Annotated in this window: 52 protein-coding genes (2 of these 52 only partly in view); 20 read left to right on the top strand and 32 right to left on the bottom strand. The window is 60.5% G+C overall.

The features are described 5' to 3' along the window. Positions 1-2,398: the 3' portion of a bifunctional diguanylate cyclase/phosphodiesterase gene (locus tag ACODR9_RS09280; protein ID WP_488808976.1), read on the top strand. The gene continues 809 nt to the left of window position 1, outside the view; 2,398 of the gene's 3,207 nt are visible here — the last part of the coding sequence; its start codon lies off the left edge, out of view; the stop codon is at positions 2,396-2,398. Between the two features lie 15 nt (positions 2,399-2,413). On the opposite strand, the gene ACODR9_RS09275 is transcribed toward ACODR9_RS09280, so the two are convergent. Then, positions 2,414-5,557: a putative bifunctional diguanylate cyclase/phosphodiesterase gene (locus tag ACODR9_RS09275; protein ID WP_488808975.1), complete on the bottom strand. Its 3,144-nt coding sequence runs from the start codon at positions 5,555-5,557 to the stop codon at positions 2,414-2,416. A 243-nt stretch (positions 5,558-5,800) separates the two neighbouring features. On the opposite strand from ACODR9_RS09275, the gene ACODR9_RS09270 reads away from it, so the two are divergent. Continuing rightward, positions 5,801-6,835 carry an NAD(P)H-dependent flavin oxidoreductase gene (locus ACODR9_RS09270; protein ID WP_488808974.1) on the top strand — a complete coding sequence of 345 codons (1,035 nt, stop codon included), beginning with the start codon at positions 5,801-5,803 and terminating at the stop codon, positions 6,833-6,835. A gap of 187 nt (positions 6,836-7,022) precedes the next feature. Here ACODR9_RS09270 and ACODR9_RS09265 read toward each other — a convergent pair whose 3' ends face one another. After that, positions 7,023-8,045, bottom strand: coding sequence for an adenosine deaminase (locus ACODR9_RS09265; protein WP_488808973.1), 1,023 nt, complete (start codon positions 8,043-8,045; stop codon positions 7,023-7,025). A gap of 322 nt (positions 8,046-8,367) precedes the next feature. On the opposite strand from ACODR9_RS09265, the gene ACODR9_RS09260 reads away from it, so the two are divergent. Further along, positions 8,368-11,682, top strand: a complete 3,315-nt coding sequence (locus ACODR9_RS09260; RefSeq protein ID WP_488808972.1) for an EAL domain-containing protein — start codon at positions 8,368-8,370, stop codon at positions 11,680-11,682. A 177-nt stretch (positions 11,683-11,859) separates the two neighbouring features. Then, positions 11,860-12,513, top strand: coding sequence for an oxygen-insensitive NAD(P)H nitroreductase (gene nfsB / locus ACODR9_RS09255; RefSeq protein WP_488808970.1), 654 nt, complete (start codon positions 11,860-11,862; stop codon positions 12,511-12,513). On the opposite strand, the gene ACODR9_RS09250 is transcribed toward nfsB, so the two are convergent. The 3 genes from ACODR9_RS09250 to ACODR9_RS09240 form a co-directional block, all read right to left on the bottom strand. Beyond that, complete coding sequence (locus ACODR9_RS09250; RefSeq protein WP_488808969.1) at positions 12,500-13,390, bottom strand: class I SAM-dependent methyltransferase; 891 nt, start codon at positions 13,388-13,390, stop codon at positions 12,500-12,502. The genes nfsB and ACODR9_RS09250 overlap by 14 nt on opposite strands. A gap of 85 nt (positions 13,391-13,475) precedes the next feature. Further along, positions 13,476-14,237, bottom strand: coding sequence for a glycosyltransferase family 2 protein (locus tag ACODR9_RS09245; protein WP_488808968.1), 762 nt, complete (start codon positions 14,235-14,237; stop codon positions 13,476-13,478). A 116-nt stretch (positions 14,238-14,353) separates the two neighbouring features. Continuing rightward, positions 14,354-15,109 carry a lysophospholipid acyltransferase family protein gene (locus ACODR9_RS09240; protein ID WP_488808967.1) on the bottom strand — a complete coding sequence of 252 codons (756 nt, stop codon included), beginning with the start codon at positions 15,107-15,109 and terminating at the stop codon, positions 14,354-14,356. A gap of 261 nt (positions 15,110-15,370) precedes the next feature. On the opposite strand from ACODR9_RS09240, the gene ACODR9_RS09235 reads away from it, so the two are divergent. Genes ACODR9_RS09235 through ACODR9_RS09225 form a run of 3 tightly spaced genes read left to right on the top strand, consistent with a single transcriptional unit; the run spans position 15,371 to position 17,406 of the window. Continuing rightward, the gene (locus ACODR9_RS09235; RefSeq protein WP_488808966.1) at positions 15,371-15,649 is read left to right on the top strand and encodes a phosphopantetheine-binding protein; all 279 of its coding nucleotides are present in this window, start codon (positions 15,371-15,373) and stop codon (positions 15,647-15,649) included. Further along, a complete protein-coding gene (locus ACODR9_RS09230; protein ID WP_488808965.1) occupies positions 15,650-16,906 on the top strand; it encodes a beta-ketoacyl-[acyl-carrier-protein] synthase family protein in 1,257 nt (418 codons plus the stop codon). Continuing rightward, complete coding sequence (locus tag ACODR9_RS09225; RefSeq protein ID WP_488808964.1) at positions 16,903-17,406, top strand: 3-hydroxyacyl-ACP dehydratase FabZ family protein; 504 nt, start codon at positions 16,903-16,905, stop codon at positions 17,404-17,406. The genes ACODR9_RS09230 and ACODR9_RS09225 overlap by 4 nt, the downstream gene beginning before the upstream one ends. Positions 17,407-17,456: 50 nt before the next feature. On the opposite strand, the gene fabG is transcribed toward ACODR9_RS09225, so the two are convergent. Genes fabG through ACODR9_RS09160 form a run of 13 tightly spaced genes read right to left on the bottom strand, consistent with a single transcriptional unit; the run spans position 17,457 to position 28,595 of the window. Further along, the gene (gene fabG / locus ACODR9_RS09220) at positions 17,457-18,176 is read right to left on the bottom strand and encodes a 3-oxoacyl-ACP reductase FabG (RefSeq protein WP_488808963.1); all 720 of its coding nucleotides are present in this window, start codon (positions 18,174-18,176) and stop codon (positions 17,457-17,459) included. An 8-nt stretch (positions 18,177-18,184) separates the two neighbouring features. Continuing rightward, positions 18,185-18,640: a hotdog family protein gene (locus ACODR9_RS09215; RefSeq protein WP_488808961.1), complete on the bottom strand. Its 456-nt coding sequence runs from the start codon at positions 18,638-18,640 to the stop codon at positions 18,185-18,187. After that, positions 18,637-19,431 (bottom strand): beta-ketoacyl synthase chain length factor, encoded by a 795-nt coding sequence (locus tag ACODR9_RS09210; RefSeq protein ID WP_488808960.1) that lies wholly within the window; start codon positions 19,429-19,431, stop codon positions 18,637-18,639. The genes ACODR9_RS09215 and ACODR9_RS09210 overlap by 4 nt, the downstream gene beginning before the upstream one ends. Continuing rightward, a complete protein-coding gene (locus tag ACODR9_RS09205; protein ID WP_488808959.1) occupies positions 19,428-20,621 on the bottom strand; it encodes a beta-ketoacyl-[acyl-carrier-protein] synthase family protein in 1,194 nt (397 codons plus the stop codon). The genes ACODR9_RS09210 and ACODR9_RS09205 overlap by 4 nt, the downstream gene beginning before the upstream one ends. Positions 20,622-20,653: 32 nt before the next feature. Beyond that, positions 20,654-21,484 (bottom strand): polysaccharide deacetylase family protein, encoded by an 831-nt coding sequence (locus ACODR9_RS09200; protein ID WP_488808958.1) that lies wholly within the window; start codon positions 21,482-21,484, stop codon positions 20,654-20,656. Further along, the gene (locus tag ACODR9_RS09195; RefSeq protein WP_488808956.1) at positions 21,481-22,149 is read right to left on the bottom strand and encodes an alpha/beta fold hydrolase; all 669 of its coding nucleotides are present in this window, start codon (positions 22,147-22,149) and stop codon (positions 21,481-21,483) included. The genes ACODR9_RS09200 and ACODR9_RS09195 overlap by 4 nt, the downstream gene beginning before the upstream one ends. Continuing rightward, entirely contained in the window at positions 22,133-24,472 is a 2,340-nt protein-coding gene (locus tag ACODR9_RS09190) for an MMPL family transporter (RefSeq protein WP_488808955.1), read from the bottom strand. Before ACODR9_RS09190 ends, ACODR9_RS09195 begins: the two co-directional genes overlap by 17 nt. Further along, positions 24,469-25,038, bottom strand: a complete 570-nt coding sequence (locus tag ACODR9_RS09185) for a LolA-related protein (RefSeq protein ID WP_488808954.1) — start codon at positions 25,036-25,038, stop codon at positions 24,469-24,471. Before ACODR9_RS09185 ends, ACODR9_RS09190 begins: the two co-directional genes overlap by 4 nt. Before the next feature lie 19 nt (positions 25,039-25,057). Then, entirely contained in the window at positions 25,058-25,975 is a 918-nt protein-coding gene (locus ACODR9_RS09180) for a lysophospholipid acyltransferase family protein (protein WP_488808953.1), read from the bottom strand. After that, positions 25,972-26,271 carry an ApeI family dehydratase gene (locus tag ACODR9_RS09175; RefSeq protein WP_488808952.1) on the bottom strand — a complete coding sequence of 100 codons (300 nt, stop codon included), beginning with the start codon at positions 26,269-26,271 and terminating at the stop codon, positions 25,972-25,974. Before ACODR9_RS09175 ends, ACODR9_RS09180 begins: the two co-directional genes overlap by 4 nt. A 1-nt stretch (position 26,272) precedes the next feature. Next, positions 26,273-27,619: an AMP-binding protein gene (locus ACODR9_RS09170; RefSeq protein WP_488808951.1), complete on the bottom strand. Its 1,347-nt coding sequence runs from the start codon at positions 27,617-27,619 to the stop codon at positions 26,273-26,275. 32 nt (positions 27,620-27,651) lie between these two features. Next, complete coding sequence (locus ACODR9_RS09165; protein WP_488808950.1) at positions 27,652-28,308, bottom strand: COG4648 family protein; 657 nt, start codon at positions 28,306-28,308, stop codon at positions 27,652-27,654. Beyond that, on the bottom strand, positions 28,305-28,595 hold the full coding sequence (locus ACODR9_RS09160) for a phosphopantetheine-binding protein (protein ID WP_488808948.1): 291 nt from the start codon (positions 28,593-28,595) through the stop codon (positions 28,305-28,307). The genes ACODR9_RS09165 and ACODR9_RS09160 overlap by 4 nt, the downstream gene beginning before the upstream one ends. A 251-nt stretch (positions 28,596-28,846) precedes the next feature. Here ACODR9_RS09160 and ACODR9_RS09155 point away from each other — a divergent pair, with 251 nt between their 5' ends. The 5 genes from ACODR9_RS09155 to ACODR9_RS09135 all read left to right on the top strand — a co-directional run bounded on the left by ACODR9_RS09155 (position 28,847) and on the right by ACODR9_RS09135 (position 33,616). Continuing rightward, positions 28,847-29,539, top strand: a complete 693-nt coding sequence (locus ACODR9_RS09155) for a phosphatase PAP2 family protein (RefSeq protein ID WP_488808947.1) — start codon at positions 28,847-28,849, stop codon at positions 29,537-29,539. 29 nt (positions 29,540-29,568) lie between these two features. Further along, entirely contained in the window at positions 29,569-30,588 is a 1,020-nt protein-coding gene (locus ACODR9_RS09150) for a chorismate transformation FkbO/Hyg5 family protein (RefSeq protein WP_488808946.1), read from the top strand. 270 nt (positions 30,589-30,858) lie between these two features. Continuing rightward, on the top strand, positions 30,859-31,917 hold the full coding sequence (cbiM, locus tag ACODR9_RS09145; protein WP_488808945.1) for a cobalt transporter CbiM: 1,059 nt from the start codon (positions 30,859-30,861) through the stop codon (positions 31,915-31,917). Continuing rightward, positions 31,914-32,765, top strand: coding sequence for a cobalt ECF transporter T component CbiQ (cbiQ, locus tag ACODR9_RS09140; RefSeq protein WP_488808944.1), 852 nt, complete (start codon positions 31,914-31,916; stop codon positions 32,763-32,765). The genes cbiM and cbiQ overlap by 4 nt, the downstream gene beginning before the upstream one ends. Further along, positions 32,762-33,616, top strand: a complete 855-nt coding sequence (locus tag ACODR9_RS09135) for an energy-coupling factor ABC transporter ATP-binding protein (RefSeq protein WP_488808943.1) — start codon at positions 32,762-32,764, stop codon at positions 33,614-33,616. Before cbiQ ends, ACODR9_RS09135 begins: the two co-directional genes overlap by 4 nt. Before the next feature lie 7 nt (positions 33,617-33,623). On the opposite strand, the gene nikR is transcribed toward ACODR9_RS09135, so the two are convergent. The 4 genes from nikR to ACODR9_RS09115 all read right to left on the bottom strand — a co-directional run bounded on the left by nikR (position 33,624) and on the right by ACODR9_RS09115 (position 37,528). Continuing rightward, the gene (gene nikR / locus ACODR9_RS09130) at positions 33,624-34,070 is read right to left on the bottom strand and encodes a nickel-responsive transcriptional regulator NikR (RefSeq protein WP_488808941.1); all 447 of its coding nucleotides are present in this window, start codon (positions 34,068-34,070) and stop codon (positions 33,624-33,626) included. Between the two features lie 128 nt (positions 34,071-34,198). Beyond that, a complete protein-coding gene (locus ACODR9_RS09125; protein WP_488808939.1) occupies positions 34,199-35,683 on the bottom strand; it encodes an aldehyde dehydrogenase family protein in 1,485 nt (494 codons plus the stop codon). A gap of 48 nt (positions 35,684-35,731) precedes the next feature. Further along, positions 35,732-36,085 carry a cupin domain-containing protein gene (locus tag ACODR9_RS09120; RefSeq protein WP_488808938.1) on the bottom strand — a complete coding sequence of 118 codons (354 nt, stop codon included), beginning with the start codon at positions 36,083-36,085 and terminating at the stop codon, positions 35,732-35,734. A 39-nt stretch (positions 36,086-36,124) separates the two neighbouring features. After that, complete coding sequence (locus ACODR9_RS09115; protein WP_488808936.1) at positions 36,125-37,528, bottom strand: NAD(P)/FAD-dependent oxidoreductase; 1,404 nt, start codon at positions 37,526-37,528, stop codon at positions 36,125-36,127. 320 nt (positions 37,529-37,848) lie between these two features. Here ACODR9_RS09115 and ACODR9_RS09110 point away from each other — a divergent pair, with 320 nt between their 5' ends. Beyond that, positions 37,849-38,769 (top strand): LysR family transcriptional regulator, encoded by a 921-nt coding sequence (locus tag ACODR9_RS09110; protein ID WP_488808935.1) that lies wholly within the window; start codon positions 37,849-37,851, stop codon positions 38,767-38,769. 84 nt (positions 38,770-38,853) lie between these two features. On the opposite strand, the gene ACODR9_RS09105 is transcribed toward ACODR9_RS09110, so the two are convergent. The 3 genes from ACODR9_RS09105 to gabT form a co-directional block, all read right to left on the bottom strand. Further along, positions 38,854-39,519 carry a YiaD family glycine zipper/OmpA-like lipoprotein gene (locus tag ACODR9_RS09105; RefSeq protein ID WP_488808934.1) on the bottom strand — a complete coding sequence of 222 codons (666 nt, stop codon included), beginning with the start codon at positions 39,517-39,519 and terminating at the stop codon, positions 38,854-38,856. A gap of 381 nt (positions 39,520-39,900) precedes the next feature. Further along, positions 39,901-41,301: a GABA permease gene (gene gabP / locus ACODR9_RS09100; protein WP_488808933.1), complete on the bottom strand. Its 1,401-nt coding sequence runs from the start codon at positions 41,299-41,301 to the stop codon at positions 39,901-39,903. 214 nt (positions 41,302-41,515) lie between these two features. Beyond that, positions 41,516-42,781: a 4-aminobutyrate--2-oxoglutarate transaminase gene (gabT, locus tag ACODR9_RS09095; protein WP_488808931.1), complete on the bottom strand. Its 1,266-nt coding sequence runs from the start codon at positions 42,779-42,781 to the stop codon at positions 41,516-41,518. Positions 42,782-43,421: 640 nt separating this feature from the next. Here gabT and yiaY point away from each other — a divergent pair. Further along, entirely contained in the window at positions 43,422-44,573 is a 1,152-nt protein-coding gene (yiaY, locus tag ACODR9_RS09090) for an L-threonine dehydrogenase (protein WP_488808930.1), read from the top strand. 127 nt (positions 44,574-44,700) lie between these two features. Here the strand turns inward: yiaY and ACODR9_RS09085 are convergent, their stop codons facing one another. From ACODR9_RS09085 to ACODR9_RS09060, 6 genes are all read right to left on the bottom strand, one after another. Further along, the gene (locus tag ACODR9_RS09085; protein WP_488808929.1) at positions 44,701-45,099 is read right to left on the bottom strand and encodes a type IV pilin protein; all 399 of its coding nucleotides are present in this window, start codon (positions 45,097-45,099) and stop codon (positions 44,701-44,703) included. A 7-nt stretch (positions 45,100-45,106) separates the two neighbouring features. Then, positions 45,107-47,518, bottom strand: coding sequence for a pilus assembly protein (locus tag ACODR9_RS09080; RefSeq protein WP_488808927.1), 2,412 nt, complete (start codon positions 47,516-47,518; stop codon positions 45,107-45,109). Positions 47,519-48,117: 599 nt separating this feature from the next. Beyond that, positions 48,118-48,663, bottom strand: a complete 546-nt coding sequence (locus ACODR9_RS09075; RefSeq protein WP_488808926.1) for a pilus assembly PilX family protein — start codon at positions 48,661-48,663, stop codon at positions 48,118-48,120. Beyond that, a complete protein-coding gene (locus tag ACODR9_RS09070) occupies positions 48,645-49,610 on the bottom strand; it encodes a PilW family protein (RefSeq protein ID WP_488808925.1) in 966 nt (321 codons plus the stop codon). The genes ACODR9_RS09075 and ACODR9_RS09070 overlap by 19 nt, the downstream gene beginning before the upstream one ends. Positions 49,611-49,618: 8 nt before the next feature. Next, positions 49,619-50,233, bottom strand: a complete 615-nt coding sequence (gene pilV, locus ACODR9_RS09065; RefSeq protein WP_488808924.1) for a type IV pilus modification protein PilV — start codon at positions 50,231-50,233, stop codon at positions 49,619-49,621. Further along, positions 50,230-50,865, bottom strand: a complete 636-nt coding sequence (locus ACODR9_RS09060; protein ID WP_488808922.1) for a GspH/FimT family pseudopilin — start codon at positions 50,863-50,865, stop codon at positions 50,230-50,232. The genes pilV and ACODR9_RS09060 overlap by 4 nt, the downstream gene beginning before the upstream one ends. 559 nt (positions 50,866-51,424) lie before the next feature. On the opposite strand from ACODR9_RS09060, the gene ACODR9_RS09055 reads away from it, so the two are divergent. The 4 genes from ACODR9_RS09055 to ACODR9_RS09040 all read left to right on the top strand — a co-directional run bounded on the left by ACODR9_RS09055 (position 51,425) and on the right by ACODR9_RS09040 (position 54,768). Further along, entirely contained in the window at positions 51,425-52,039 is a 615-nt protein-coding gene (locus ACODR9_RS09055) for a TetR/AcrR family transcriptional regulator (protein ID WP_488808920.1), read from the top strand. Between the two features lie 101 nt (positions 52,040-52,140). Further along, entirely contained in the window at positions 52,141-52,881 is a 741-nt protein-coding gene (locus tag ACODR9_RS09050) for an NADPH-dependent oxidoreductase (protein WP_488808919.1), read from the top strand. Positions 52,882-52,914: 33 nt separating this feature from the next. Continuing rightward, positions 52,915-54,009, top strand: coding sequence for an N-ethylmaleimide reductase (gene nemA, locus ACODR9_RS09045; protein ID WP_488808918.1), 1,095 nt, complete (start codon positions 52,915-52,917; stop codon positions 54,007-54,009). 75 nt (positions 54,010-54,084) lie between these two features. After that, complete coding sequence (locus ACODR9_RS09040; RefSeq protein ID WP_488808917.1) at positions 54,085-54,768, top strand: type 1 glutamine amidotransferase domain-containing protein; 684 nt, start codon at positions 54,085-54,087, stop codon at positions 54,766-54,768. A 7-nt stretch (positions 54,769-54,775) separates the two neighbouring features. Here the strand turns inward: ACODR9_RS09040 and ACODR9_RS09035 are convergent, their stop codons facing one another. Continuing rightward, positions 54,776-55,690: a diacylglycerol/lipid kinase family protein gene (locus tag ACODR9_RS09035; protein WP_488808916.1), complete on the bottom strand. Its 915-nt coding sequence runs from the start codon at positions 55,688-55,690 to the stop codon at positions 54,776-54,778. A 295-nt stretch (positions 55,691-55,985) separates the two neighbouring features. Between ACODR9_RS09035 and queC the strand changes: the two genes are divergently transcribed. Together queC and ACODR9_RS09025 are read left to right on the top strand one after the other, a co-directional pair. Next, positions 55,986-56,690, top strand: coding sequence for a 7-cyano-7-deazaguanine synthase QueC (queC, locus tag ACODR9_RS09030; protein ID WP_488808915.1), 705 nt, complete (start codon positions 55,986-55,988; stop codon positions 56,688-56,690). Between the two features lies 1 nt (position 56,691). After that, positions 56,692-57,671, top strand: partial view of a 6-pyruvoyl trahydropterin synthase family protein gene (locus tag ACODR9_RS09025; protein WP_488808913.1) — the 5' portion only. It continues 52 nt past the right edge of the window; the window shows 980 of its 1,032 coding nt (coding positions 1-980); it begins with the start codon at positions 56,692-56,694; the stop codon falls past the right edge of the window.

Raw genomic sequence — 57,671 nt, 5'->3', positions numbered from 1 at the left:
CGGCTGGCTGATGCAGTCGGTACTACCGGCAGAAGAAGCCTTTGCCCCCATTCGTACTCTGCAGCGCCAGCTGTTTGGCCTGGCCGTACTGCTAAGCTTGCTGGCTGGCGGCCTGAGCTGGTGGTGGCTGCACCGTGAATTACTGCCGCTTAGCGAAGCCACCCAGTTGCTAACGCGCATGGGTGAGGGCGAATTGCCCAGACAAGCCTTGCCGGTAAGCCGGGCCGATGAAGTCGGCCTGCTGGCGGCTTCTTTCAACGGTCTGCTGGAGCGCATTCAGCGCGAAGAAGACAAAGCAGCCGAACATGCCGCCAACCAGTTGCTGCGCAAGATTGTGTCGCAGATTCCCGGCGTGGTGTTTCAGTACCGGCTGTTTGCCGATGGCCACGGTTGCTTTCCCTTTGCCAGCGAAGCGTTTTACGACCTTTACGGCATTCGGCCTGAAGCAGCCAGCCACAGTGCCGACGCCATCCGCGAACTGGTTCACCCCGAGGACCGCGACAGCTTTTTTGATGCCCTGCAACACTCAGCGGCCACGCTGACCCAATGGCGCACCGAATATCGCATCTGCCTGCCAGACGGCCAGATCAAGTGGCTGCTGGTGGATGCCATGCCGGAACAGGATGATCACGATGTGCTGTGGTACGGTTTTATCGCCGATATCAGTCGCCACAAGCGCATGGAGGCAGAGCTGCGCATTGCCGCCACCACCTTCCTCACTCAGGAAGGCATCATGGTGACCGACCCCAACGGCATCATCCTGCGGGTCAACCCCTCCTTCTGCCAGATTACTGGCTATAACAGCGCGGATGTGGTGGGCAAGACGCCTGCCGTACTCAGTTCACACCGCCATCCCGCCGCCTTTTACCAGCAATTGTGGCAGTCCCTGCAGGACAAGGGCGCCTGGCAGGGAGAAATCTGGAATGCACGCCAGAGCGGCGAAGTATTTCCGGAATGGCTCACCATCACCGCAGTCAGGGACAGCGCCGGGCAAACCAGCCATTACGTGGCCATTTTCCAGGATATAACCGAGCGCAAGGCCGCTGCCGATGAAATCCAGACCCTGGCCTTCTACGATGCCCTCACCCACCTGCCCAACCGCCGCCTGCTGCAAGACCGGCTGCAACATGCGCTGGATGCCGCCCACCGCCAACAGGAATACGGTGCGCTGCTGTTCCTGGACCTGGACAATTTCAAATCGCTGAACGACACCATGGGCCACGATATCGGCGACATCCTGCTGCAGGAAGTGGCCAGCCGCCTGCTGCGCTGCCTGCGCACCGGCGACACCGTCGCCCGGCTGGGCGGGGATGAGTTCATCGTGATGCTGGAAAACCTGAGCACACAGCGCGATCAGGCCATGCGTGAGGCAGAAACCGTAGGCCGCAAGATTCTGGCCACCCTGCACCAGCCCTACCAACTGCACGGCCACGACTATCGTGGCAGCTCCAGCCTGGGCATTGCCCTGTTTGCCGACGAAAACGGCAGTAGCGAGGATATTCTCAAGCAGGCTGATCTGGCGATGTACCAGGCCAAGTCGGCCGGGCGGAATACCCTGCGCTTTTTTGATCCGGTGATGCAGGCAGAAATCAACGCCCGCACCCGGCTGGAAGCCGAGCTGCACCAGGCCTTGGAGCAAGGCGAACTCAGTCTGTACTACCAGCCGCAAATCCACCATGGGCAGCCCTGCCGCAGCGTGGAGGCCCTGCTTCGCTGGCATAGCCCGCAACACGGGCTGATGCTGCCGGGGGCGTTTATTGCACTGGCAGAACAGAGCAACCTGATTCTTGCCATCGACCACTGGGTGCTGCAACAAGCCTGTATCCAGCTGGCCGAGTGGGCGAAAGACCCGGTTACCGCAGCGTTGAGCATTGCCGTGAATGTCAGCGCGCGCCAGTTCCACCAGACCGACTTTGTTGCCCGGGTCAGCCGTTTGTTGCGGGAAAGCGGTGCCAACCCGGCATTGCTGAAACTGGAAATCACCGAAAGCCTGCTGCTGATGAAGCTGGACGACGCGGCCTGCAAAATGAATAGCCTGCGTGCGCTGGGCATCAGCTTTGCCCTGGACGACTTTGGCACCGGCTACTCATCGCTGTCCTACCTCAAGCAACTGCCGCTGGACCAGGTAAAGATAGACCGCAGCTTTGTCCGGGATGTACTGGAGAACAGCAATGATGCCGCCATTTGCAAGGCGGTGATCGCCCTGGGACAAAGCCTGGGCCTGGCGGTTATTGCCGAAGGCGTGGAAACCAGCGGTCAGTACGACTTCATGGTGGCGCAAGGTTGTCTGGCCGTGCAGGGCTACCTGTTCAGCAAGGCAATGCCGGCTAATCAGCTGCCTGGCTGGCTGTCACAAACCCAGCCTTATGCGGCCCAGGCCAGTGCGACCGATGGCTGAGCCCTGCGGTAGTGCTCAGCCGGTGGCCGACTCGGGAGCCTGGTGTAAGCGCGCATAACGGCTGAATTCGGCAGCGGGCAGCGGACGGCTGAACAGATAGCCTTGCAGTTCGTTGCAGCCATGGGCACGCAGCAGTTCCAGCTGTTCTGTGGTCTCCACCCCTTCGGCAATGCTAAGCAGGCCCAGGCTGTCTGCCATGTGAATGATGGCAGCCACCAGGGCGCGGTCTTCCGGATCGGTAACGATATCGCGGACAAAGGACTGGTCGATTTTCAGCTTGTAAACCCGGAACTGCTTGAGCAGGTTGAGCGAAGAATACCCGGTGCCAAAGTCGTCAATCGACATGCGCACCCCCTGTTCATACAGGGCATTCATCACGGCAATTGCTTGCTGCGGGTCGTACATGGCCACCCCTTCGGTCAGCTCCAGTTCCAGGCAACTGGCCGGCAAGCCTTCTTCTTGCAAAATGCGCGCCACTTGCGCCGGCAGGTCGGCCTGACGGAATTGCACTGCCGACAGATTGACCGCCATCACCAGCTCCAGCCCCTGATCACGCCACTGCCTTGCCTGGCGTACCGCCTGGCGCAATACCCACTCTCCCAATGGCAGGATCAGCCCGCAGTCCTCTGCAACCGGAATGAATTCGCCTGGCGAAATGCTGCCCAGTTCGGGGTGGGTCCAGCGCAGCAGCGCCTCGGCACCAACCAGGTGGCCATCCGCCATAGACAGCTGCGGCTGGTAGTGAATGCTGAATTGCTGCTGCTCCAGAGCCATGCGCAGTGCATTCACCAGCAACAGGTGGCGCGTGGCCTTTTCCTGAATGGCTGCAGTGTAGAACCGGTAGCAGCTGCGGCCCGCCTTCTTGGCCAGATACATGGCGGCATCGGCACGGCGCGACAGGGTTTCCAGGTCCTGGCCATCGTCGGGATAAAGTGCAATACCGATGGAGGCCGACACGTTCAGATCGTAAGGGTCCACCCGGCAGGGACGGGCAATGTCTTCCAGCAGCTTGCCCGCCAGCTGTTCGGCCTCTGCGGCACCGGCATCAGGCAGCAGCAGGATGAACTCATCCCCACCCAGCCGGGATATCAGCGCGCCTTCGGGCATCACCACACGCAGCCGTGCCGCCAGTTGCACCAGCAAGGCATCGCCCACGCTGTGGCCCAGCGAGTCGTTGATGTCCTTGAAGTGATCCAGATCGAGAAACATCAGCGCCAGGGATGCCTGCTTGCTGGCAACCTGCTGCAATGCCTGCTGGCTTTGTTCTTCCAGCATCACGCGATTGGGCAGGCCGGTCAGCACATCGTAATGGGCCAGGTAGCGGATGTGCTGCTCGTTCAGCTTGCGCTGGGTGATGTCGCGGGTGATGGCCAGCTGCATGCTGATGTTGCCATCCTCCGCCCGCATCGGGGCTGCATGGGTTTCCAGCCAGCGTCGGTTGCCATGCAGGCCGATGATTTCAAATTCCAGGGTCCGGCTCTGGCCATTCATGACGTCCCGGTGCAGCTGTTTAAAGGCCGCGTGGTATTCCGGGCAGATAAAGTGCAGCAAGCCCAGGTGCTGCACCTGCTGCAGATTGTCAACTTCCAGCATGTTCATGCCGGCATGGTTCATCTCCAGCAACTGCCCCTCCCGGCCCACCACCTTGATGCATTCCGGTTCGGTTTCAATGATGGTGCGCAGGCGCTGTTCACTTTGCTGCAAGGCCGAGGTGGCTTGCTGGCGGGCTTGCTCGCGCTGGAAGCTGTCCAGCGCATAATCCACGTCCATCACCATTTCTTCGATCAGCTTGCGCGCGGCCAAATCGAAAGCATGGGCCTCCGCACTGTACAAGGTCAGCGCGCCGATAATGCGCCCCTCGCGCTGCAAGGGCAGTGAAGCCGAGGAACCCCAGCCATATTGTTCGGCGCGGGCATGCCAGGGCGCGGTGGTGGGATCGTGGCGGAAGTCCTGGCACCACTGCACCATGCCGGTCAGCACGGCCCGCCCGGTAGGACCATGGCTGAGCGGATTGTCCTCGTCGGTGGCCAGCCGCAGGTCGGTCAGGTATTCGGTGCCGTTGCCAAACGCACACAGTGGCCGGATATGCGTGCCATCCTCGTCCAGCAGCCCGACCCACACCATCTTCATGCCACCATGGATAACGGCGGCCTGGCAGATCTGCTCGAATAGCTCGCGCTCGTCCCGGCTGCGGACAATGGCCTGGTTGCACTGGCTCAGGGCATTGTAAAGCCCGGTCAGGCGCTGATTGCGCGCATCCGCCAGCTGGCGTTCTTCATCCAGCCGTTGCAGCTTGCGCCAGGTTTCGGCCAGCCAGCCCATGATGCTGTTGCCGGTGATGGCCGACAAAGAGGCCGGAGGCGAAAAATCACCACTGCCCAGCCGCGCAAGGCTGGCGTGCAGCTCGCCCAACGAGGCGCCGAGAATGCCGTGCAGATTGCGCCGCAAGTCCCACAACAGCGGAATCAGCAACAGGACCAGGGCAATGAACAGATAGCGCAGTTGCAGGGCATAACGCTCGGCATCGCGTACCGCCTGTATCGTGCGCTGCTCGGACATGTGATTGAAGACGGCAATCGGCCGCATGATGCCAGCCTTGGCACGGTGATAAGCCGCATCGTGCAACATCAGGATGGCTTGCTGCCGTAGCGGCGAGCCCAAAGGCGGGTTGGCAGCCACCAGCCGCATGGCCGCCCACTCGGTACTGGTCAGGGTATCGGAATTGGCCTTGGCGCTGGCCAGCATGTTCATCTCGGCCAGTGTGAAACCGGCATCACGCATGCGCTGCAGCAAGGGGGCAGCCGGGGCAGAACCCTGCGGGCGGCGATCGTCGCCCAATACCAGGTCCCAGTAGCTGCTCTGGTAATCAACCGGACGGGGGGCATTGCCATCGCGAATGGCCAGGATTTCGCGGTAATGCTGCTGATAAAGCGGATTACCCGTCACCACATAGGTGCGCGCCATGCGAGTGAGATCATCACTGGACTGGCGCAATTCGCCAGCCAGCAAAATGGAGGCATGCCGGGCCTCGTTGGCCCGGTCAATCGCCTTCTCAGCCCGGACATAAAACACGAAGCTGACAACAACGGCAATGAAAACCAGCAGGATCAGCCAGTAGTAACGGGAGAGCAGCAGCAGTTTGCTCTTGATGGTCAGCATGGCTTTAACAGCCCTTTATTATCGTATTTGCCCTGATGGCCAGCGGGACGGGCAGACTGGCTGATTATGGCGCAAAAACAGTGTTTTCACAGATGGAATCAGACAATGTCATGATCAAAATAAGCAAAGGTAGCGTCAGCACTACACAATACGGCCACTCCGACCGGCTGTGACATCAGCATGTTCAGCCAGCGGAAACTGGCCTATGCTGCTGCTTCACCGCCAACATCACCAGGACAGGACATGACGCTGACGCAATGGCTGGACATCCCCTTCCCCATCATTCAGGCCCCGATGGCTGGCGTGCAGGGTAGCCGACTCGCCATTGCCGTGAGCGAGGCCGGCGCACTGGGATCACTACCCGCCGCCATGCTGTCCGGTGCGCAGTTGCAAGCCGAGTTGCAGGCGCTGCAAGTGCTGGGCAAAAAGCCCTACAACCTCAACTTCTTCTGCCATCAGCCGCCAGCAGACGATCCTGCCCGCCTTGCTGGCTGGCAGGCCCTGCTGCAACCCTATTACCAGCAGGAAGGCATTGCCACCACCACGACGGGTGGCGCACAACGCCTGCCTTTCAATCAGGAAATGGCCGATCTGGTCAGCCACTATCGCCCGGCTGTAGTCAGCTTCCACTTCGGCCTGCCCGCCCCCGCCCTGCTGCAGCAGGTCAAGGCCGCAGGTTGCAAGGTGCTGTCCTCTGCCACCACCGTGGCCGAGGCGCGCTGGCTGGCCGCCAACGGGACCGATGCCATCATTGCCCAGGGACTGGAAGCCGGTGGACATCGCGGCATGTTTCTTGATCTTGATCTGGATACCCAACTAGGCAGCTTTGCCCTGCTGCCGCAAGTGGTGGCCGCAGTAAAACTGCCGGTAATTGCCGCCGGTGGTATTGCCGATGCCGCCGGGATTGCCGCCGCCATGCGCTTGGGCGCGGCCGGGGTACAAGTGGGAACCGCCTATCTGCTGTGTGATGAAGCCGATACCAGCCCACTGCACCGGGCGGCACTGACCGGGCCACAGGCGGCACATACCGCCCTCACCACGCTGTACAGCGGCAGAGCGGCACGCGGCATCGTCAACCGGCTGATATGTGAACTGGGGCCGCGCAATCCGGCAGCGCCCGCCTTCCCGCTGGCATCGGCCGCACTCGCCCCCTTGCGCGCGGCGGCGGAAGCACAGGGCCGCGATGATTTCAGCCCACTGTGGTGCGGCCAGAATGCCAGCGGCTGCCGTGCGGTTTCTGCTGCAGAACAAACCCGCTGGCTGGCTGGGCAGGCATAGCCACTGCAAAACGTGGCAAACCCCGGCAACACACAGGCCAAGGCTTGCTCGCCTTGTGTTGTGCCCTGCGCCGGAATCCCGACTCATGCATGCGTGAACATGAAATAGCAAAAAGCCCCGTCATCCGGGGCTTTTTATGCTGTTGCACTCTCCAACGCCATGGCGTATGGCTGGGATCCAATCGGTTTCAGTCCGCAAAACCGGCGGCAATGCGCGTGCACTCTGCCAGCCAGTGCGCCTTTTCCTCCGGTGCCAGCCAACTGGCTTCAAAGCCGTTCTGGCATAGCTGGACGATCTCGGCCTTGCTCAAGCCCAGTTCCCTGGCACAGCCCAGATAGTTTTCCTGCACATAACCGCCAAAATAGGCCGGGTCATCCGAGTTCACCGTGGCGCACAAGCCCGCCTGCAGCAGTTGGCGCAGGTTGTGATCCTTCAACTGATCGAACACCCGCAGTTTGATATTGGAATACGGGCATACCGTCAGCGGCATGCGGCTGGCTACCAGCCGTGCTACCAGGGCGGAGTCTTCCAGCGCCCGCACACCGTGGTCGATACGGCATACCTGGAGCAGATCCAGCGCTTCCCATACATAGGCCGGCGGGCCTTCTTCACCGGCATGCGCCACGCAGGGCAGGCCCAGGGCATGACAGGCAGCAAACAGGCGGGCAAATTTGGCCGGCGGATGGCCCACTTCACTGGAATCCAGACCGAAGCCGTCAATCCCGCTCAGATAAGGACGCGCCTGCTCCAGCACGGCAAAGCCGTCTTCTTCGCTCAGGTGGCGCAAAAAGGACATGATCAGCCGCGAGCTGATGCCCAGTTGGGTGCGCGCCGCATCCAGCGCCCGGCGAATACCCTGGTATGCCGTGCCAAAGGCGATGCCGCGCTCGGTATGGGTTTGCGGATCGAAGAAAATTTCGGTGTGCACTACATTGTCGTCACGACAGCGCAGCAGGTAGGCCCAGGTCAGGTCGTAAAAGTCCTGCTCGGTCTGCAAGACACCGGCACCGGCGTAGTAGAGGTCGAGGAACGATTGCAGATTATCGAAAGCGTAAGCGGCACGTACCGCCTCCACCGTAGGATAGGGCAGGCTGATGCCGTTGCGCTCGGCCAAGCGGAACATCATTTCCGGCTCCAGGCTTCCTTCAATATGCAGATGCAGTTCGGCTTTGGGCAAGGCGGCAATCAGCGCCGCATGGGCTTGACTCATGGTAGTTCCTGACGGGAGCCCGGTCAGACGGCAGGCAGGGCCTGTCGCTTCATATCGAGCAAAAGCAGCATGATAACCATTGCCGGGCATGGGCAGAAGCCCCGTTTGCCGTCATTAACCGACAAGATGGCAGCAAAGTGTGCCGCGCTGTCTTGCGTGCGGACAAAAATCCACTGCGCTAGCGCAGCTTTGCTGCCGAATGCACGCTGGAGCCCTCCTGGTTTGGGGTAAAATCAGCAGGCAGCCCCCAGAACCAGGCCAGAGGCCGCCACAGAAACTTGCCTTCAGCCACAAGCCATGCGCGCGGCGGCAGGAACTCATCATGAACGTGCCCAACTTCCAGCAGGCTCTGCAGCAGACGTCACAAGCCTTTGCCATTCTCGATGCCGAGAGTTGCATCGCCTATGCCAATCCAGCCTTTTGCGATCTGTTTGCTTACCCCTTGCACGCGTTACTGGGGCAGCCCATCAAGCTGATCATTCCGCCGGATGCCATCGATGGTGTCTGTCATCGGGGCATCGCCAACGACATCGCGCCTGACCGCCCCTTCCAGGGCGAAGTGCGCCGCATTGCCCGCGACGGGCGCAGCATCAGCGCCATGCTGCACTGCAGCGTCCTGTGTGATGCCACGGGAAAAACCGAAGGCTATGTGCTGTCCTACACCGACATTGCCGACCGCAAGACGACCGAACTGGCGCTGCAACAGGCCAACGAGCAATTGTCGCTGGCACTGGATGCCTCGCAGCTGTCGTTGTGGGATATGGACATCCTGCAAGATAGCGCCAGCGTGGACGCACGCTGGGCGCGCATGCTGGGCTATCCCGCCATGGCCCAGAAAGTCCGGGCCACCAGCATGCTGGCCGCCCTGCATCCGGATGATTACCAGCGCGTCTACCAGGCCTGCATGGCGGTGCTCAGCGGCAAGCAGGCACGCTTTCAGGAAGAATTCCGCTACCGCAACGCGGTGGGAGCCTGGCTGTGGATACGCTGCACCGGCAAGGTGGTAAGCCGCAATCAACAGGGCATTGCCCTACGCGCCATCGGCACCAGTCAGGACATTACCGAACGCAAGAATAGCGAAGCGCTGATCATCAACGCCGCGCATCACGACTGGCTGACCAGCCTGCCCAACCGCTTTTCGCTCACCAGCCATCTGGCCGCTGCGCTGGCGCGCGCCCAGCGCCGGAATAAGCTGGTGGCGGTGTGCATGATCGATCTGGACGACTTCAAGCCGGTTAACGATACCTGGGGACACCAGGCTGGCGACCTGTTGCTGCAGGAACTGGCACAGCGGCTGCAATGCCTGCTGCGCAAGACCGATTTTGTCGCCCGGCTGGGTGGCGATGAGTTTGTGGTGGTGATGGAAGACCTGCCGGAAGAAAACGCCCTGCCACAACTGGAAGCCGCGCTCAAGCGCCTGCACCAGGCAGTGGAGTCGCCGTTCCGGCTGGGTAATGGCATCGAAGCAGAAGTCGGCATGACCGTGGGACTATCACTGTTTCCACACAATGGGATAGAACCGGATGCACTGATGCGCCAGGCCGATGCCGCCATGTACCAGGCCAAGCAGCACAAATCAGGCCGTCGGCGCTGGTGGCGCATGGTGTCTGAAGAAGCCGGCTACCCACAAGAAGAAAGCAGCCATTTCGAGGTGTACGGAGACGAAGCAAGCCGCTTGCTGCGCAAATCAGGCCGACTGATCCAGACGGCAACCGACACCTATATCCAGCGCTTTTACGGTCAGGAGCATCCGGAACGGGCAGAGCTGACCATTCTGGCCAGCCTGGGCCAGGCAGAACAGGAAGGGCTGAAACACCAGCACCGCCAGTTCCTGCTGCAAATCCTGTCGCCGGACATGCAGGCCGAGCAAATCAGCCGGGACAGCCACCAGTTGGGCTACACCCACAGCCTGGTTGGTGTCACACCGGTGATGCTGGTACAGAGCGTGGAATTGTTCCGCCGCACCTTTAGCGAGCAGCTTAACCTGGCCCTGCTGCCCATCCGCCAGCGCTACCGCCTGCTGGAGATCGTAGACAGACGCCTGCAGGATCAGCTGCATGCCCAGCTGGAGGCTGGCGCACAAGTGCAAAGCCAGTATCTGGAAAGCGTATCCCTGCCCATGCCCCAACATGGCACGCTGTGGGCCGATGCCGTCAGCAGCGAGCTGGAACAACTGGGCAAACTGCCCGGCATCCAGGCGGTACTGCTGATGCGACTGATGTCCAACGGCATATTCGTACCGGAAAACAGCCGTGGCCCAATGGGCGAACGGGTGGCCAACCGTCTGCAACTGCCCGGCTCCGAAGCGGTGGTCGATCCCACCTCCGCGCGCGGCCAAGGCCTGACTGCCGTGGCCTGGCGTAGCGGGCGCATCTGCAGCAGCGCGTCCTACGGCCAGGACCAGCGCTACGCAACCTGGCATCAGCAAGCCGGTGCCGTGCAGATCCGCGCCACCATGAGCATCCCGGTACGCAATCAGGAAGGGCTGGCCGTGGCGGTCATCAGCCTGTTTGGTGCCTACCCCAATCAGTTCGAATCAGCCAGCATGCAGCAGTTTGCCCAAGGGCAGCAGCACCGCTGGGAGCTGATGCTGGCAGCCAGTACCAAACCGGCCGCCGCCATCCAGCAAAACCTGGCCATTGCCCTGCGCGAACGCTTGTTCACCGGCGGCCTCACCATGTATTTGCAACCGCTGGTCGATCTCAAGAGCGGCAAGGTAGTCAGGGTGGAAGCGCTGGCACGCCTGCTACAGGCCGATGGCCAGATCATCAGCCCCGGCGTCTTCCTGCCCCTGCTGGGCAATGCCGACCTGGACCACCTGTTCCGGCTTGGCCTGGACAAGGCACTGAGCCAGCTGGCCGAACTGGACCAGCATGGCCTGCAGATCGACATTTCGCTGAATATCGCCCCCAGCACGCTGCAGGACGAAGACTGTCCACAATGGGTGGCTGATGCACTGGTCCGCCACGGCGTGGCGCCCCACCGGCTCAGCCTGGAGTTGCTGGAAACCGAAGACATCGCGCCGCAAGCCCAGGACCGTGCCATCGAACGCTTGCGCCGTACCGGCATCAAGCTGGCGATGGACGATCTGGGTTCGGGCTATAGCAGCCTGCAACGGCTGAGCACGCTACCGTTTGACACCATCAAGATCGACCAGAGCCTGACCTTGAACCTGCGCAAGACACCGCTGACCAGCCTGGCCCTGATCCGCGCCATCCTGCAGCTGGGGCAGGATCTGGAGCACCAGGTGGTGGTGGAAGGCCTGGAAGATCGTGGCATGCAGGAAGCCGCCTGCATCCTGGGCGCAACCCTGGGCCAGGGCTACAGCCTGGCCCGCCCCATGGCGCAACAGGATTTCATCCGCTGGCAGCAGCAGTTCCAGCTGCCACCGGCTGACGGCGTCATCACCAGTTATCTGGGCGCACTGGCGCAACACTGGCTGTATACCCAATCCTCACAGACGCACCGCAAACAGGCACTGGAACATTGCCCGCTACAGCACTTTTTGCTGCGCCAGCCCGCCGCCAGCGCCAATGCCCTGCAATGGCACGCCGCCTGCCATCAGCAGGCCGACCATGCCGCAGCCAGCCAGCAGCTGACCGACTGGCTGGTAAAACAGATGTTGCTGGAGGACTGAGCGCCAGTCTGCAGTCCAGATCAAGCCACATTTACCAACTTCGGGCGAGAATACGCATAAATATGGCTGCATTTTCAAAATAAAACAGAAACTGCTTTTGGGCTGCCACCCTTATACCGCAACAAGCCTTCGGTAATAATGAGCGGCATTCCATTGCAGACTACCAAGGAAACCGCCATGAATATTGCCGATCTGGTCCAGACCCGTTACACCACCAAGGCTTTCGACGCCAACCGCCAGCTGAGTGCCGATCAGGTAGCGCAGATTGAAACCCTGCTGCGCTTCAGCCCGTCGTCCACCAACTCCCAGCCCTGGCATTTCTTCATTGCCGGCAGCGCCGAAGGCAAGGCCCGCGTGGCCAAGGCAACCAGTGCCGCCTATGCCTTCAATGAAGCCAAGGTGCTGAATGCCTCGCACGTGGTGGTGTTCTGCAGCCGCGCCAGCATTGATGACAGCCATTTGCAACAGCTGCTGGAACAGGAAGCGGCAGATGGGCGCTTTGCCAATGAAGAAGCACGCGCCGGGCAGCATCGTGGCCGCTCGCACTTCGTCAACATGCATCGTTTTGAATTGCGCGACGCGCATCACTGGATGGAAAAGCAGGTTTACCTGGCGGTAGGCACGCTGCTGCTGGGCGCAGCCGCCATGCAGATTGATGCCTGCCCGATTGAAGGTTTCGACCAGAAAGTGCTGGATGAAGAGCTGGGCCTGCGCGCCATGGGCTATACCAGCGCGGTCATCGTGGCACTGGGTTATCGCAGTGACAGCGACTTCAACGCCAAGCTGCCCAAATCGCGCCTGCCGGCCGACAGCGTCATCACCCGTCTGTAAGCAGCAAACCAGCTGGCAAGCTTAAGCCGCCGGGGCGGAACCAGCGCAGCAGATTGTGCAGGTCGCGCTGCTCGCCCCGGCCCAGCTGGCGGTAAGCAGCCAGCGCACGCTGCCGCACACCAGCATCGATTTCACGCCGCGCCGGCCCGCGCAACACCACCATGAAGGGCGCCAGCGCGGTGTGGTAGCTGTCCAGCACCATGCCCAGGGCACGCGCCGCCTGCTGCAGCTCCGCCAGGCTAAAGGCCGCCTGCATCGAGTGAAGAAAGTCGGCGGTAAACTGTACCGACTGCATCTCGCGGCGGTCATGGGCAAAGTAATGCTGGGTGGCCCGGCGCTTGAGCCGGCCAAAATCTGCCAGATACACCCCGCCATCGGGCCGCAGAATGCGCCGCACCTGAAGCAGTGTTTGCTGCAGCGCGCTGACATCAGGCAGGTGATGCAGCGACATGGTACACAGCACCACGTCCACCGTACGGTCGGCAACCCCAGCCAGCACGGTCATATCCCCCTGTTGCAAACTGACATTGCCCACCCCGGCAGCACGCAGGTTGTCTGCAGCCAGTTGCAGCATGGCGGGTGAGGCATCCAGGCCGACAAAGCGACAATCCGGGTGCAGACGGGCTATCTGCAGCAGCTGGTTGGCAGGGCCGCAGGCCAGGTCCAGCACCACATCGCCGGGCCGGATTTGCGGCAAGGACATCAGGGCATGAAACAGGTAGATGTAATGCAGTACGCCATCGCGACGGCCACTGTCCATGAAGGCAGAGACCTGTCCGGCATCCGCCATCACCGCGTCGGGCTCAGGGATGCGCGGCAAGGGATTGCGCCGCAGCTGCTCCAGCAGCAGGTGGGTCATCATCAGGGATGCGGACATGGCTCAGTCCGGTTTCCTGCAATCCACGCCCGGACCATCCATTTTCCGCGCATGCATTTTCAGACCGGCAGTCAGCATGCCAGCATCAGCCATGGCGCAGCTTTCGCCACAGCAGCAGCGGCAGGCGCAGGGCAAAGCCGAACATCAGCCGGATATGCATCCAGGTAAGCAGACGGTTGTCGCGCCAGTAATTGAAATGCGATACACCGCCCTCGTCAGCCTGGAAATACTTCACCGGCGACGGCACATTCAGCGGCGGTACGCCAGCCCAGCACAGCCGCACCACGGCTTCGGGATCGAAGTCGAAGCGCCGCATCCAGTGCTGGCGCTGCATGATGCGGCGTAGTGGTTCCACCGGATACACCCGAAAGCCGAACAGCGAATCGCCAATGCCCATCCACAGCGTTTCCAGATTGGCCCACCAGTTGGAAATCTTGCGCCCCTTTACCCGCAGGCTGGGTGCGCTGGCATCGAATACCGGCAAACCCAGCACCATGGCTTGAGGCTGTTGCTGCGAGGCAGCCATGAAGGCGGGAATCTGCGAGGACGGATGCTGGCCATCCGAATCCATGCATAGCACATGGGTAAAACCCAACCGGCTGGCTTGATCCAGCCCGTGCAGTACGGCAGCCCCCTTGCCACTGTTTTGTGGCAGCACAAATACCTGCAGGCCCGCGTCAGCGGCAGCCATCTGCTGCAAGCCTTCTGCCGAGCCATCGTCACTACCGTCCACGATCACCCATACCGGAGACCACTGCTGTCGCGCAGCGCGCACCGTGTCATATACCTTGGGGCCGGGGTTATAACTGGGAATCAGCACCACATGGGTGGAAGAAGCTATCGTCATGGCAAATCAGCAGACAGTGCCTGCCCTGGGGGACAAGTCATATAGGGTTAATCCGGCAGGACATTAGCCGATGGCAAGCCGCACGGTCAACCATTGGTGCCCAGGCCGGAAAATCATTACAAATGCAATGCGGGATCAATTGATTGCTGCAGGCTGGATTCAAAATACTGCTGAATGCGGCAAGCCGTTTCATCTCGACAGGAAGACGCCTCGAATTGCTGTCCCGGAATAGCCCGATATATCAGAGGAAACTGCGGCGGACGCCATATTTTCCATCCCTTACTCAAATAGGGCGAATTGGTTGTAATGAGAATTGTCTGCAATGGCGCAGCCGCCTTCTTGGCAATCAGCGCCACCGAACCGCCAATATCATTCACCGGCTGGCGCGTAGTGCGGGTACCTTCCGGAAAGATCATCAACACCCGCCCCTGACGCACAGCCTGGATGGCGGCACGGAACATATGTTCGGGATGACGGTTGGACACAAAACCGGCCAGGTAGGCCCCGGCACCCAGAAACAGGTTGGAGCTGATGCTGGCTTTCATCAGGCATACCACATGCGGCACACGGGAAAACACCAGAAATGCATCGATCATGCTGGGATGGTTGGCAATCAGCAGCATCTGGCGACGGCCATTCAGTTGATCCAGCTGGCGCAAATCCAGCTGCATCAGCCGGCAGGCAACCGCACCGGCCAGAAAACAGCGGCAAATCCGGCTGATGGCCAATTGCACCAGCGGCTCACGCAGGCGGCGCGGTGCCAGCAACAAGGGCAGCACGGCAATATTGCCCAGCAACAGCATGGAGCCCAGCCACAACAGCATCAGGTAGAACAGGATGATCTGGCCCAGGCGTAAACAGCGGTACGGCATTATTCCACTTTACCTTCAAATGACAGGGCTTGAATTACAGGACGGGCAAATCAGGGGCCTGATACAGAATGTCCACGCGGAAATCTATCACGGCGCAAGCACCGGCCCGCATTGATTTCCGACAGGCATTCCAATATGAAACCGCATCAAAACAGCCTTGAAAGGCGCTTGCACACTGAAGGAGTCAAGTCAAACCGGGGTAATGATTTTACTATATAATCTCGCCATTTTGGTGCCTGCAACGCTCGGGATTGAAAGCATATGCTAGAAGAAATCATCAAAAACTATCTGATCAATACCAAAAGCAAAGACCCGGCCCTGTTTAGCAACCCTGCCCTGCAGGTGGCAGAATTGGGCCTGGATTCACTGGATATGGTGGAAATGCTGTTTGAAATTGAAGACCGCTGCGGTTTCCAGCTGCCCGATCCCACCCGCTACCCGAAAATGAGCTTCCGCGACATGCTGGCCGACATTGAGGCCGCCATTCGGGAACACAATGGCGGCGAGCTGCCAGACCTGCGACTTGAGGCGGACAAATAATTGGCCAAGGTACTGATTACCGGCATGGGGGCCATCAGCCCGCTGGGGAGTGATTTGCCCACCAGCTTCGCCCAGGCGCTGGCCGGACATTGCGCCATCAGCCCCGCTCCGGCTGACATTGCCAAATGGCTGCCCAATATACTGCTGGCCCCTGCCGCAGGCGAACCGCAGTCCATGCTGGACAGCAAATATGCCGGCCTCGATCGCGCCAGCCAATTTGCCCTGGTCGCAGCAGCCGAGGCCATTGCGCAGGCCGGCCTGGCCGTACCGCCCGCTGATGCCCGCCGCATCGGGGTATTTGTCGGCATCGGTTTTGGCGGTGCCCACACCCTGGACGCCCTGTACCAGCGTTTTCAGAATGCAGTAAACAGCGACGGCAAGCGTAACCCGGTCATGGTGCACCCGCTGTCGGTACCGCGCATGATGGCCAATGCAGCCGCCGCCGCCATTTCCATGCACTACGGCTTCAAGGGCCCCAGCAACACCTACTCCGTGGCCTGCGCATCCTCTGCCGTGGCCATTGGTGAAGCCTTCCGCGCCATTCGCGACGGCTATCTGGATGCTGCCGTGGTGGTCGGTTGCGAGGCCATGCTCACCTCCGGCTCCATGCTGGCGTGGAATGCCTTGCGCGTGATGGCCAAACCACAGGAAACCATCCCGGCGCGCAGCTGCCGGCCTTTCTCGCAGGACCGCAGCGGATTCGTGCTGGGTGAAGGTGGCGCGGCCATCGTGCTGGAAAGCGCCGCCCGGGCAGAAGCCCGCCAGCAAGCCGCGCTGGGCGAATTGTGCGGTTATGGCTGCAGCAGCGATGCCGCACATCTGACAGCCCCCTCCAGTACCGAACAGGTGTATGCCATGCAGCAGGCCCTGGACGATGCCGGGCTGCAAGCTGCTGAAATCCAGTACCTGAATGCCCACGGCACGGCCACGGAAACCGGCGATGTGGTGGAAACCGAATCCATCCGCACCGTGTTTGGCGGCAGGGACGAAAGCCAGCTTGCCATCAGCTCCACCAAGTCCATGCACGGCCATCTGATCGGGGCCAGCGGCATTCTGGAATTCGCCCTGGCGGTGATGGCGATGAACAGCGGCTCCTTGCCACCCACCGCCACGCTGGAAGTACCTGACCCGCGCTGCGAGCTGGACTTCATCCCGCTGACGGCACGTCATGGCTGCGATGTGCAGGCCATCATGTCCAATTCTTTTGCCTTTGGCGGCAGCAATGTCTCACTGGTGGCAAAGCGATACCCGGCATGAGCCAGCCCTACCACTACCCCATGCTGTTACAGCGTGCCGACATGGCGGCACTGCTGCCGCACCGTGGTGCCATTTTTGTGTGTGAAACCCTGTGTATCGAGGGGCCGCACCAGTTTCACGGCACCGCGCGCTGGCCGCAGGACAATGCCATCATCCAGGGCCATTTCCCCGGCCTGCCCATTGTCCCCGGAGTCATGCTGATCGAATCGATGGCGCAGTTTGCCGGGGCCGGCCTGCTGGCTGGCGACCCATATGTAAAAACCCTGCCGGAAGATTCGATTGGGGTACTGGCTGCCGTGCGCAATTGCTGGTTTAAGCAGCCGGTGCTGCCCGAGTCAGCGGTGGAATTTTTCATCCAGTGCCGTCAGGTTGCGCCCTTGCTGGTGCAGGTAAGCGCCGTGGTGAAGGTGGAGGCCGTTGAAGTGGCCAAGCTGGAAATTGCACTGGCCTATGCCCCACGCACCCAGTTGCTCAGCAGTAGCGCGGTAGCGACGGCGTAAACAGCCAGACGCCAAACGGTAAAGCCAGCCGCGCTGCATCCGGCTGGTTATTACAGCATGCCGCCGTTGATGGAAATCACCTGGCCGGTAATATAAGCCGCCTGTTCCGATGCCAGAAACGCCACCAGGCTGGCCACCTCCTCCGGCTGCCCCACCCGCTTCATCGGCACCATCTGTGCCACCATGTCCTTGTCGAACACATCCTTGCTCATGTCCGAGGCGATGATGCCCGGTGCCACCGCATTCACGGTAATGCCACGGCTGGCCAGCTCCAGCGCCAGCGACTTGGTGGCACCATGCAGGGCGCTCTTGGCCGCCGCATAGTTGGTCTGGCCCCGATTGCCCGCCAGCGCCGCCACCGAAGTGATATTGATGATGCGCCCCCAGCGGGTGCGAATCATCGGCATGGTCAACGGCTGGGTGACATTGAAAAAACCGTGCAGGGAGACATCAATCACCCGATGCCATTGCGCCGCTTGCATGCCCGGAAAAACGGCATCGTCGTGAATACCGGCATTGTTCACCAAGACCTGCACCGGGCCTTGCTCCAGGATATTGTCCAGTGCAACCGCGCTGGCGGCGGCATCGGCAACGTCAAACTGCACGGCCTCGGCGCTGAAGCCCTGTGCCGCCAGTTGCTGGCTTAGCGCCTGCGCGGCGGCCAGATTGCTATTGGCGTGGATGATGACGTGAAAACCATCCGCCGCCAGCCGTTGGCTGATGGCGGTGCCGATGGCACCACTGCCACCGGTAATCAGAGCGCGTTTCATAAAAACCTTCAGCAAGAGGGGGATGCAGGAAGCAGCGCGGTAGCATTCAGCACCACGCCCAGCCGGCCACTGGCCAGCAGGCGTTCGCCGGCATGCAGCGCAAAGCGGTACATGGCGGTGATGTCATTGCCGGACAGACGCAAGGCATGCACCAGCAACGGGGTGTCGGTCTCATCCAGCCGCTGGCAATACCAGCGGGTTTCACGCACGCTGGCCAAATAACCGGCCGCCGCCGGAGCGGCATCGCCAGCCAGCAGCGCACCATGCACCGCCATGGCCTGGGCGGCATATTCAATCGCATTAGCCACGCCCAGACGCCCCGCCGCCCGCAGCGGATTATCCGCCAGCAGGTGGCTGCCGGTCTGGCACAGGATTTCCTCTTGATCCCAGCGCAGCACGGTATCCAGCAGGCACATGCTGCCCTGATGGGGAATGCGCGCGGCAATGGCCTGATGGTCCATCATGCGCTCACCGTCACCGCCAGCTGGCAGTGATCCAGATATTCCAGCACCACGCGTCCGGGCTGGCCGCTGGCCAGCAACTGCAGCAGCGGCAGGCTGCGTGCCGCAGGAATGGTCTGGCGCAGCTGTTCCAGCCCGGCATCCTGCATCACCTGCGCCGGCTCACCGGTAAAAGCAATCTGCAAGGCGGCTTTGCTGGCTGCAGTACGCTGCGGGCGGAGCACCATGCCCACCCCCATCGGGTAGGGAATGGGACGCTGGCGGTACAGCGGCTCCGGGTAGGCGGTATCAAAGGCAATCAGCACCGCAGCCTGGCCGGTAAACTGTACCTGGGTGGCGGTTTCGATCAGCGCGGCGGCAAAGGTGGCGTCATAGGCGCACAGGCTCGTGGACGCTGCGGTACAGCCCGTGGCAATGCCCCAGTAGCCCGCCGGTGCGTTGTGGACTGAGTTGTGAAAGCGGGTGGGAGAAATCAGCCGCTCGTCCGATGCCAGTACTTCCAGCAGGTTATGACAGTTGTCGCAATCCCCCCCGGTGGAGCTGAAGATATTGGCGAGCTGGGCGGCATCGGCAGCGGCATCCGCCACGGCGGCAAAGCCGGTAGCCATGGCCAGTTTCACCGCGCTGCCAACACGGCGACGCTCGGTGGCAGGCAGCGCCAGCACCGCAGGCAGGGCGACATCGGCGGCAACAAAGGGCTGCTCACCGCGCAGGCAGGCGGCTGCCGTGCTCCAGTCTGGCAGGCCAGGCCCCAGCACGCTCAAACCATCCAGATAAATCATTGCTGTACTCATGCATCCACCCGCGAAAAAACCAGACTGCAATTGCTGCCACCAAAGCCGAAAGAGTTGCTCAGCACATGCTGCAAGGGCTGCTCCACGCTATGCAACAGGTAGTTGCACGGCACGGCGGGGTCGGTTTGGCAGGTACCAACACCGCCGGGCAACAAGCCTTCACGCAGTGCCAGTGCACTGAAAATGGCCTCGATGCCACCGGCAGCACCCAGGGTATGGCCGGTGTGGCCCTTGGTGGAGCTGCACGGTGTGTCCTTGCCAAACAGCGACAGCACTGCCGCCCCTTCGGCAGCATCATTACTGGGGGTGGCCGTGCCATGCAGATTGATGTAGCCGATGTCCTCCGGCTGCAGGCCAGCCATTTGCAAGGCCTGCGCCATGGCCACCTGTGCGCCCCGCCCTTCCGGGTGCGGCGAGGACATGTGGTAGGCATCGCTGCTTTCGCCCACGCCACTGAGAATAATGTCGCCGGGCCGGGCCAGATCACCCCGCTCCAGCAGCACATAGGCGGCACCCTCGCCAATGGATATGCCATCGCGGGCCGCATCAAACGGACGACAGGGCGCGGACGACACCAGTTGCAGCGAGGAAAAACCGTAAATGGTGGTCAGGCACAGGCTATCCACGCCGCCAACAATCGCCGCGTCAATCATCCCGGCTGCCAGCATGCGCTGTGCGGTGCCAAAAACCTTGGCGCTGGAAGAACAGGCGGTGGACACCACCATGGCCGGGCCGGACAAGGCAAAGTACTTGCGCACGAAGTCCGCCACCGAATAGCCATTGTGGGTTTCGCGGTAGTGCAAATCCGCCGGCAGCGCGCCAGTGTGCGGATCGCGCTGGCGATAAGCCACTTCCGAGCTGAGAATGCCAGAGGTACTGGAGCCCATGAACACGCCGACACGGTCGGCACCATACGCGCCAATGGCTGCCTGCACCTGGGCGGCAAAGCCATCCTGCTCCAGCCCCAGCAGGGCCAGGCGGTTGTTGCGGCAATCGTAAGCGGCCATGGCGGCGGGCAGGTGGACGTTATCCAGCGCAGCAACTTCGCCAACGCAGATATCAAACTCCACCGTTTCCCAGCGTTTTTTGACAATGCCGCCACGCTGTGAGCGCAAGGCGGCCAGATGTGGTTCCACACCACGGCCCAAGGCGGTGGTGAGGGTGTAGGCGCTAAGTCGGAGAGCTTGCATAGACGGCGGACAAATCAGCATGGATTGGAAAATCAGGCATCTGCCACACGGGCAGCGGCCTGCTCGGGCCGACAGGCCTGCGACAACGTCACCGCCTGTAACTGGCGGCGGGACAGCGCTTCCAGCAGGCGCGGCAGCACGCTCAAAATCACTGGCGTGCCATCGGCGGTGCGGGCGGCATTACCATCGTGCAGCAGCAGTATATCGCCAGCCGCCAGATGACGGACCAGCCGGGTGTAGACCTGCTCGGGGTCCTGGACGCGCGTATCATAGCCACGGCGCGTCCAGCTCGCAAGAAACACCCCCTGCTGCTGCAATACCGGTTCGAGAAAGGGATTGCGCAAGCCGGCAATCGGCCGGAAAAACAGCGGGGTGTGGCCGGTAATGCGCTGCAGCGTGGCCTGGCCCTCCCCCACTTCGCGCCGCCAGCCCGAAAGCCCGAATAATGAGGTGTGCTTGCGGTGCCGCTGGCCATGGTTTTCCACCGCATGGCCTTCTTGCGCCGCCTGACGCACCAGCTCCGGATAGTGCAGCGCGCGCTCGCCGATACAGAAGAAAGTGGCCTTCACCTGATACTGTCGCAGGATGTCCAGCACCGCCGGGGTAACCGCCGGATCCGGGCCATCATCAATGGTGATGGCCACCTCGCCACGACGGATGGCCGCTGCCGGCAGGCGGGTAAGATTGGGCCCCAGCAGCGCACAGCGCGGCAGCAGCCCGGCCACGGCAATCAGGCCGTGCAGCAAGACCAGCAGCAACAACAGCGCCAGCCAGTCATGCGGGCGGTAGAGCAGCGCCAGCAAGGCCAGCACATGCAACACGCCACACAGCCAGAGAAATGGCGACAGCCTTGGTGGTTTCATTGCTCCTCCGCCTGCTGGCCTTGTCCGGCGGCCAGCGGCCCATGCGCCAGCCAGTGTTGCCACAGCTGCAGCCATACCGGCCAGCTGTGGCCTCCCTCAACCTGGTTCACCTGCTGCGCCGGCACCAGGCTGGCCAGCATGTCCTGACCCGCGCGAAAGCGATCTTGCGCCGCCAGCCCCAGCCACACCGGGCAGTCTGCCTGCGTGGCCAGCCAGTGCCACCAGCGGCGCTCATCCTGCAAGCTGCTCGTGGTGGCAGCCCAGGCCTGCGGCCCACCGGCCAGGCGGATTTCCTGCAGGATATCTGCCGTGCCGGGATAAGGTGCCAGCAGACAGACACCCGCCAGCAGCCCGGCATGCACGGCGGCATAATGCAGGGCATTGAAAGCCCCCAGCGAGATGCCAGCCAGCCAGATGGCACGGTAACCCTGCGCACGCGCCGGTGCAATCACCATCTGCTGCAGGCAGTCTGCCACGGTTCCGGCCATCACCTGCTGATAGCCCACATCGGCCAGCACGATATCCACCGCCAGACCGTGCGCGCGCACTGCCGCCACCATGCCCTGCTGTTGCAGGTCTTCCAGGCTGGCCTTGGCCGGCGGCAGCAGCACCAGCAGCGTGTCGGCACGGCCATCGGCCCGAAAGGCATCAGCGAGGCAGCGCACGCGGCGTCATCCTGGCCATCATGGCGGCAAATACCAGCGCTAACAGCGCGCCAATGGCCACAGTGCTGCCGATGAAGGACAGCACCGGTACGCTGGAACTGCCCAGCAGGCCAAAGCTGGTGACCGTGGCCAGATTGGCCACCACCAGCGAGACTTCCACCTGGCGCTGCTCGGCCTCGCTGCCCAATTGCTGCTTGTTGGCAAAGAACAACGCGTAATTGGAACCGATGGCCACCACCAGCAGCAGGCCCACCAGATGCAGGATGGTCAGCTGGATACCGCAGGCATCCAGAATCGCCACCGTGCACAAGACAGCACAGCCCAGCGGAATGGTGACGCGCACCGCCTGCAGCCAGCCGCAGCTCAGCCACAGCAATAGCAGGATGGCCAGGCTACCCAGCGAAGAAAACACCAGCGCTTCATGGGTATAGCTATCAAAGATGGCCGTGGTTTCTTCCAGCAGATCAATCACCGTCACCTGCCCCAGCTGCTGGGCAGCCAGTGCCGCGCGCACCTTGTCCAGCGCGATGTTTTCGCCACTGGCCGGGCGCAGCGGCATCAGCACCAGATAACTGCCAGGCCGCTTGATCAGCATGGAATCCAGCAACACGCTGGCCGCACTGCCATGCAGGCTGGCACGGCTGAGCAATGTTTGCTGCTGCGCACGCTCCACATCACTGACAAAGCCTTGCAGCGCGGCAGCATCCAGAGGCAGGCCCTGTAGCGCCTGGGCCAGCCGTGGGGCGGTTTGGCCCGCTGGCGGCAAGGCTGCCTGCCGCGCACGCTGGGTGGCCAGGCTGGGCAGCAGTTCGTCCGGCGTATGGAAGCCGCCAATCACGTTTTGCTGGCTCAGTTGCTGCAATACCCGACGCGTGCGCTCGGCCAATTGCAAGGCGCTTTCCTGATCCGGCGCGCTGAAGCTGGCCACATAGCGCATGTCGTTACCGCCCAGATCGCCCCGTAGTTCGGCATCCAGCTTGTTTTGTGCCGCCGAGGTGGAACTGAGCGCATTAAGCTGACGGCTCCAGATATCCTGATGATGCAGTGCCAGCACCGCCACCGCCGCCAGCATGGCCACCAGCAGCAGCCAGCGCAGGCGGGTAAGGCTGTCCAGCACCTTCTGCAGCAGCAGGCCGGGGCCGGACAGATCGCGCAGATTCAGTTGCTGCGGCATCAGGCCGGGCAAGACATAGCGCGTCACCAGCGCCGCTGCCAGCAGGCCGCTAATGGAATACAGGCCCAGCTGGGACAGGCCGGGAAAGCTGGAACACATCAGCGCGGCAAAGCCGGTGGCCGAGGTCAGCACGCCCAGCCGGATGGTGCGCCAGAAATGGCCGGGATGACCGCCACCGGCACGCTGGATAAATAAATAGATGGAGTAATCCACCGCCTCGCCAATCAGCGTGGTACCAAAACCCAGCGTCAGGCCATGCACATGACCAAAACCCAGGCTGACGCTGGCAATACCCACCAGCGCGCCGGACACCACCGGAATCAGCCCCAGCAACAATAGCGGCAGCGAGCGGTACACCAGCAGCAGCAAGGCCACCACCAGCACGGTACCCCGCGCGGCCAGCCGCTCCACCTCACTCTGGATGATGTTGCGCGAGGCCACCGAAATGACGCTGGTGCCACTCATCACCAGCCGGGTATCCGCATGGCGGCCAGGCAGGCTGGCAAAAGCCTGTTTCACGTCGGCCAGTGCGGCCGCCTGGGCGTCGGTATTCAGGCCGGATTCGCCCAGTTGCAATAGCAGCACCGCACGCTTGCCATCACGCGATACCCAGATATCGTCGCTGGTGCTGGGCTGGTTCTCACCGATGAACTGTTCCAGTATCTGCAGGGTTTCGCCAGTGGGATCGCGCGGCAGGATTTTTTTGACGATCAAACCGGCATCGCCGGATATGGCATCCAGCGTGCCCTGGATGGCATCGTGCAGACCGGCGGCACTGAAGCGCTGCGGCGTTACCGCAGGGCTAAGCAGATAGCGGTTATCAAAGAAATACTGCTGGTCGCGCTGCTGGGCCTGGCGATCACCATTCTGCACCGAGGTAAAGCGTGGATTGTGCGCCAGCTTGCCCACCAGCAGACGCGACAGACGGCCACGTTCGGCCTCATCCGCGCCTTCAATCCCCACCAGCACGATGCGGGCGATGGCACCATCGCGCAGCTGATCGATCAGCATCTGCTGGCGCGCACTGGGCAGCTTGGGCATGAAGGCGGACAGGTCGGCCACAAAGCGGGTCTGGCTGATGACCAATACCGAGGCCAGCATGGCCGCCAGCCAGATCAACAACGCCGGTTTGAAAAGTCTCGATTTCATCGGGTGCTGGTAATGGTCATTTCCGAACGGTCACCATCCGCTTGCAGGAATTCGATGGTTTTCACCTGGGCGCGAACACCGGCAATGCGGATCTGGCTGATCACTTTTTGCATGCGCGGCTGCAGCGGGGTCAGCTTGAGCTGCCATTCTTCGCTGCCGCCAGACAGCGCCGGGGTGTAATAGCGCTCCAGCGCGCTGCGGTCGCCGGACAGGGTGGCGCGAATGCTTTCGACAAAGGCCGACACTTCCGGGCGGTCCGACAGATTGACGCTCATCTTGCGGCCATCATTACGCTCCAGCGTCAGCTTGTTGCCTTCCAGCAGCACCGCTTCCGCCTTGGGTTTGAGCGTGCGCTTTTCCAGCCGGTCCGGCGCGGTGAAAGCCAGTTCACCAGAAGACTCCAGCGGCTGCTTGAGCATGGCGATGTATTTTTTTTCCACAAAGGTGGCCGTGCCGGACTTTTTCTGTCCCAATTGCTGCATCAAGTCAGTCAGCGAAAAATCGGCGGCCTGCAGTGCGGTGCTGCCCAGCAGCAGAACCAGTCCGGCCAGGGTCTTGCTCAACATGGATACGTGCATGGTCTGTCTAGCTTTCATCCCAGAAATCATAAAAATTGAACCAGTTGTACGGATAGGCCAGGCAATGCCTTTCCAGTGCGGCCACATATTTGTCCAGCAGTGCCTGCATGGCGGCCTCCCGCTGTGACCGTCCAAGTGCGGAAAAGTCTTCCAGCAATTCAAAATGCACCCGGTAGCGGTTGCCGCCCAGATAGATGCCAGCCATGAAGTACACCGGCTGCTTGAGCATGGCGGCCATGCGCAGCGGCCCGCTGGGAAAGCGCGCTGGCGCACCCAGCAGCATGCGGCTGAGATATTCGTCCGGCCCGGCAGCACGGTCGGCCAGAATGCCGACCAGTGCGCCCTCTTCCAGCCGGGCATGCACCTTGAGCATGGCGTCCATGGTGCCCAGCGGAATGATGTCCGGAGCCAGTGCCGGGTTGATGGCATGCAAGGCCTGATTGATCTGGCGGGCGTTTTCCGGATACATCGCCATGCTCACCTGCATGTCGGGGCGAAAACGCGCCATGGCGCGCAGCACTTCAAAACTGCCCAGATGCGCGCCAAACAGCAGCAGGCCCTGACCGCCTTCCTGATGCTGGTGCAGGGCTGCGGCACCGGACAGGTCGATGTCGAAGACATCAAAGCGGTCACGCAGCAGGTAAACACGGTCGTGAATGGTGGTGGCAAAGCTCAGCACATGCCGGTACACATCGCGCCAGCGCGCTGGCCGCCCCAGGCTGCGGGCCAGATACTGGCGCGAGGCGCGGCACGCCTTGCCGCCAAACAGCACGAAATAGGCGGCAATGCCATACAGCACCAGCCGCGAGCAGCGCCGCCCCAGCAGGCAGGACAGCGTGGACATGATGCGCAGCCAGAAGCGGCTGCCGCGCTCGCGCTGCTGCATCCATTGCGGCTTGGCCTGGCTGTCCTTGTCCTCGCTCACGCGGCAGGCTCCGTATCAACGACAAACTTGCCGTCCGCCACCTTGCTGCCAGCATGGGAAATCACAAAGGATACGTTACCGCTGCCGATGGAAAATGCCAGTTGCAAGGCCTCGCCCGGTGCCACCGGGCGGTGGAACTTGGCCAGCGCCAGGCCGGTCAGCACCACGCCGGTGGCGGCTTGGATGGCCAGTTGGGCCTGATCCAGCAGCACCACGCCGGGCAGGATGGGGCGGCCCGGAAAGTGGCCGGGATAGGCCGGATGATCGGCAGCAATCAGCAGTTCGATGTGCTGCATATCAGTCGCGCCCGGCCAGATGGCTGGCAATCAGCGCCTGCACGGTGCGGGCCAGAATCTTGCCATTGCCGTCACGCGGCAGGCTATCAACAAACACCACGTGGCGCGGCAGAAACACCGAATCCAGGTGCTGGCGCAATCCGGCCAGAATGGCGGCGCGGTCCAGCGTGGGCGCCACCACAAACACCGCCAGACGCTCCACCTCCTCGCCGCTACCGCGCTCGGGCACGCAGAACATGCCATCCACCACGCCGGGCAGGCTGGTAAGGGTGTTGTTCAGGAAGGTCAGCGAGCTGCGCTTGCCAGCCACATTGATCATATTGGCCTTGCGATCCACCAGCCGGAATTGCTGCGGGCTGTACAGCTCCACCGTGTCGTTCAGCATTTGCGGGGTCTCGTACACCGCGCCCACCGCCCACAGTTCGTCGTCGCGCATTTCCAGCGCAATGCCCTGCAAGGTTTGCCAGGTGGTTTCCACAGCGGTTTCGCGGGTGGCCACCTGGCCGGTTTCGGTGGAGCCGTAAATTTCCAGTACCGGACAGCCCAGTTGCTGCTGGGTCTGGGCGGCCAGCGCGGCAGACAGCGGAGCCGTAGCCGACAGAATGACGGCAATCTCCGGCAGGCTGATGTCGGCATCCAGCAGCTTGCGCAGATGGAAGGGCGTGATTACCAGCAGACGCGGCGCGGGCATCTCGGCCAGCGCATCGGCAATGTCTGCGGGGAAAAACGGAATACGGCCAGACATGCGGCCACCAGCGAAAATTGGCAGCAACACGCTGGATTCCAGGCCGTACATGTGGCGAATGGGTACCGTACCCACCACCGAACAGGCCTGTCCCGCCGCACCCCACACCCGCTCGGCTCCGGCCAGAATGGCCAGCCGCAGACGGCCAAAGGTTTTGAAATGTGGCAGGGGCGTGCCGGTGGAGCCCGAGGTATACAAACAAGCCACGCGCTGATCGAAGGGAATCTGCGGCAGCGCGGCCTGCGCCAGCTCCATGCGTGGCGGCAGGGTGTTGATCTGCATATAGGGCAGATCAGCCACCGGGCATTCCGCCTGGTCGCCCAGCACCAACAATCCCGGCTGCTCCACCGCCACGGCGGCGATATGTTCCGGTGCCGCCGAATTGGGCAATACCGTCACCATATTGCGGGCGATGGCTGCAAACAGCGCCACGGCAAACCAGTAACGGTCGGCGCACATATTGAGCACCCGCTCGCGCGCCGGCAGGGCCGCTGCCAGGGTCAGCACCTGGGCGCGGAAGGTGGCGCGGTCGATTTCCTGCTCGTTAACGTAGGCAAACGCAGTGGTCGGGTCAGTATCGGGAAGAAGCGGTATCAGGTTCATGGGCAAAATGGCATGGACGGCACAGCAGCGGCCTAATCGGCACTGTCGCGGCACTGCGAATATTTACGATAGGACTGTATGGTCTGGGCGATGCTGAACGGCGGGCTGCCTGGCAACACCCACTGGCGGATCAGGTATTCACCACCAAACATCAGCCCGAGCGATACCGGCGTCAGCACTGCGGCATAAAAAGCCCACCAGGCCAGTGGTGCCAGTGCAAACAGGCCGAGCGACAGCATGGCGGAGAGGGCAAAGTAAACCGTCCAGGCCAGTGTCACTTTCCAGGTGTAGTGAAAGTAGGCGGCATCCAGCGGTGCGGCAATCGCAATGCGGGCAATGCGCGAACACAGCGCCCCCTCGTGGGTGCGCAGCGTGCTGCCAAACATAAAGCCAAGACCGCTCATGATGCCTGCATGCTGCAGCAGATAAAACCAGGCGGCGTGCGCCAGCAGGCGGTCAAGATTACCCACAACGGCCAGCAGGGCGGCAGTACAGGCCAGCAGTGCCGGCCAGCGCAGGCGGGAATTCCAGCAGGCGGTCAGCAGGCCCAGGGTAAGCGGCGCAGCCCCCACCACCACGGCATATACCGGCGGGTGATTGGATGAGGAAGCCAGATAATCCATCACCACATACAGCAGTCCGGCCATTGCCAGCACAGCCAGGCGCAAGATGCGCCATCGCGGGCTCATTTGCTGCGGTGCTCGCGAATATAGGCAGCCAGTTTGCGCAGCGAGGCGAAAATGGTGGAGTTGTCTTCGTTATCCGCTTTCATTTGCACGCCATATTGTTTTGACATAACCAGGGCGATTTCCAGAATATCAATGGAGTCGATTCCCAGTTCATCGCCATACAGCGGTGCTTCAGGCGCAATATCGGTGGCGGCGATATCAAGATTCAAGGCGGAGACGATCAACCCGGCGATTTCGCTTTCCAGCGCCAGGTCCGGCTCGGTATGTGCAGAGTGTTGCTGTTCCATGATTTGCAATAATCGTTTCTGTTTTAAGGGAATTGCCGGCAATCGCCAATGTCACACAGTTTCGGTATCATCGCCGGTCGTAAGAATGATCTCTTGGAAACCTGAATAATTCCTACCCATATTCAGCACCAAGAGACATCAGAAAAATGAAGACGGAGTATACCCTCACGTATTCAGCAGGGCAAAAATCAGACGTTTCACATGTAATTGCATATGAAAACATGCCAATAGGAGGGGATTTGAACGAGGGCATGACAAACAGCAATGGCACAGCCAGAATACTGGAAACGGTACTTACCCGCTTCTGGTTCAAGATGTTCGGCACCATGGGTTTTACCCTGGTGTTTTTTGTTGCCTATGTCTATCTGCTGCGCCATCCGGCCTCGGCCGTCCGCATTGTGCCAACCACCGCCGTCGACGGCTGGGTTGGTTTCCACCCCTGGGCGCTACCGGTTTATCTGTCGCTGTGGGCCTATGTGTCCTTGCCACCGGTGCTGATGCTGTCGCATCGCGAGATCATCGCCTATGGCTTCAAGGTGGCACTGCCCTGCGTGGCCGGTCTGCTGGTTTTCTATTTCTGGCCCAATGCCATTGCCCCGCCAGACATAGACTGGCAGCAGTATCCCGGCGTGGCCTTTCTGAAAAACGTGGATACCGCTGGCAATGCCTTCCCCTCGCTGCATGTGGCCACTGCGGTGTTTTCCGGGCTGTGGCTGCACTGGCGGCTGCAGGCGCTGCGCTGGCCGCGTGCACTGCAGTGGCTGAACCTGCTGTGGTGCGTGGCCATTGCCTACTCCACCATGGCGGTCAAACAGCATGTGGCACTGGATGTGGCTGCCGGCACCTTGCTGGGGGCAGGCAGCGCATGGCTTACCGGTTTGCAAGCCCACGCCATGCCGCTGCATCGTGACCACCGCCAGCCCGGCAACCAACCACGCGCATGATCAACCTTTTCCCGTAGCAAGCTTGCAGCATGTACCCAGATACCCGATTGCAGTTTTCCACGCTCACGCCGGCACTGGCCGCAGGCCAGGCCCCGGCAGATGCCGGGCACATTCTCGGCATGAGCCATATCGGCCAGCCCGCCAGCGCCCAACCCTGGCCTACCCAGCCGGTGTTGATGCCCTTGCTGGGCCATAGCGCCTGCGCACTGCAGGAGTACTGGCATAGCACTGCGCCGATACGGCGTGGACAGTTTGGGGACATCCACTTCAGCAAGGCCGCAGAGGATGTGCTGTATGGCGTGATTACGCTGGAAGAAAGCAGCATCCAGCCCACGGGCGACGCATCTGCGCTGCAACTGCTTGCCGAGCAGGCTTATCGTCAGCTGTTTGGTTTGCTGGCTGTGGAAAACTGCCCGCACCTGTGGCGGATATGGAATTACATTCCGCGCATCAATGCCGAGCAGGACGGCATGGAGCGCTACCGCCAGTTCAATATCGGCCGGCATCAGGCCTTTGCCGCCTGCGCACGCCCGGTGGACAGCAGCCCGGCGGCCTGTGCACTGGGTACGGCGGCGGGTCCGGTCAGCCTTGCCTTTCTGGCCAGCACCCGCCCGGCCTTGCCGCTGGAGAACCCGCGCCAGGTCAGCGCCTTTGCCTACCCGCGCCAATACGGCCCGCGCAGCCCCACGTTCAGCCGTGCGGCACTGGCCAGCCAGCCGGGGGAGGACATCCTGTTTATTTCCGGCACCGCCAGCATTGTCGGGCATGTCACGCTGCATCAGGACGACGTGGCCGCGCAAACCCGCGAAACCTTTGCCAATATCGCCATCCTGCTGGATGAGGCCAAGCGTCAGCATGCCGCCGCCTTCACCCTGCAACAGCTGGACTACCGGGTTTATATCCGCCATGCCGCCGACTACCCGGCGGTGCGCGCCGCCTTCTTGCAGTGTGTGGGCGATGACAGCCGTGCCGTCTATGTGCAGGCAGACATCTGCCGGGCAGACTTGCTGGTGGAGATTGAAGCCCAGGGTTTCAGACCGCGCCGCTAGCTTAATCGCCTGCCCCCGCCCAAGCCGGGGCAGGCAAGCACGCCGTGCCGGTCAGTCACTACCCAGTTTCCAGCACAAGTGCACAGTTGCTTGTCACCCTGGCAGTGCTGCTTTCCATGCCATTGCCAGCCGCGCTGCCACCAGCCGGTCCATCTTCTAGCCCGGCAGGCGGAACACATGACAGATGGCATGACTCTTGCTAAGATTTCATACATTTTAAAAAATAATCATACGCAAGCACCCTCTGCCCAGCATCAGAAAGACAGCCCCATGCATATCCCCGACGGTTATCTCAGCCCCTCTACCTGCGCCCTGGCCTACGCCGTCGCCCTTCCCTTCTGGTTGCTGGCCTACCAGCGCGCCAAGCGGCTGCTGCATACCCGGCTGGTGCCGCTGTTTGCCGTGTTTTCCGCGTTTTGCTTTGTCATCATGATGTTCAACCTGCCACTGCCCGGCGGCACCAGCGGCCATGCCGTGGGCATGGCGATTGCCAGCATCGTGCTGGGGCCGTGGGCTTCCATCATCGCGGTATCGCTTGCCCTGCTGATTCAGGCACTGTTTTTTGGTGATGGCGGCATCAGCAGCTTTGGTGCCAACAGCCTGAATATGGCGGTGGTGGGCTCACTGGTGGCCTGGGGCGTTTACCGCCTGCTGTCTGCCGGGGCCAGCCTGTCCTCGCGCCGCCGCGTGCTGGCCGCCGGGGCTGCCGGTTATCTGGCCATCAATGCCGCCGCCTTGCTGACCGCCATCGAATTTGGCGTGCAGCCCATGCTGTTTCACGACGCCAGCGGCACACCGCTGTATGCGCCCTATCCGTTGTCTGTGGCCATTCCGGCCATGATGATCGGCCATCTGAGCTTTGCCGGCCTGGCGGAGATGCTACTGACAGCAGGCCTGGTGGCCTATTTGCAACGCTCCCAGCCAGAACTGCTGGCTGGACAGGCTGGCCTTGACGGGCAGTCCGCCAGCCGTGGCCGCAGCGCACGTTCGCTCTGGTACGGGCTGGCCGGGCTGATGATCCTGTCGCCACTGGGTTTGCTGGCAGCCGGTACCGCCTGGGGTGAATGGGCGGCAGAAGACTTTGCCGATCCGACGGCACGGCAGGAAATCATCCATGCCTCCGGCCTGCATGCACTGCCGCAAGCCGCACCGGAAGGCTTGGCCAAGCTGGCCGGATTGTGGTCTGCCCCCTTTCCTGACTATGCACCAGCCTTTATCCACAGTGCGGGCTTCGGCTACGTGCTGTCGGCCCTGTTTGGGGCCGGACTGATCCTGCTGAGCCTGCTGCTGTTATCGCAGCTGGCTGGCAAGCGCGGCCTGCCACAGTGAGCGAACAGTCTTTTCTGAAGGCGGGCCACCGCCATCGCGGTAATGTGGCGGAACGCATGGTGCATGGCCTGCAACAGGTGATGGAGCATGCACTGGACGCCGAGTCACTCAGCACACGCCAGGGCCTGCTGCAGCAACTGGATCCGCGCATCAAGCTGCTATCGCTGCTGGCCATGCTCAGCGCCACCTTGCTGGCGCACCAGTTAACCAGCCTGTTGCTATTACTGGCGCTGGCCGTACAGCTGGCGCATTGCTCGCAGGTTTCACTGCGCCAGCTGTATCGCCAGGCCTGGCTGAGCGTGCTGCTGTTCAGCGGTGTGCTGGCCTTGCCAGCGCTGTTTCTGGTGCCGGGCGAGACACTGTTTACCCTGCCCTTACTGGGCTGGCATGTCAGCCGCCAGGGGCTGCTCAGTGCGGCCCTGCTGCTGGGCCGGGCCGAGGTATCCGCCAGTTTTGCCCTGCTGCTGATGCTGAGCACACCGTGGATGCACGTGCTCAAGGCCATGCGCAGCCTGGGCGTGCCGGTGCTGCTGGTGGCCCTGCTGGGCATGACTCATCGCTATGTTTTTGTGCTGTTGCAAACCGCCAGCCAGATGTTTGAAGCCCGGCGCAGCCGCATGGTGGCAGCGCCCTCCGGCCGCATGGCACGCCAGTTGGTGGCCAGCAGTGGCGGCGTGCTGCTGGGCAAGGCGTTCCAGCTCAGCAGCGATGTGCATCTGGCCATGGTGTCGCGTGCTTATCGCGGGGATATCTACCTGCTACACAGTTTTCACACCCGCAAACGTGACTGGTGCGCCCTGCTGCTGGCCAGCGCCCTCCCCTTTTTGATTGTCTGGACTCACGCATGAGCACACCGGTTTTCAGCCTGCAACAGGTCAGCTACCGCTACCAGCAGCACACGGCGCTGCATGAACTGACGCTGGATATCCCCGCTGGCAGCCGGCTTGCCCTGCTGGGGGCCAATGGCTCGGGTAAATCCACCCTGCTACGCCTGTTGGACGGCCTGTATTTTGCCCAGCAAGGCGAGGTGCGCGCCTTTGGCGAAGTGCTGAGCGAAGCGGCGCTGGCGGAGGATGCGCGCCACTATGCCTTCCGCCGCCGGGTGGGGCTGGTATTCCAGAACCCGGACGTGCAGCTGTTCAATCCCACGGTATTCGACGAGCTGGCCTTCGGCCCGCTGCAACTGGGCTGGCCAGAGCAGGACATTCGCGCCGCCATTGCCGCCACCTTGCAGCAATTTGGCATCAGCCATCTGCAGCAGCGCGCGCCGCACCGGCTGTCCGGTGGGGAACGCAAGCGGGTGGCCTTGGCCTCGGTGCTGATCATGCAGCCGGAAGTATTGCTGCTGGACGAGCCGACCGCCGCACTGGACCCGGCCAGCCAGAGCGAGGTGCTGCGCTTCTTGCTGGAGAGCAAGGGCAATGGCCGCACCATCATTACCGCAACGCACGATCTGGACAGCGTGGCCGACATTGCCGATCACGTCATCGTGCTGGCCGAAGGCCGCTTGCTGGCGCAAGGCAGCCCGCAGGAAATCCTGGCCGACCACGCGCTGCTGGCGCGCAGCCATTTGCTGCATGCGCACCCGCACCGGCATGCCGATGGACAGGTGCACAGCCATCCACACGCCCACGGCCATCAGCACAGCCATGCCGGCCCGCGCAGCACCTATCGCCAGTGGGGCCGACGGCAGGGCTGAGCAGCGCTCAGGAGGATGGCTTGCGGCGATACAGTGTGCCGCTGTGCGCGGCAGGCTTAACCGGAATCAGCTGCACCTGGCCGTGACGCACGCCGGTTTCGGCAATAACCGAACGGGCAAAGCGCTCCACCTCGCCGCTGTCGCCACGCAGGATCACCGTTTCGATGCAGTCATCGTGGCTGATATGTGCATGCATGGTGGCCACGGCCAGATCGTGATGATCATGCTGCAAGCCGGTCAGCCGCGATGACAACTGGCGTTCGTGGTGATCGAACACATAGCTAAGCACCGCCACGCAGGGGCCACCCGTCTCGCCAGCCAGATTATCCTCGCCCAATTCACGGCGCAGCATGTCGCGTACCGCCTCGGAACGGCTGCTGTAGCCGCGCCGGGCCATTAATTCATCAAATGCCTGCGCCAGCTCGTCGCTGAGCGAAATGGTCAATCGTTGCATGCTTGTCTCCGGAAACAGGGCAAGAGCATAGCAGAGGAAGTGCAAGGCGCAGGCATCCGGCTGGGGAAAAGACAGCGGGGACGATGCATGCCGCCCTCGCCCCCGTCATCACCAGCCCCTCAGCCGTACTAGCGCTGCGGATACCAGCCCACCAGGCCCGGTTGCAGATTAATGCTCACCTGCTTCACCTGCTGGTATTCCTGCAGGCCGTTGACGCCCAGATCGCGGCCATAGCCGCTCATCTTGTAGCCGCCCCACGGTGCTTCGTTAAAGGTGGGGTTGTAGCAGTTGATCCAGGTGACACCGGCACGGATTTCCTTCACCACCCGCAGCCCACGGGCGCCATCAGTGGTGAATACCCCACCGGCCAAGCCGTAAGGCGTGTCATTGGCCATGGCGATGGCCTCGGCTTCCGTGGTGAAGGTCTGGATGGCCACCACCGGGCCGAATACTTCTTCGCGCACGATGTCCATGTCGCGGGTGCAATTGTCGAAGATGGTGGGCCGCACGAAGTAACCCTTGGCGCATTCACCCTCGACATAGCGCGCGCCACCACATACCAGCGTGGCACCCTGCTGCTTGGCGCGTTCGATATGGCCCAGCACCTTTTCCAGCTGCGCGGCTGACACAATCGCGCCCATGTCGGCGTCTTTCATACCCGGCGCAATGGTGATGGCATTGGCACGTTCGGCCAAGCGGGCAACAAAGCGGTCCTTGATGCTTGCTTCAATCAGGATGCGCGAACCGGCCGAACACACTTCGCCCTGATTGAAGAACACGCCTATCATGGCCCATTCCACCGCACCTTCCAGATCGGCATCGGCAAAAATGATGTTGGGCGACTTGCCACCCAGCTCCAGTCCCACTTTTTTCAGATTGCCCACCGCTGCGGCGGCAATGGTTTGCCCGGTGCGGGTGCTGCCGGTGAAGGTAATCATGTCTACATCAAAGCTGGCGGCCAGCTCTTGCCCGGCAGCCGGGCCGCTGCCCAGCACCAGGTTGGCGGTACCGGCCGGCAGGCCGACGGCATCAAAGATTTCAAACAGCGCCACCGCCGACAGCGGGGTGACTTCGCTGGGCTTGAACACCACGCAGTTGCCCGCCGCCAGCGCCGGGGCCAGCTTCCAGGTGGCCATCAGCAAGGGGTAGTTCCACGGCGTGATCAGCGCGCACACGCCTACCGGCTCGTGCATGGAATAAGCATGCATCGGGCCAAAGCCGTCGCTGACTTCATACACTCCGCCCTGCGGCTTGGTGATCAGCCCGGCGTAATAACGGAAGCAGGCCACGGCATCGTCCACATCACAGCGCGCCTCGCGCAGCGGCTTGCCATTGTCCAGCGTGTCCATCACCGCCAGTTCGTCGGCGCGGGCGGCAATGGCATCGGCAATGCGCAGCAGCATGTCGGCGCGCTTGGGCCCGGCCATGCGCCGCCAGCTGCCGTCACGGTCAAAGGCATGACGTGCAGCGGCAATCGCCTGCTTGCTGTCCTCGGCCACGCTGTCGGTAACCAGGGCAATCACCTCGCCATTGGACGGGTTGATGACTTCGCGGGTAGCGCCGCTGACCGAGGCTTGCCAACGGCCATTGATGTAGTTGTTGCGCACTTGCATGTTTCTTCCTCCTGCCTTGGTATTGTTGTGCCGGGCGGTCTGTGCCGCTCAGGCGATGTAGATTTTGCGCAGTGTTTGCGTCACCACCCAGGTGGTGGCGGTACCGGCGGCCAGATGGCCCACGGTGCCGGGCTGCAATTCCAGCGCCGGGCGGCCATCGGCAAACTGTACGCTGGCCTTGCCGGACAGCACGATGAAGAATTCATCCACTTCCACATCGGTGGTGACGCTGGGCGACATTTCCCACACGCCGATGCTGCAACCGTGCAACTGGCCCAGTTCGGCAGTGCCGACACGGGCCGGGCCGGTAATGATCTGATCAGCCGGAACATCGCGGTATTCCAGCGCAACACGCGTGGCATCCACGCTGTGATTGGCCAGCAGGGCAAAGGGATTGGACATGCTTGCTTCCTTTGATTCTTAAACAGGGGGCGAACAGATTCAGGAGTCGAAACCCAGACCCAGCGCATCCATGGTGCGCAGCATCAGGTTGCGCTTGCCATGGTTGTGGTCGGCACGGTTCAGCGACCAACGCGTGGCCTGTACCGCAACATAGGTCAGCGGCTCTGGCGGAAACGGCGGCGGTATCTCACGCACCATGCGCAGCCGGGTACGCGGCGTGTCCAGCCCGTCCAGCTTGTCCAGCAGCACATTGGCGGCAAAACGGGTGGCCCCCACGCCCAGGCCGGTAAAACCGGCGGCATAGGCCACCTTGCCGCCACGCGCCAGCGCAAAAAAGGCGCAGAAGCGGGTGGAGGTATCGATGGCCCCGCCCCAGCGGTGGCTGAAACGCAGCCCGGCCAGTTGCGGGAAGGTAGTAAAGAAGTGACTGGCCAGCCGGGTGAACGAGGCCGGGCGGTCGTCGTAGCCATCATCTACCTTGCCGCCAAAGTTGTAGACGGCATCGTAACCGCCAAACAGGATGCGGTTGTCGCGGGTGATGCGGTAGTAATGAAACTGGTTGGCCATGTCGGCAATGCCTTGCCGGTGCTGCCAGCCGATGGACGCCAGTTGTTCTGCGCTCAGCGGCTCGCTCATCAGTACATAGTCGTACACCGGGATGGTGTGCCAGCGATAACGCTTGAGCAGCGAAGGAAAAGCATTGGTGGCCAGCACCACGCGGGCGGCATCCAGCTCGCCCGCAGCCGTGCAGAGCCGCACGCGGTTGCCACGGCTATCCAGCGTGGTGACGGCGGATTGTTCGTGAATCTGCACGCCCAGCTCAACCGCCACCCGCGCCAGTTCCAGCACCAGCTTGCCGGGGTGAATCATCGCCGTGCTGTCTTTTTCCCAGATGCCGGACAGAAAGGTGGGCGAATTCAGCTCGGCGCGGATTTGCGCGGCATCCATATAGCCTTCGCCACGCAGTTGCTCGTCCTGATAGGGTTCTACTGCCACCACCAGCACGCCGGTACGCTCGAAGTCACACTCAATGCCATAGCGACGGATGGTGGCTTCGATTTCATCCAGGTTCTGCAAACCCTGGGCATCCAGCTCGGCCATTTCCTCCGGCCAGCGTTGTTGGCCGTTTTCCTCGCCATGAGTGATGCTGGCTTCGCAAAAACCGCCGTTGCGGCCGGACGCAGCCCAGCCCACCTGACGGCCTTCCAGCAGGGTGACAGAGCGCGACGGATTGCGCTCCTTGGCCAGAATGGCGCTCCACAGGCCGAGAAAACCGCCGCCGACAATGGCCAGATCGGTACTGGCCTTGCCTTGCAGCGGGGGGAAACTGCGGCGCAGATGCGCCACATCGTCGCCCCAGAACGGGCGGTTGACGCTGCCAGCCAGCGCGGCGTCGATTAGCGCTTGTTGCGGTGCCTCACGTTCAAACACGATTTGCGGCATAAAACAGATATTCCTTGGGCATGGGACAGTTCACGGGAGAGACACGCGACGCTGCACGGGCGGGCAAGCGCGGTATCGATCATGCGATGCCGACACCCGGCCTGCAAGACCTGTGCCATGAAAGCAGCACAGACCGCAGACGGGACAGCGGCCGACACAATGGCGGATAGCCCGGTAGCACTGCGCAGCCCCACACCATGCAACAACTGTCCCGCACCGCAATCCGGCTGGGCAGTGTGTTGCTTGGCATAGCTTGAACCAGGTGATATGTTGAGATAAATCCTGAATTTCTTACCTTCAGTTTCAAAAATACTCAACTGATGAGCAAAAAAAAATCTCTCGCCCAGGTTAGCGATTTTGATATCCGCCTGTTGCGCCTGTTCAAAACCGTGGTGGAATGCGGCAGCTTTTCCGCCGCTGAAAGTGTGCTGGGCATCAGCCGTTCCGCCATCAGCCTGCACATGGGCGATCTGGAAAAGCGGCTGGGCATCTGCCTGTGCCAGCGTGGCCGGGCCGGTTTTGCGCTCACCGATGAAGGCCGTGCCGTGCTGCATGCCAGCCAGACCATGCTGTCGGCCATCGAGGAATTCCGCACCGAGGTGAACCAACTGCACCATCAGCTGCGCGGCGAGCTGAACATCGGCATCATCAACAACCTGGTCACCCAGTCGCACATGCATCTGACCCATGCGCTCAAGTCGCTGAGCGCACGCGGGCCGGGGGTGCGCATCAATATTTCCATGACCACCCCCAGCGAAATTGAACTGGGCGTGCAGGACGGCCACCTGCACGTGGGCGTGGTGCCGCTGATCAATCCGCTGTCCGGGCTGGACTACCTGCCACTGTACGAAGAACATTCGCTGCTGTACTGCAGCCGCGAGCACCCTTTCTTTGCCCGTGCCGATAGCGACATCAGCGAGGCCGAGCTACGCAGCGCCGAAGCCATCGCCCCCAACTACCGGCTGACGGTGGAGGCCATGGCGCAACATCATGCGCTTAACTGCACCGCCACCGCCTCCGACCGGGAAGGCATTGCCTTTTTGATTCTCACCGGCAGCTACATCGGCTTTTTGCCGAATCACTTTGCCGCTGGCTGGGTGGCGCAAGGCGTGCTGCGGCCCTTGCACCCAACCCAGTTCTGCTACGACATCCCGCTGAACGTGGCCATGCGCAAGGGGCGGCGGCCCAATCTGGTGCTGGAGTACTTCCTGCAATCACTGGAACAAAGCCGTAACGCCTGAATGTGTGGTGTGTAGCTGACATGCAAAAGCCCCCTTGCGGGGGCTTTTTGCTGACTGCATATTGCTTGCGCTGTGGATGACGGCTTACTTGCCAGCTTCACCAACAAAGATTTCCACACGGCGGTTGGCGGCACGGCCAGCCAGGGTGCTGTTGTCGGCAACAGGCTGACGCGAGCCCATGCCGTCGATGCTGATGCGGTTGGCCGCTACACCATGGCTCACCAGATAGTCGCGGGTGGCACTGGCGCGGTTGACCGACAGCGGGTTGTTGATGGCATCGCTGCCGGTGTTGTCGGTATGGCCGACAATGCGCACGGTGGTGACCGGGTTTTGCTGCAGGGTGGTGGCAAAGCGATCCAGCACCGGGCGCAGGTTGGGCTTGATGTCGTAACGGCCGGAGTCAAACGACACGTCGCTCGGAATATTCAGCTTGAGCTGGTTGTCGGCGGTCTGGCTTACGCTGACGCCAGTGCCTTGCGAGGCTTTTTCCATCGCCTCTTTCTGCTTTTGCATATGCTGCGACCACAGATAACCACCACCTGCGCCCAAGGCCGCACCCACGGCAGCACCGGTTACTGCACTGCGGCCGGTATGGCCACCGGCAGTCAGCGCGCCCAGCAAGGCACCAACCCCCGCCCCCACCGCAGCACCGGTACCGGTGGTTTGCTGGGTTTCGCTCATATTGGCGCAACCGCTCAGGCTGGCAGAGGCGATGGCAACAGCCACCAGGGTAGTCATCAGGTTTTTCATCGTGATCTCCTCGTTGCGGTGTGTGCATCTCACACCGCCAGGGTTGGGTCCGGGCCGATGGCCGCTTGCCGCCATGGAGCAGCAGCTACATGGCAAGGTGCCATCTGGCATATTTCAGGCATCTGCTTCTGGCAGCCCGGACGCTGACAAGTTCACTAACGGTCGGACACTGGTTGCGACACGTCGGTTTAATTTAATTCATATTATAGAACTGCTGACAAACCTGACGTGTAAGCAAACGTGTGCCTTGTGTAAGCAAAAGTACACGCGGCTAATCCCTGCATAAAAAAAGCCCCCTGACGGGGGCGGAAGTAATGCTCTGGGTCGAACAGGGCAAAGGAAGGGAGTTGGCCGGGCAACACGCCCGGCAAACAGTCAGGATCAGGACTGCGTGACCACCTTGGCTGCACGCGAGCCCATCCACGGTGTGCCATACATGCGCGAGCGCACCCAGCCCACTACCAGCAAGGCCAGCGACAGCGCGCCGGTGCTGATCACTTCTACCTGGTGTTCCGGACGGATGGCCATCAGCACCACCACGGCACAGATAAACACAATCACAATCCAGGTGAGCACCGGGAACATCCACATGCGGAAGGCCGGGGTTTCGCCATTGGCTTCCATGCGCTGACGCATGCGCAGCTGGGAAATGGCAATCACCAGATACACCAGCAGTGCGATGGTGCCGGAGGTGGCCAGCAGGATGTCGAACACTTCCTTGGGCATCAGGTAGTTGGCAATCACGGTCATGAAGCCCACCACCATGGAGCCCAGCACTGCCTTTTGCGGCGTGCCGTTGGGGGCGATATCGCCAAACATCTTGATGGCATCGCCACGGCTGGACAGCGAGTACAGCATGCGCGAGGCGGTATACAGCGCGGAGTTCAGGCAGCTTGCTACCGAGACCAGCACCACCACGTCAACAATGGCCTTGGCATTGGGAATGCCAATCAGCTGCAAGGTGCGCTGGTAGGAACCCAGAGCAGCCAGTTGCGGGTCGTTCCAGGCCACCAGGGCGGTTACCACAAAGATGGAACCCAGGTAGAACAGGCTGATCCGCCATACCACCGAGTTGGTGGCCTTGGTGATTTGCTGTTGCGGATTGTCCGACTCAGCCGCCGCGATGGTGACGATTTCGGTACCCAGGAAGGTAAACATGGTGGTGAGCATGGCACCCAGCACCGCGCCAAAGCCATTGGGCATAAAGCCGCCATGATCAAACAAACGGGCGGTGCCACTAACCTGGCTGCCCGGAATCAGACCAAACATGGCGGCACCGGCCACGGCCAGGAAGGCCACGATGGCAACCACTTTGACCAGCGCAAACCAGAACTCGAACTCGCCGTAGTTCTTCACGCTAAACAGGTTGGTAATGGTGAGCAGAACGGTAATGCTCAGGGCAAAGCTCCACATTGGCACGCTGGCAAACCAGGCATGCAGGATGGTGGCAGCGGCATTGGCTTCCAGCGGAATTACCAGCACCCAGAACCACCAGTACAGCCAGCCGATGATGTAACCGGCCCAGTGCCCGATGGCACGGTCGGCATAGGTGGAAAACGAGCCGGTATCCGGCGCGGCAACCGCCATTTCACCCAGCATGCGCATAACCAGCACCACCAGCAGGCCGGCCATGCCATACGCCAGCAACACGGCGGGGCCCGCTTCGGCAATGGCGTGGCCGGAGCCAACAAACAAACCAGCGCCAATCACACCAGCAATGGACAACATGGTGACGTGGCGTTGCTTGAGCCCGTGGCTCAAGCTTTGTGATGAAGCACTCATGAAAGATTCTCCCAAAACCGGCAGCCCACGGGGAGCAGGTCCGCCAGTCATGTCGTTTTATTGTTTTTTGTTGCTTGGAAATGACCCACATTACTTCTTGGACACCGGCGGCACCGCGCCGCTACCGACAGGCAGCAGAGGTGCGCGCCCGTGCTTACAGCACGCCGCTGCAGCCAGGCCGACCACGAGGGTCAGCATGGCCGTCCATACGGCATCAGGCCTTCAGCGCAGCTTCCAGCTTGGCCAGCGCTTCGGCGAAGATTTCGTCTTCGATGGTGAGGGGGAACAGGAAACGCAGCACGTTGCCGTATACACCGCAGGTCAGCAGGATCAGGCCGGATTCCAGCGCCTTGGTCTGTACCTTCTTGGTGAACTCGGCATCCGGCTGGTGAGTACCCGGCTGGTTGAATTCAACAGCAACCATCGCGCCCAGGCCACGCACGTCGGCAATCTGCGGAATGTCTTTCTTCAGGCTGTGCAGCTTTTCTTTCAGCAAGTCGCCCAGCTTGTTGGAACGTTCCAGCAGGTTTTCTTCGCGGATGACATCAATCACCGCTCCGGCAGCGGCCAGGCCCAGCGGGCTACCGGCGTAGGTGCCACCCAGCGCACCCGGTGCCGACACATCCATGTATTCGGCCTTGCCCACCAGTGCGGACAGCGGGAAACCACCGGCCAGCGATTTGGCCATGGTGGTGAGATCAGGAGCAACCGGGTAGTGCTCCATGGCAAACAGCTTGCCGGTACGGGCAAAGCCGGCTTGCACTTCGTCGGCAATCAGCAGAATGCCGTGGGTATCACACAGCTGACGCAGTGCCACCACCCACTCTGTCGGTGCGATATTGAAACCACCCTCGCCCTGAACCGGCTCGAAGATGATGGCGGCAACGCGCTTGGCTTCGATATCGAACTTGAACAGCTTTTCAATGCTGGCCAGCGAATCCTCCACCGACACACCGTGCATGGCATTCGGATAGGCAGCATGGTAGATCTCGCCCACAAAGGGGCCAAAGCCGATCTTGTACGGGGCCACCTTGCCGGTCAGCGCCATGCCCAGCATGGTGCGGCCATGGAAGGCACCGCCAAAGGCGATTACACCCGGACGGCCAGTGGCAGCACGCGCTACCTTGATGGCGTTTTCAACGGCTTCGGCACCGGTGCTGAAAAAGGCGGTTTTCTTGGCGAAATTGCCCGGTGTCAGCTGGTTCAGCTTTTCAGCCACGCTGACATAGGATTCGTAGGGAATGATGGAATACGAGGTATGGCTGAAGCGATTGAGCTGCTCGGCCACGGCAGCCTGCACCTTGGCGTGCAGATGGCCGGTATTCAGTACGCCAATGCCGCCGGCGAAGTCGATGTAGCGATTGCCTTCCACATCCCATACTTCAGCGTTTTTGGCCTTGTCGGCAAAAAAAGTACACATGACGCCCACGCCACGCGGGGTTGCATCCGCCTTGCGTTGCATCAGGTCCTTGTTGCTCATGCTGTTTCTCCTGTCATTGACAAAACGAGTGGCAATTTTTTAAACAGTCGATACCTGGCTACAGTATCCAAAGCTGTCAAATCCTTGTATCAACTGGATTTTCCATTGCATCTCGGCAAACCAATTCTAATCACGCGTTTAACAAAACGCCACAATGAATATTATTTTAAACATACCAGCTCCACCCCTGCCCTCGTCAAATTCAAGCCAAGCCATTGAATAAAGAATGAAATTTCTTATTGATAGAGATTGAAAAAACGCATTGATTTTGACAAAAAAGCATCATTTTTCAGGCAAATGCAGGTCAGGGCAGGCGCTTTCCGGCAACTGCCTTTATGTGAAGTTAAATGCCAATTGCAAGCCACTTCGCAGCACAAACACAGGCGTGAACATGAACACGCATGCGCACCAGAACACCTGCACTTGCCCTGCCTGTCAGCCGGAAAAAATGTCGACAAAACCTAAAATCAGCACGCTGGCAATGCGTAGAAAAACGTGCAACTAAAGTCGAATGGGAAGCCAGGCCCAGGCGCTATAGGCTGCAAGCGTGACTTTGCCGTCATGCAATCCATGTTGTTCTAGCCTGCAGTCCGGGCTGGCCCAGCCACGAGGCCGGCCTGTCAAACAAGGAGATAACACAGTGACCACCACGACTTTCTTTATTCCTGCTGTCAACGTCATGGGTGCCGGTTGCCTGAAAGACGCCATCCAGTCCATCCAGGCCTATGGCTTTCGCCATGCGCTGATTGTTACCGACAAGGTATTGGACGAAATCGGTGTGGCGGGTCGTATCCAGAAGCTGCTGGCCGAGTGCGATATCCAGGCCACCATCTTTGCCGGAGCCAAGCCCAACCCGACCATTGCCAATGTCGAAGCCGGCCTGGCGGTGCTGCAGGACAAGAAATGCGACTTTGTCATTTCACTGGGCGGCGGGTCTCCCCATGACTGCGCCAAGGGCATTGCACTGGTCGCCGCCAATGGCGGGAAAATTGCCGACTACGAAGGGGTGGATCGCTCGAAAAAACCGCAACTGCCGCTGGTGGCCATCAATACCACGGCAGGCACAGCCAGCGAGATGACCCGCTTTTGCATCATCACCGACGAGGCACGCCACGTAAAAATGGCCATTGTCGATCGCAATGTCACTCCCATCCTGTCAGTCAACGACCCGGACCTGATGATCGCCAAACCCAAGGGCCTGACTGCGGCCACCGGCATGGATGCCCTCACCCATGCTATCGAAGCTTATGTTTCCACCGCAGCCACCCCCATCACGGATGCCTGCGCGCTAAAAGCAGTGTCGCTGATTTCCCAGTACCTGCGCGTGGCAGTGGAAAACGGCAAAAATCTGGAAGCACGCGAACAGATGGCCTATGCCGAATTCCTGGCGGGCATGGCGTTCAATAATGCTTCGCTGGGTTATGTGCATGCGATGGCACACCAGTTGGGCGGGGTATACGACTTGCCGCACGGGGTATGCAATGCCCTGCTGCTGCCGCATGTGGAAGCGTTCAATGTGCAGACATCTGCTGCGCGCCTGTCCGACGTCGCCGTCGCCATGGGGGTCAACACCAGCGGCCTCACTGCAGAAGCCGGTGCCAAGGCCTGCCTGGTGGCCATCCGCAAGCTGGCTGCCGACATCGGCATCCCGTCCTCGCTGAGCGAACTGGGCGTAAAGCGAGAAGACATTCCCCTGCTGGCACGCAATGCCCTGCAAGATGCCTGCGGCCTGACCAATCCGCGCAAAGCCAGCCAGGCTGAGATTGAAAGCATTTTCGAAGGGGCCATGTAAGCCCCGGCAGGAATAGCCCGCCCTGCAAGGGCGGAGGGTGAATGCAAAACCGCCAGCCCGTAAAGGCTGGCGGTTTTGTTTGGGTCACCGTCAATGGACAAGCAGCCGCACTGTGGCGTATCAGGATTTACTGATGGCAGCTGCCGGTGCTGGTTTGACTGCAATACAGGATATTGCCGTCCTGATCCACCGAAATGGTTTCCGTACCGGCCTGCGACATACCGTTCACCGGCGTGGCTACCAAGGAGAAGGTATCCGTGGTAGTACCGCTGGCGGCAATATTGTATAAGGTGGTGCCATTGCTGGGCGCGGTGGTCAGAGGCAGAGTAGCCGAGGCGTAGCTGCCCTTTTCCGCATACCAGCGCGCCATGTAATGGGCATTTTCTACCAGATTGGCCTTGGCGGCCGCCTGGTTACCCTTGATGACATGCTGGGTGTAAGACGGATAGGCAATGGCGGCCAGAATACCGACAATCGCCACCACAATAACCAGTTCGATCAAGGTAAAACCCTGCTGCTTGTTCATAGCTACCTCAGAAAATTTCACGCCAGGCAATACGCCGCCCCACCGAAGTGGCTTTGGGAATCAGCTTCCCCGCCGCCACATTGCCGTTGCTGCCACCCGTCCCGCCCACATAGAAGGTGAGAACCTCATTGGTATTGGTGGAGGCAGGATAAGGATAGCTACCCAGCTGGCCTGCATCGGTTGAACTGTAGTCCCCCAGGTTTACCGTGGTGACGGTAAAGGCAATGGACAAGGCCGACGGAATGCCGATGTTGTAATTGATGCCGGAAGGAATGGTGGTTTTTTTATCAATAAAACTCACTGTGTCACCATCGGGCGAAGTGGCACTGGTATTGATCTTGCCATCGCCGTTCAGGTCGAATGCCGGTGTCGATGGTGCCCCGCCAGTCATCAGGTCCAGTGCCATCACCCAGCCGCTTTGCTGGTTCACATTACTGCACACCAGAGAGCTCCCTTTGAGCACCTGGGTGGTGAAGTACAGCTTGCCCAGTGCCACCACCGGCTGATAAATCATGCGCTCGCCGTTTGTGCTGTTCATGTTGAATACCCAGCCAGCGCGATTGCCACTGGGCCCCACCGACAAACCACCGGTAGTGGCGGCATCAGCAATGGTGGTGGTTTCACGAAATACCACACTGCTGCCAAGTTTTCCTGAAGCGGTAGAAGTTGTGGAACCGTCAATGGAAGCGGTGCCATTCAGATTGGCAACTTCGGCGTCGGTAATGAAGGTGGAGCTACTGTAAGTCAGATTGGTCTTGGTCTTGTCGTCGTAAATGCCGTACAGCGACTGCGGATAAACCGTGGTGCGGTCGTTGTCGGTGGTGTTTTCGTACAGCATGCGGCCAGTACCGATGTATACCATGTAGCCACCACCCGGAATGGCATAAATGGCCGGGGCCGCCACAATGGGCTGATTGGCCTGAGCGGTAAAGAATTTGCTGACCGAGCTAGTCTGATCGCTGCTGGTTTGTAATTTGAAGCGCCATACATTGCCGGACTGGTCGCCCGCATAGACATAATCCGCCACCTTGTCACCATCTACATCCAGCACCGCCGGGGAGGACAAGCCATTGCTGGCGGTTGAGGTATCCAGTTCGTACAACATGGCACCGGTTTTCAGGTCAATCACCATCAGGGTGGTGGCCTTGTTGGTCGAGTCATAGCCATTGCCGGTGATCATCGCCCATTTCTTTTTCCCACCATAATAGACTTGGGCAACCACCGGCTTGGCAAAGGTATAGCCCAGATTGGTAAAGCCGGAATCTGTCGGCAGATGGTCCCACAGTACATTGCCGGTGCCGAATACATTGCCACCAGTCAACAGTGAAGGATTACCGACGGTATTGCTGATATCCAGTGCAAACAGGCCTTGGCCACCCTGCGCCATGCCACCGGTCAGCACCGAGGTGGTCGATGTGGAAAACTGGTTATCACCGCCACTGACATTATTGAAGGTCAGGTTGCCATTGACAAAATACAGGTGTGGTTGGCCACCGCCATAAGTCGTGGAGCCCAGCAAGGCCAGATTGGCCGCTGTAACGGCACGCGGAATATAGGAAAAAACTTCGGTGTAATTGCTGGTAGTGCGGCCAAACACATGCAACATGCCGTCATTGGCCCCCACCGCAAAACCGGCAGTGGCCGTCGTGCCGAACGGTGTTGGCGTGGAGTCGATGATGTCACCCAGGGTAGACGGGGTGGATTTATCACCGCTCCTACTACGCCAGCCAGACGGCGAACCACCGGCAAGATAACTATTCAGATTGCTGTTACTGGAAACGCTGGTGTACAGCGCACCACTGCCACTGGCCCCGGTACTGGTGAATATATTGGCCAGCCGGGTGGTACTGGATGAGTTGAACAGCACCGGGATGGTTGAATTCAGGTTAGCCAGACCAGTCGTGCTACTCACATTGTATGCACGCAACTGGCCAGACCAGTCACCAGAATAAAAGGTCGCCTGAATCGCTTCGGAGGGGTTGGTAGGCTTGCTGGCCACCACCGGCACATTGGTGGCCGTGGTAGACGAAATACTGTTCAACACCGCCTTGAGCGAATTGGTCAATGATGTCTCATCACTTGCATTGAAGCTTTGTCCACCACCTGCTGTTGCAGTGGCTGCCAATACCTTTTGACCATCATCCGTAGCAGGCAAACCAAAACCAATGGTGTAAGTCACGATGGGTTGTGCAGTCGCTGCGCTATAGTTATTGCCTTCGGTATCTTTTGTCACTCCATTGGGCACAATACCGTTCTGATAATAAAAGCCGGCATAACGCACCAGTGTCGGGTCAACACCTGAAGCCACACTGGGCATGGTCACCCCTACCGGGGTATAACTATTCAACGCTACGGAAGTACCGGATTTATTCTTTTCGGTGGCATTGACTACCTCATCGTTGGGATAGCCATCCGACATGAAAATAACAAAATTTTTCTGGCAGACATATTTGATGGGTGAAGCACCGGTATAGTCTTGTGGTGTCTGATAACTTGGATAACCATTCCAACCAGGCCGCCCGGAAAATGAACGCATGATATTATAAAATGCACCTGCGCTTGGCGTGCCAAGATAATCCGTCAAGCCACTGCCATTAATATCATTGGTAAAATTAGTTAGCTGAGTACTGGAATTTGACAAGGTTGGATCACTCCAACCGTCCAGCTTCAAACTGCTCCTTAGAGGAATATAACCACCATACGACCAAGAATATGGACCATAATTGAAATGAAACAAGCCCCAATAAGCCATATCCCAATTATTATTCAACAAATTGGTCAGTACTTTACGGGCAATAGTAATCTTGGACGGATTGGAAGTCGTTACCGAGTTGCCATTAGGAGCATCTTTCATACTCCCCGAGTCGTCCACCATCAGGGCAATATTGGGCCGTACGGTTTTCTGATTCAGATAAAGCGGCACAGCCGGATACGGATTTGCAGCAAAAACCGTGGCAGAAAATAGTGCCAGCACAGCTGCCGTGCAAACAGTAACAGAACGGGACATAGGCAACTGCCTCAGGAAACGACGTAATAACTTTGCAAAGTTACCTGGGTATTGGCATTGCGGCCCCAGGCACGAGAAGTAATGCGATACAGCGATGCACCAGTAGTGCCGGTGACGGCATCGGTGTAACTACTGCTCAGTAACTCCACGATATAGCGTGGCTTCTGCAGGGTTTCGCCAGTGATGGTGCAAGTGTCGCACTGCAACGAGTTTGCATAGCTGCCGATAAACACATTGCTGCGTTCCCAGGCATTAACGGTATCACTACCTCCCAACTGGCTGGATAGGCAAAGCCCCCCCGTGCAGGCTGACACAAAGGAACTGGCTGCCGGCTTGTTGCTGGCCACATAGCTCTCGCCAGCCTTTAGCCCCAGCTCGGCCAGCTGAAATGTGAGCGTGCGGTCATTCTGGTTGCTGGCGATTTTCTGTTCGGTCAGCAAAGGATTCGCCCCATACACCACCAACAGGGCAATTACCGCCAGCAAGATAAGGGACACGATCAGGCTGGCGCCACGTTGAGCATGAAGCCGCCCGGATTTTAGCTGGCGCGGTAGCATTGCTTCCCCCGGATGGCGGCAGTGGTCTGGTAAGTTTGGGTCAGGTAGCCAAAGCTGTTGCCGCTGGCCAGCGGTACCTGGTTCTGGCTGCGTACCGTCAGGGTGATGCGTACTGATGACACATTGCGCCAGTTGCCTACCGAAGCCCGGCTACGGTAGGTCACCAAACAATTAGTGCTGTCGGTGATTTCACCGTATTCATACTGCATAGCGGTGACATTGCTCATTAACTCGCTAACCGATGGCGACTGCCCTAATGTATCGCTCTGCCCCAACTCACTCATCACCAGCGCCCCGCTGCTGTTGACAAAGTAGGCGCGCGATACCAGATCCATCAAGTCGGCACCAGAGGTCATACTACCGAGAGTGACCGACACACCCGCAGAAGCCAAACCGGCTGATGTGTAATGCAAGACAACATTTTGGCAAGTACTTGCCACATAAAAATGCTGACCTACGGTATAGGTACGTTGCATATTACTGTTGGCTGAAAAACTGGCTGCTCCGGAAGCTGCCACTGCACTCCCGCGACCGTATTGCACAGCAAGCACATCAACCGGTGAAGAAGCCGTTTGCCCGCCAAGCCAAGTAGATGCAGTGCCAGAGGCATAGGCTTTGAACGGCACATAGCTGGAGCCATCCATAATAAAAGTTTGATTAGTACCCGGCGACAGCACATCATTCGCGACACTGACCGTCACCGCCTGCGACGCAGTCGTATTATTGGCGTCCAACGTGGCGCAGCCATAGCTGCCGGCCATACGCAGGTCACGGGAAATCTGCAGCAGGGCAATGCGTGCATCCTGCTGCATGCTGATGCGCTGGCTCACCACATTGAAAGTGCGTTTGCTGTTGACATAAACCGCTACTACTGCGCCCAGCACGATCATGCCCAGGGTCAGCGACACCATCAGCTCGATCAAGGTAAAGCCGCGCATCCGTTTCATGGATTCACTCATGGTTCAAACTGCAAGACATAGCCATATACCCGGGTGGTGGCACTCGCTGCCGAAGAATTGGCGCTATTGTTGCCCAGGGCGGTATTAGCTGTTTTTTCCATCGCCGCCTTCCAGGCCACCCGTATCATCAGCTTGCTACCACCGGTACAACCACCCAGCTTGCTATCGGTGAAATTGATGGTGGACGAGGCATTGCTGTCACGGCAGATAATGGCCCGCACATTGTTCTGGCTGCTGTCGGAAAACGCCGTGGCCAGATTGTTTTTGAACTGGTACAGGTCGTAGGCGGCCATCTGTGCGCTAGTGCATTGGGAACCGCTCGCGGCATTACACAGGGTAGAAGGCGCCGAGGTGTGGTCGCTGTAGCTGGTTTCGACGTAGTTGGTCCAGTCTTCCGTCACGCTACCGCTGGCATTGATACTGGCATAGGCATTGGCGCGCATGGCATCAGCCACTTCGGCGGCCAGCATGGCGGCCACGCCCTGCTGCTCGGCTTCGCGCACCGTCTTGAGGGTACGGCCCTGCATGCCAGCCAGGGCCAGCATGCCAATACCGACAATCAATATGGACATCAGCACTTCCAGCATGGTGAAGCCGGTCATTTTTTTCATGAGCAGGCTCCGCAACTGCTGTCCGTGCTGGTATCACACGCCTTGCTGCGGCCAGAACCACTCACCAGGATGACACGGCACAGATTATTGCTGGTGTCCTGCAACACCAGCTTGCGGCTGTTGCCATCCAGCAAGCGGCCATCACTGCCAAAGGCCAATTGGTTGAGGCTGCCCACCGGACTGGTGGACATCACCAGATTGATGGCCGACGCATTATTCATTTCACCGTAGAAGGAAAAGCTCTTGATGGCTTCACCGCTGTCATAGCTACCCATGGTGCCGGTAGTGATATTGTCGGCGTACACCAACTGTCCATAACCCCAGTTGTACTTGCTGCTGGTTTGCTGGCTAAGGCAGCCACTGATACTCAAGCTAGTGGTATTGAGATTGGCCGAGCACACATATACGGGCTGATTGCGCCGCACGGCTTCGGTACGGGCGTAGTTGAACCCTGCCACGATACGGTTTGCTTCGGTGGTGATCTTGTTGTTGGCCACCAGCGTTCTGAGCGGCGGGACGGCCACCGCCATCATGATGGCACCAACGCCGACCGTGACCATCATCTCGACCAGAGTAAAACCCAGTCGTCGCTGACGTGGCGCTACTGTGTTTCCTGCTGGGAATTGGGGCATGGTGGTATGGATGAGCAAGTCGCATGGCAGTGCTCAGCCAGCGAATATCCCATTATCAATACAATTTATCAATGTTACGCATTTTACATAGCTGAAGACCTTTTACAAGAATTTTCCCAAAGCGATAGAGGATGCATCTCAATCTTACAATCCACAATCTGACGCACATTTGATAGAAGACAATTCAATGCATTGCCAATCACTGGCAAAAAACGTTGAATTTTTATCAAATTATTCACACCCTGTTATCAAACCAAGTATCCCGGCACGGCATAGCTTAATTCGGCTCTGCTTGCGAAACAGTTCTTTCGAACAGGCTTGCTCGGTTTCAAGCCAGATCATTCCAGACCGTACCATCTTGTAAGCCTGCTGCTTCACCGCCCATCCACTGTCCGGCCACTGCAACGACAGAACTAATGCTCATCACCACCTGAACTGATGAAACCGCACCAGCGAGACGCGATGCATTGTCCGATGTCCCGCCTGACTGCAGCTGGCATGACACGGTAGAAGCAAAAGAAGCTTGCAAACTAGACGACTGGTCTAGTACTATCTCCCCATGTCACGACCCAGCCAGTTTTCCGATACCCGCGAACACCTGCTTGCCACCGGTGAATCCATCATCCTGGGCAAGGGGTTTTCTGCTGTTGGCCTGGCCGAAATTCTCGGCTGCGCCGGCGTACCCAAAGGCTCGTTCTACCATTACTTCCGCTCCAAGGAAGGTTTTGGTGTGGAGATGCTGCGGCGTTACTTTGAACATTACGACGCGCGTCTGCTGGAAGCGCTGGACCCAAGCCAGGGTGATGCACGCAGCTGCTTGCTGCGTTATTTCTCCGGTTGGCTGGACCGCCACCAGCAATGCGAAGAAGGCAATCAAAGCTGTCTGGCCATCAAGCTGGCCGCCGAGGTATCCGACCTGTCCGAACCCATGCGTGAAGCGCTGGCCGAGGGCATGGGCCGGGTCATCATCCGGCTGGCCGACTGTATCCGCCGTGGCCAGCAGGAAGGCAGCTTGTGCACCCGGCTGTCAGCCGAAGATACCGCAGGCAGCCTGTACAGCCTGTGGGTGGGTTCCGCCCTGCTGTTCAAGGTGCAGCACACCCAGCAGCCCATGCTGCAGGCACAGGCGCTGACCGACGCCATGCTCAAGCCGGGTGCCTGTCAGGCAAGTTAAAGCAGCAATACGGATTTAGCTTACCCGCCCCTGCGGCGGGTATTTTTGACACAATGACTAGACGACCGGTCTATTTATCTTCACCCAAACGGGAGAATGCCATGAACAGCACACTGGAATTGATGCAGCAGCATCGCAGTATTCGCAGCTATCAGGACAAGCCCATCCCCGCCGAGGTACTGGATGCAGTGCTGGATGCCGCCTGGAAAGGCCCCACCTCCATCAATGGCCAACAGGTGTCTTTGGTGGTGGTGCAGGACGCCGCACGCCGCCAGCAAATTGCCGCCCTGGCCGGTGGTCAGCCGTGGATTGCCCAGGCCCCGGTGTTTGTCACCCTGGTGGTGGACTTCTACAAAACCCGCCTTGGCGTGGAAGCTGCCGGTGCCGAGCAGGTGATTCAGGACAGCGTGGAAGGCTTTGCCGTTGGTGCGGTGGACGCTGGCATTGCGCTGGGCAACCTGATGACCGCCGCCCGCGCTGCCGGCCTGGGTGTGGTGCCGATTGGCGGCATCCGCCGCAACCCGCAAGCCATGATCGAGCTGCTGCAATTGCCGGAATACACCTTCCCCATTGCTGGCGTGGTCATCGGCTATACCGATCAGGACAGCAGCATCAAGCCGCGCCTGCCGCGTGAGAGTTTTGTCCATCACGAGCACTACCAGGCTGCGCAGCTGCCGGAACAAATCCGCCAGTACGACCAGACGCTGGCCAGCTACTGGCAGCAGATTGGCCGTGCCGATGGCCTGCCGTGGACTGCCAACACCGCGCAGTACTACCAGAATGTGTATTTCCCCGAAGTTGCTCCCGTCGCCCGCAAGCAGGGCTTTGGTTTTGATCGTTAATTATCTTCTACTCCCCACAGGAAAGAACCGAACATGAGCCTGGATAAACTGTTTACCCCGCTGCAAGTGGGTGGCGTCACCCTCAACAACCGCATTGCCATGGCCCCGCTCACCCGCCTGCGCAATACCGAGCCGGGCGATGTGCCCACCGACCTGTCGGTGCAGTACTACACCCAGCGCGCCAGCGCCGGGCTGATTATTGCCGAAGGCACGCATATCTCCCGCACAGCCAAGGGCTATGCCGGTGCACCGGGGATTTATAGCGAAGAACAGGTGGCAGCCTGGGGCAAGGTGAATGCTTCGGTACATGCTGCTGGTGGCAAGACCGCGCTGCAGCTGTGGCATACCGGCCGTATCTCGCACCGCTCCTTGCAGCCGGATGGCGAAGCCCCGGTGGCACCGTCGGCCATCCGTGCCGACAGCAATACCAATGTGCGCCAGCCGGATGGCAGCCTGGCCCGCGTGCCCTGCGATGAGCCACGTGCGCTGGAAGTTTCCGAGCTGGCAGACATTCTGGAAGACTACCGCCGCGCTACCGACAACGCCCGTCGCGCCGGTTTCGACCTGGTGGAAATCCACGGTGCCCACGGCTATCTGCTGGACCAGTTCCTGTCGCCGGAAGCCAATGTGCGCACCGATGCCTACGGCGGCAGCGTGGAAAACCGCGCCCGCTTCCTGCTGGAAGTGGTGGACGCCGTAGTAGCCGAATGGGACGCCGCGCATGTGGGCATCCGCATCTCGCCGCTGGGTATATTCAATGGCGTGTCCAATGTGGAAGAACAGGACATCGCGCTGTACGTGATCGAACAGCTGGCCAAGCGCAAGCTGGCTTTCCTGCACATTTCCGAACCGGACTGGGCTGGCGGCCCGGCGCTGAACGAAGCCTTCCGTCAGGAAATCCGCAAGCGTTACCCAGGCGTGATCATCGCCGCCGGTGGCTATAGCGCGGAAAAAGCGGAAAAGCTGATTGGCGAGGGCTATATCGATGCAGTGGCCTTTGGCCGCAGCTATATCGCCAACCCGGACCTGGTGGAACGCCTGCAAGCCGGTGCCGCGCTGAACACCCCGGATGCCGCCACGTTCTACGGTGGCGATGCCAAGGGCTACACCGACTATCCGACGCTGTAACCCTGCTTTAACACTGACAACAAGCGTCCGGGTTGGCCAGCGCCGCCCGGACCATCCCACACGAAAAGGCACACCATGAAAACAGTACTGTTTGTCCTCACCAGCCATGATGAACTGGGCAATACCGGCCACAAAACCGGTTTCTGGATCGAAGAATTTGCCGCGCCCTACTACGCGCTGGCTGACAAAGGCGTAGCCATCACTCTGGCCTCGCCCAAAGGTGGCCAGCCGCCGATCGACCCCAAGAGTGCCGACCCGTCTTTCAGCACCCCGGCCACCGAACGTTTCAATCAGGACCCCGCCCTGCAAGCCATCTTGGCCAATACCGTCACCCTGGACAGCGTCCAGGCCAGCGACTTTGACGCCGTGTTCTACCCCGGCGGCCATGGCCCGCTGTGGGACCTGGTCGACAACACCGCCTCCATTGCATTGATCGAAGCCTTTATCGCTGCCAGCAAGCCGGTAGCCGCCGTGTGTCACGCATCCGCCGTACTGGTGAATGCCCGTGATGCCGCAGGCCAGCCGCTGGTGGCCGGGCGTAAGGTCACCGGTTTTTCCAATACCGAAGAAGACGCAGTGCAGCTGACCGACATCGTGCCGCTGCTGGTGGAAGACGCGCTGCAAGCCAAGGGTGGCCTTTATGAAAAAGGCCCGGACTGGGGCGTATTTGTGCGCGAAGACGGCCTGCTGATTACCGGCCAGAACCCGGCATCGTCCGAACTGGTGGCAGAAAAACTGCTGGCCCGCTTGAACGGCTGATTCTGACTTACAGGGCGGACAGGCAGCGCAGTGCCGCCGGCTCCAGCGTAAAGCGGGCCGGCGCCTGCCCGACCAGTTCGCCATCCACCTCCAGCGGGCAGTCCCGCCCCTCCACCAGCAGGCTGCGCACACTCAGGTAACGCACCCGCTCGTCCAGCACCGGCTGCGCCTTGCGTAAGCTGGGCAGGTGGCGCAGGAAATCCAGCCCGCTACCTTGCTTGATCATCACCACTTCCAGCAGGCCGTCATCCAGCCTTGCCATGGGGGCAATGCCCAGCCCGCTGCCAAAATAGCGGCCATTGGCCACACACAGGCTGAGGAAATCACCGCTGATGACTTCGCCATCCGCCAGCGTCAGTTGCATGCGCCGTGGCCGGTAACGCAGCAGGGTAAGCAGGATGGACAGATAAAACGCCACACTGGCCGGCAGCCAGCCCGGCAGGCGGCGCACCTGCTGCACAATGGCCGAGCTGATGCCCAGCGAGGCGATATTGCCAAACCAGATCATCCGCTCACCGTCATCATCCGGCAGGCTCAGCCGCCCCAGGTCGATACGGCGTACGCGCTGGCTGGCAATCAGCTGTTCCAGTTGTTCCAGTGAATCGTTCACCCCCAGTGAACGGACAAAGTCATTACCGGTGCCAAACGGCAGTGCCCCCACCGCCACCCGTTCGCGTGCCCCCGCCTCGGCCCGCATCACCCCGTTGATCACCTCGTGAATGGTGCCATCGCCGCCCACCGCAATCAGATAATCACAGCCCTGCCGCACGGCTTGCAGCGCCATATCCTCGGCACTGACTGCCGAGGTGGTGATGTGGATATCCACTTGATAATGGGCAGCAAAGCGCTGCAACAAGCGGTCGGGCAGGCTGCGCGGACAACGCAGGCCATGCAGGATGAAAACCAGCCGGGTCTGAGCCATAACAAGACTATTGGAAAATAACCGTTGGATTATCAGACAGAACATTGGCTTTTGATACCGGCATGCTCTGCGCTGTCAGCGCCCCCGCCAGCACTGCGGGCAATAAAATCAATGCACTAATCGCGGCAGGCAACTGGCTGACACAGCGGTTTTCTGGTAAATTTGGCGGTTTTGCTGCGCCGGATTCCGGCTGCCAGTGCCTGCCGGGTGAGACCGATCCCGCGTGCGTACTGCGACAGCAACGGCACCTTTAAGTCAGCACATCTGCCTCGACTGTTTATCGATGGATCACGCCATGACACCGAATACCCCCAAGACTGCGGAAAAAGCACTGGTTGTGCTGTCCGGCGGTCAGGATTCCACCACCTGCCTGTACTGGGCAGTGCAGAAATTTGGCCCCGCCAATGTGGAAGCCGTTACCTTTGACTACGGCCAGCGCCACCGCGTGGAGCTGGATTGCGCGCGCAAGATTGCCGCCATGGCTGGCGTGCGCCAGACCGTGCTGCCCATCGACACCTTTGCCGCCATTGGCGGTAATGCGCTGACCGATGACAGCATTCAGCCCGAAGAAGGCAGCCGCGACGACGATGCCCTGCCCAATACCTTTGTGCCGGGCCGCAACCTGATCTTCCTCACCTTTGCCGCTGCCTTTGGCTACACCCGTGGCGCACGCCATATCGTTACCGGCGTGGCGCAAACCGACTACTCCGGCTACCCGGACTGCCGCGAAAACACCTTGCAGGCGCTGCAACTGGCGGTACGCCTGGGCATGGACAGCCGGGTAGAACTGCACACCCCGCTGATGTATCTGAGCAAGGCCGAAACCGTCACCCTGGCGCAGCAAGTAGGCGCGATGGAAGCCCTGGCCTGGAGCCACACCTGCTATAACGGCGCGGTGCCGCCTTGCGGCCACTGCGCATCGTGTGAGCTGCGCGCCAAGGGCTTTGCCGAGGCTGGCGTGGCCGACCCGCTGGTCGAACGCTGCAGCAAGGAGGCCTGACATGCACGCATCCTGCCTGCTGGCCGGTGGCCGCTTTGAAGCCGCCCGCCGCGTTGCCGGTGACGAACACCGCCTAAATGGCCTGCACGGCCACAGCTTCCGCGTGATGGCGCGTGCCGATGTCACCCATATCGAACAAGCCGAACTGCAAACCGCACTGGCGCAGGTATTGGCCGGGCTGGACTATCAGGATCTGAACCAGCAACTGCCGCAGTGTAACGACCTGAGCCTGGCCCAGCACATCAAGGACGCGCTGAACTGCCCCTCCGCCCTGCTGCTGCAAAGTGCGCCGGAACGCGGCGTGATGCTGGAAAACGGCACCGCCCTGCACTGGATTGCCGCCAGCTTCGAAGCCGCCCACCACCTGCCGCATGTACCGGCCGGTCACAAATGCGGCCGCCTGCACGGTCATGGTTTTGGCGTGCGCATCGTGGCCGATGCCCGCCAGCACAGCCAGGCCCAGCTGGAAGCCGCCTGGGCACCGTTATTCCTGCGGCTGAATCACCGCTACCTCAATGACATCGCCGGGCTGGAAAACCCCACCAGCGAGGTGATTGCCGCCTGGCTGTTCCATGAGCTACAGGCCGCTGGCCTGAGCGGCCTTGCCTGGGTGGAAGTGCGCGAAACCCATACCGCTGGCAGCCAGTTCGACGGCAAGCGCTTCCGCATCTGGAAGGAACAACGCTTTGAAAGCGCGGTGCCTTTCGACAAACAGGGCAACTACACCGGCCACAGCTATCTGGTGCGGCTGATGCTCACCGGCAGCCTGGACCGCACCATGGGCTGGCTGCTGGATTTTGGCGATGTCAAAGACCGCTTCAAGCCTATCTACCGTCAGCTGGACCACAACCCGCTGGACAAACTGGCTGGCGTGCGCGATGGCCATAGCCAGTCGGTGGCCGAATGGGTGCACGCCCATCTGTCGCCACTGGTGCCGGAGCTGGCGCGCATCGACCTGATGGAAAACGCGCATCAGGGGGT

The organism is Aquitalea sp. FG25, assembly GCF_057809375.1.
This window is presented reverse-complemented; position numbering and strand designations above follow the sequence as displayed.

Bases quoted from the DNA above. Each gene is read 5' to 3' on its own strand.
- ACODR9_RS09275 (WP_488808975.1), bottom strand. From the start codon at position 5,557: ATGCTGACCATCAAGAGCAAACTGCTGCTGCTCTCCCGTTACTACTGG.
- ACODR9_RS09270 (WP_488808974.1), top strand. From the start codon at position 5,801: ATGACGCTGACGCAATGGCTGGACATCCCCTTCCCCATCATTCAGGCC.
- ACODR9_RS09265 (WP_488808973.1), bottom strand. From the start codon at position 8,045: ATGAGTCAAGCCCATGCGGCGCTGATTGCCGCCTTGCCCAAAGCCGAA.
- ACODR9_RS09260 (WP_488808972.1), top strand. From the start codon at position 8,368: ATGAACGTGCCCAACTTCCAGCAGGCTCTGCAGCAGACGTCACAAGCC.
- nfsB (WP_488808970.1), top strand. From the start codon at position 11,860: ATGAATATTGCCGATCTGGTCCAGACCCGTTACACCACCAAGGCTTTC.
- ACODR9_RS09250 (WP_488808969.1), bottom strand. From the start codon at position 13,390: ATGTCCGCATCCCTGATGATGACCCACCTGCTGCTGGAGCAGCTGCGG.
- ACODR9_RS09245 (WP_488808968.1), bottom strand. From the start codon at position 14,237: ATGACGATAGCTTCTTCCACCCATGTGGTGCTGATTCCCAGTTATAAC.
- ACODR9_RS09240 (WP_488808967.1), bottom strand. From the start codon at position 15,109: ATGCCGTACCGCTGTTTACGCCTGGGCCAGATCATCCTGTTCTACCTG.
- ACODR9_RS09235 (WP_488808966.1), top strand. From the start codon at position 15,371: ATGCTAGAAGAAATCATCAAAAACTATCTGATCAATACCAAAAGCAAA.
- ACODR9_RS09225 (WP_488808964.1), top strand. From the start codon at position 16,903: ATGAGCCAGCCCTACCACTACCCCATGCTGTTACAGCGTGCCGACATG.
- fabG (WP_488808963.1), bottom strand. From the start codon at position 18,176: ATGAAACGCGCTCTGATTACCGGTGGCAGTGGTGCCATCGGCACCGCC.
- ACODR9_RS09215 (WP_488808961.1), bottom strand. From the start codon at position 18,640: ATGATGGACCATCAGGCCATTGCCGCGCGCATTCCCCATCAGGGCAGC.
- ACODR9_RS09210 (WP_488808960.1), bottom strand. From the start codon at position 19,431: ATGAGTACAGCAATGATTTATCTGGATGGTTTGAGCGTGCTGGGGCCT.
- ACODR9_RS09205 (WP_488808959.1), bottom strand. From the start codon at position 20,621: ATGCAAGCTCTCCGACTTAGCGCCTACACCCTCACCACCGCCTTGGGC.
- ACODR9_RS09200 (WP_488808958.1), bottom strand. From the start codon at position 21,484: ATGAAACCACCAAGGCTGTCGCCATTTCTCTGGCTGTGTGGCGTGTTG.
- ACODR9_RS09190 (WP_488808955.1), bottom strand. From the start codon at position 24,472: ATGAAATCGAGACTTTTCAAACCGGCGTTGTTGATCTGGCTGGCGGCC.
- ACODR9_RS09185 (WP_488808954.1), bottom strand. From the start codon at position 25,038: ATGTTGAGCAAGACCCTGGCCGGACTGGTTCTGCTGCTGGGCAGCACC.
- ACODR9_RS09175 (WP_488808952.1), bottom strand. From the start codon at position 26,271: ATGCAGCACATCGAACTGCTGATTGCTGCCGATCATCCGGCCTATCCC.
- ACODR9_RS09170 (WP_488808951.1), bottom strand. From the start codon at position 27,619: ATGAACCTGATACCGCTTCTTCCCGATACTGACCCGACCACTGCGTTT.
- ACODR9_RS09165 (WP_488808950.1), bottom strand. From the start codon at position 28,308: ATGAGCCCGCGATGGCGCATCTTGCGCCTGGCTGTGCTGGCAATGGCC.
- ACODR9_RS09160 (WP_488808948.1), bottom strand. From the start codon at position 28,595: ATGGAACAGCAACACTCTGCACATACCGAGCCGGACCTGGCGCTGGAA.
- ACODR9_RS09155 (WP_488808947.1), top strand. From the start codon at position 28,847: ATGACAAACAGCAATGGCACAGCCAGAATACTGGAAACGGTACTTACC.
- ACODR9_RS09150 (WP_488808946.1), top strand. From the start codon at position 29,569: ATGTACCCAGATACCCGATTGCAGTTTTCCACGCTCACGCCGGCACTG.
- cbiM (WP_488808945.1), top strand. From the start codon at position 30,859: ATGCATATCCCCGACGGTTATCTCAGCCCCTCTACCTGCGCCCTGGCC.
- ACODR9_RS09135 (WP_488808943.1), top strand. From the start codon at position 32,762: ATGAGCACACCGGTTTTCAGCCTGCAACAGGTCAGCTACCGCTACCAG.
- nikR (WP_488808941.1), bottom strand. From the start codon at position 34,070: ATGCAACGATTGACCATTTCGCTCAGCGACGAGCTGGCGCAGGCATTT.
- ACODR9_RS09125 (WP_488808939.1), bottom strand. From the start codon at position 35,683: ATGCAAGTGCGCAACAACTACATCAATGGCCGTTGGCAAGCCTCGGTC.
- ACODR9_RS09120 (WP_488808938.1), bottom strand. From the start codon at position 36,085: ATGTCCAATCCCTTTGCCCTGCTGGCCAATCACAGCGTGGATGCCACG.
- ACODR9_RS09115 (WP_488808936.1), bottom strand. From the start codon at position 37,528: ATGCCGCAAATCGTGTTTGAACGTGAGGCACCGCAACAAGCGCTAATC.
- ACODR9_RS09110 (WP_488808935.1), top strand. From the start codon at position 37,849: ATGAGCAAAAAAAAATCTCTCGCCCAGGTTAGCGATTTTGATATCCGC.
- ACODR9_RS09105 (WP_488808934.1), bottom strand. From the start codon at position 39,519: ATGAAAAACCTGATGACTACCCTGGTGGCTGTTGCCATCGCCTCTGCC.
- gabP (WP_488808933.1), bottom strand. From the start codon at position 41,301: ATGAGTGCTTCATCACAAAGCTTGAGCCACGGGCTCAAGCAACGCCAC.
- gabT (WP_488808931.1), bottom strand. From the start codon at position 42,781: ATGAGCAACAAGGACCTGATGCAACGCAAGGCGGATGCAACCCCGCGT.
- ACODR9_RS09085 (WP_488808929.1), bottom strand. From the start codon at position 45,099: ATGAACAAGCAGCAGGGTTTTACCTTGATCGAACTGGTTATTGTGGTG.
- ACODR9_RS09080 (WP_488808927.1), bottom strand. From the start codon at position 47,518: ATGTCGGATGGCTATCCCAACGATGAGGTAGTCAATGCCACCGAAAAG.
- ACODR9_RS09075 (WP_488808926.1), bottom strand. From the start codon at position 48,663: ATGCTACCGCGCCAGCTAAAATCCGGGCGGCTTCATGCTCAACGTGGC.
- ACODR9_RS09070 (WP_488808925.1), bottom strand. From the start codon at position 49,610: ATGAAACGGATGCGCGGCTTTACCTTGATCGAGCTGATGGTGTCGCTG.
- pilV (WP_488808924.1), bottom strand. From the start codon at position 50,233: ATGAAAAAAATGACCGGCTTCACCATGCTGGAAGTGCTGATGTCCATA.
- ACODR9_RS09060 (WP_488808922.1), bottom strand. From the start codon at position 50,865: ATGCCCCAATTCCCAGCAGGAAACACAGTAGCGCCACGTCAGCGACGA.
- ACODR9_RS09055 (WP_488808920.1), top strand. From the start codon at position 51,425: ATGTCACGACCCAGCCAGTTTTCCGATACCCGCGAACACCTGCTTGCC.
- ACODR9_RS09050 (WP_488808919.1), top strand. From the start codon at position 52,141: ATGAACAGCACACTGGAATTGATGCAGCAGCATCGCAGTATTCGCAGC.
- nemA (WP_488808918.1), top strand. From the start codon at position 52,915: ATGAGCCTGGATAAACTGTTTACCCCGCTGCAAGTGGGTGGCGTCACC.
- ACODR9_RS09040 (WP_488808917.1), top strand. From the start codon at position 54,085: ATGAAAACAGTACTGTTTGTCCTCACCAGCCATGATGAACTGGGCAAT.
- ACODR9_RS09035 (WP_488808916.1), bottom strand. From the start codon at position 55,690: ATGGCTCAGACCCGGCTGGTTTTCATCCTGCATGGCCTGCGTTGTCCG.
- queC (WP_488808915.1), top strand. From the start codon at position 55,986: ATGACACCGAATACCCCCAAGACTGCGGAAAAAGCACTGGTTGTGCTG.